Raw genomic sequence first — 57,671 nt, 5'->3', positions numbered from 1 at the left:
ATAAACGCCAATCTGATCTTTTTGCGTGCGCTTGGCAGGCTTGGTCATTAGCTATCCTATAGCATTGGGACAACAACTGCTTACTATTCGTTGAACGCAAGCTGACTTATCCGTGAATGGTTCACTATATGCAGGAGAACTTTTATAAAGCCTAGCTTTTATAATCTTAAATCCTCGATAAAATCCAGATTGTGATCAAAATAAAGCGCCACTCATTATAGGGAGCATGCACCTGTTAAGCAAGTAAAACATGGCGCTTATCAAGTGTTTAACTTGAATATTGCCGCCTATTTATCTGCGTATGAAACACAAATTATCTGCGTATGAAACACAAATTATCTGCGTATGAAACACAAACTATTTTAACACTAATAATCGAATATCGGAGCGGTTTATCCGTACCCATTAAAACTAACACTGTCACATATAATGAGCTTACTTATAATAACATTATTTATGATGCTCTGAGTTTTTAGGATATACAGTGGCGTATATGCTGCGCCATACTGCTCCAGCCACTGACGAATTCTTTACTGGCGCTCATATCTTCAGCTTGTACTGTGCTGGTTACCGGTTGCAACTTAGCAAGTAAGCCTTTAGCGGGATCACTTTGAGTCACCAGGCACATTTTTTTTGCCGGACGCTGCTCATTGAGCCAGCGTAACTGGCTGGCTTTTGGTGCTAGATGATGGTCGGTACTAAGACTACCAATAAGCTTTAAGTGCAAAGCAGGCTCCATGTATTGATAGGCATCGTGATACGCCCAATACGGATACGTCTTTTGTTTGCCTTGTTGCTGCATTTTAGCAACGGTGCTATCCATGCGTTGAGCGAATTTTTGCGCATTAGTATGATAGAGCTTTTTATACTGCGGATTGGCATGGCTATGAATGACGGCAAGTGCACGAGTAATGGCTTTGGCATTTTCAGGATCCAGCCAAATATGTGGGTCCAGCGTGCCAGCAATCGGCTGACCTTTAACATCACGTAGGGGATGCCGATTAAAAGCATTGAACCCAAATAATGAAATCGCATTGGGTGCAGTCTCTAAACTCGATGCTAAATTATTTTCTAATGACGCACCAAACCACACCACAAACTTGCTGTCTTGAATGGCTTTGATGTCGCCAGGACTAATACTTCCATGATGCCCTACTTCACCAGGCTGTAATAGTTGCTTGGCAGATGGCGCACCTTCAGTTACTGCCTGACTTAATAAAAATAGCGGATAGTTACTGACGCTAACTGTCGCCGCTTGCGCGCTCGTCATCATCATAACTGAGCTTAATAACACTGAAATTAATGACACGAACGATACTACTATCCAGCGCTTCGGCTGGCGTAATAGCCTTAGTGTTTTAATAAAAATTTGTGTATGTACTTTTTTAATATTAGCGGTCGCGCAGCGTTGATAATTGGCGTGCATGCGGTGATTATCCTATTAAGGTATATTGATGGTATATTTTGGATAGACTGACGCAATTTTATAATTATAATTTTATGTCGCTATATGCATTATGTTATACTATAACAATTAAAAGCGCTAACTTATTTTTGGGAGTTTACACGGTGTCTATTACTTCATCTATCTGTGAATCATCCGTCTGTTGTCACATGCACAATAATCTTTTACACGATGTACAGCATTTTACTGCTCATGATATTACTGCGCGGCTAGCAGCAGCAAAAGAGCAATGCCAAGCTCGCGGCGTACGCTTTACCCCACTACGTCAACAGATATACAGCCTGATATTGCAAGCTGATAAACCGGTTGGCGCTTATGATCTCATCACCCAATTACAGCAAATACGTTTGGCAGAACCAAAGAATGCAGAAGTAGCTGACGCAAAATTAAATAATACCAAGCCGGCAAAAAAAAACGCGCCGAAGAATGTAGCGCCGCCGACTGTTTATCGTAGCTTAGAGTTTTTATTGAGCGAGAATTTAATTCATCAGCTAACTTCTATCAATTCCTATGTGCCTTGTTGTCATCCACGCGAGCAGCATACTGCGGCCTTTTTAATCTGTGAGCATTGTCAGCGCGTACAAGAATGTAGCAGTGTGCCCGTGCAAGAAATCATGAGCTTCGCTGAGCAAGATGTTGGCTTTGTTGTCGCTCGTAGTGTCATTGAGCTGAGCGGTCGCTGCCAAGATTGCCAATAAAGCATCCCCATAAAAATAATTTATATAGAAACCACTCATACGGTTTTTTTATCATCTACACTATTAGCCGCCATTTCATGACCTATTCTGTATCGTCATATAAGCAACCGCCTATGTCTACTGCTAATCATAGAACACCCTTACTCACTTTGAGCGATGTCGGTTATGATATTGGCCAACAGCGCTTGGTATCACATATTAATATTGATATTGCAGTCAATGAAACTGTGAGTCTTATCGGCCCTAATGGCGCTGGTAAATCAACCTTAGTAAAGTTAATTTTAGGCTTGATTACGCCCAGCAAAGGGCATATTAATGTGCATCAAAAGCTGCAGTTGGGTTATGTGCCGCAGCGCTTTGCGGTGCCGCCAATCTTACCGCTGCGGGTACAAGACTTATTAGCGCAAGCGGATAAGCGTCGTTTAACGCCCGAGCAACGCCAGTTTATCTTTGACAACTTATCACTGACGCATTTATTATCGCGGCAAATGCTGCATTTATCTGGTGGTGAAACCCAGCGGGTATTATTAGCGCGGGCGCTGTTAGATAAGCCAAATTTATTAATATTGGATGAGCCGATGCAAGGATTAGATCCTGATACGGAAGTCTGGTTGTATCAATTTATTGATGAGCTGCCAGAATTCCTACGCTGCGCCATGCTAGTGGTATCGCATGATTTGCATTGGGTGATGAGAGGTAGCCGGCGAGTGATTTGTCTTAATAAGCATATTTGCTGCGAAGGCCAGCCTAGCGAGCTTGCTATCAGTACTGAGTTTCAAAAGCTGTTCGGTCATCATTATGAGCAACCGTATGTCCACAAGACGCATGATTGTGAACATCATGCGCCAAGCGAGCTATTATAAAAGCGAATGATTATAAACTTGCCGGCTCATAAATTACTCTCAACTATTTCACTTACTCTTCTTTGATAAAAATTTTTACGGACATAGGTTATGACTGCTTGGTTAGCCATCATTGCACCTGCTTGGATTGCCGGCAGTATTTTAGCGCTGCTTTCAGCCCCTCTTGGCTGTTTGGTATTGTGGCGACGTATGGCATTTTTTGCCGACGCCTTAGCTCATGGCACGTTACTGGGAGTGGCACTTGCCGTCTGGTGGCAGCTGCCGATGGGTATTGGCATCGCTATCGTCAGCGTCATGGTGGTGGTCGGCTTGGTATTGATTGATGATGAGCGTCTACCAGTCGATGCGGTGCTGGCAGTGGTTGCAGTCTCGCTGCTATGTTTGGGTCTATTGACCTTAACTCAGCTAACCGATCAGCAAGCCAATGTTTTAGGATTCTTATTTGGCAACTTGCTGGAGCTTGATTGGGCAGATCTGCCGATACTTGCTGGCAGTGTGTTGGTAGGTATAGCCTTTCTAACCTATATTTGGCCGGCACAAGTGAAGCTCGCAACCCATGAAGCCCTAGCCCGTATTCAAGGGATTAATCCAACGCGGCAACGGCTCTTTTTTATGGGCGTGCTAGCAGGATTTTGTGCCATTGCTCTACAAGCGGTTGGTAGCTTGCTCATCAGCGGCTTGTTGGTATTACCGGCATTAACCGCGCGCCTTTATTCTTTCGCACCCAAGCAAATGGTCATTATCGCGTTGATAGTGGCACAACTGGGCGTGACTTTAGGTGTTTGGGGCAGTATTTGGCTCGATATTCAAACCGGACTGGCTATTGTCTTGGTGCTAGCAATCTTATTTTTCGCCGCCTTAGTGGTATCAAAATTACTGCCTGCACTGCGCTAATCATATTAGTATCAACTTAATAAAAAATGATGCTCTAACACTTTACTCTTTCTTTTCCTTCACCCCTTATTCAACTTTAATCGTTCAAAATATTAGAGTTTTTCTAAAAGGTATGTTATAAACAGCCTGAACTATAGTTGTGTATGCTATTTCGAAATATTTAAGATACTCAATAGTTGTGTTCGATCTTTAACTGACCACACTATAGAATAGTTATATAAGTGATAAAATAGAGGGTAATTATTGCTTTATAACAGTGACGATTGTTTTGGCCTGATAAGGGATGGACCCTATGATAAGTTACCCTGCCCGTAAGATCAGTACGCCAAATGATCAACTCAACGTATTGCAGATTACTGATCTGCATCTATCGACTCTAAAAGTTAATGCTGATGATGGTTCAGAGTCTAAACCCAGCTGTCAGCACAGCTTTGAAGCCATTCTAAAGCAAGCGCTAAGCGAGAATATTCGCTGTGACTTGATATTGGTCACCGGTGATTTGGTTAATGAAGTAAAGCCTGCTATCTATAATCATATTTTTAAAGTCTTACAAGCAACAAACATTCCTTTTGCCTGTATCGCTGGCAATCATGATGTGACCGATGAAACAAACAGTGAGTTACCATTTTTTCAGCGTGAGCTAATTCCCCAGCTCGCGGATAGCCGTCTGCTCAGCCGCCACGTGATTGATACTGATTATTGGCAGCTGTTATTGATAGACTCCGCCGTCCCCGGTAAGGTTGCCGGCGAGGTTACCGCTGTTGATATTGACTGGCTGTGCACGCAGCTGAGCGCTTGCAACAAGCCCGCCCTAATTGCTCTGCACCATCACGTGCTACCGATGGATTCTGATTGGATAGATGCACATATCGCTGACAACACTGATAGCTTTTGGCAGCGCACGGCAGCATTTTCGCACCTTCGCGTTATTATCAGTGGTCATACTCACCAAGAGCAAGTTCGTCACCACCACGGCGTGACCGTCTACAGCACCCCGTCTACTTGCTATCAATTTAAACCTTATGAGGACGAATTCACTTACGACAACAACGCGCGTCCCGGTTATCGCTGGTTGCAATTAGCCAACAATGGACAGGTTGCAAGCTGGGTCAAAAGATTGGATACTTGACGACCATTTTTATTACCATGCAATAAGAAGTACAATGCAATAAAAACAGTATCGTCTAACATTTCAGTAGCACCCAGCGTTTGAAGCTAGGCAAAATTATAATAGCTAGGATGGCTAAATTGACCACCCGCTAAGTTTTCGCACTCAGTAATTTGTAGCATTATTTGAGCAGTACCATTTAAATAAAAATATGCACAACAATATACATAACAACTTTAGTACCCGTATATTAGTACCGATACACTTATACCCATATAAGTGCAGACATTACTACTAACCTAAGCACCAATATAAAATTAGTGTTATAAACGTACTATTAGAGTAGCTGTGTTACTTGCGTTACCCAGTGGTAAGACATTCCTTAAAAGGACGACTCAGACGTTTGGCAAAATTTTTTGACGTCTTGTCTTTTAGAATGTCTTTTGTTGAATTAATTTGAAAAAGTAGGATACCCATATGAGCACCCTGACCACGAATCCAAGTGATGTTAAGTTTACCCCTTATGAGCCTGCCAAAGACGAAGAATATATGTCTGAGGCGCAGTTAGAGCATTTTAAGTCCATTTTATTAGACTGGAAGCATCAGCTAATTGGCGAAGCGGACCGTACTAAGACTTATATCCAAGATGAGTCCAGCGCCATGCCTGATATCAATGACCGTGCCACCCAAGAAGAAGAGTTTGCATTAACGCTACGTACGCGTGACCGTGAACGCAAGCTCATTCTCAAAATCGATAAATCCATAGCAGAAATTGCAGGTGATGATTATGGATTTTGTGAAACTTGCGGCATTGAGATTGGTCTGCGTCGTCTAGAAGCGCGTCCAACTGCAACCCAATGTATCGATTGCAAAACATTATCTGAGATGAAAGAGCGCCAAAACCAAGGCGCTTAAGTTAGATATAACTAAAGTGCGTATAGCAACGAGCGACCAGTAATATGGTCGCTCGTTGCGTTGTATAAAATGGCTTTTTATGAAAGCGCTTTATACAGGTTAAGTAGCTACTAACGAATTCAGTAACTCATGACAAATTAAAAGATTGCTAACAAAACACAAGCATTTAATAAATATCTTTTTATAACTGCCTTCTTTATCCTATCCATATTCTTCCATTTTAGACAGCTGCCCACTTTGACAATCTCTCATAATCCTACTGCCCCAATGTTGTCGCGAGCACATCCTATTGGCCGCTTTGCACCTTCGCCTACGGGTGAGCTGCATCTAGGCTCATTGACCACCGCGCTAGCAAGCTATTGCCACATTAAAGCGCTGGGCGGCACTTGGCTATTACGTATTGAAGATACCGATAGGCAAAGATGCGATCAACAATTTAGCGAGCAAATACTGATAGATTTAGAAGCGCTTGGTCTGCACTGGGACGGAGATATCATTTATCAATCTGAGCGTACTGATATCTACAACGATTATCTATCTTCTACCTTACTGCCGCTCACTTATGGCTGTCAATGCTCGCGTAAAAGTCTGGCACGATATTGGGAGCAGCAAAACAACAGTAGAAACCATGCTACTGTTAATAATAAATTTATGAACGGTGCATCTGCCAATCAACCCCTCGCTAATAGACAACGCTATCCGCGCTGCTGTATAGACGCAGGCCTTGATAGACAACAGCATAAACTACGTATTCAGCTACCAGATTATAGTATTGGTTTTATGGATGGTATTCAGGGAATGCAATGGCAGAACCCTCAGCAAGCCTTGGGCGATATGGTCGTTCGTCGACAAGATGGAATGATCAACTATATTTTGGCTGCTAGTATTGACGATGGCCTGCAACAAGTCACTCATATCATGCGCGGTCTAGACATTTTACCGATGACTACTGCTCAAATCAGTATCATAGAGGCCGCCCATCTACCCAGTATTGAACGTTGGTATCACTTGCCGCTGATATGCAATACTGATGGTCAAAAACTCTCTAAACAAAACCTTGCACAGCCGATTGATACTCGTAATCCCAGTCAGTTACTGGCGACCGCATTGCAGCTATTACGGCAGCCAGCCGTTGATATGGATACTCCAGCGCGCATGCTTGATCAAGCGATTTTTCAGTGGGATAATAGTCCTTTACAGGGCAAACAGCATTTAAATACACCTAACTTTTAAACGTAAAGCTCAAACACTAGACCCTAAAAAGCGCCGCTGGTAGCGACGCTTTTTAGTATTTATAATTACGAAGCAGTTTAATCAATAGCCCTTAAGTTCTTGATTAATTTGGCTCTAATTAATAGTAACGACATTGGCTTTTTTCGATTTCAGGGCTTTCTTTATAAATTTTTAACAGCAAAGCCACCATTATCAAGCTAATCAACATTGAAGAGCCGCCATAACTAAAGAAGGGCATGGTCAGACCTTTAGTAGGCATCGCGCCCATATTCATCGCTGCATTAATAACCGTCTGCGCAATAAAGATAATACCAATACCAAAGGCGGTATAACTCATACGCATTTGCCGACGTTTTAAGGCGTTGTAGCTGATTCGCATCGCGCTACCGATAATAAGAGTTTCCAGCAGCAGAACCATAGCCACGCCAACGAATCCCAGCTCCTCACCAGTAATGGCTAACAAAAAATCCGTATGCGCCTCAGGCAGATGCGAGAGCTTTTGCACACTTTCACCGTAACCCACACCCGTGAATTCCCCACGGCCAAAAGCAATCAGGCTGCGTGCCAGCTGATAATCAGTATCTTGAATATCATCAAAGGGGTCTATAAATGATAGCACCCGAGTCAATCGGTATTGCACAAACACAATCGCCATGACCGCTAACGCACCCACTACCGCTCCTAGCGCTATAAACTGTTTATAAGGTGCCCCAGCAATATAAAATATCGCAAATACGGTACCTACAATGACCACCAAGGAACCAAAATCTGGCTGTAATAACAACACTATAGTCAACAGGCCAATCACCAAAGAGATACGCAAAAAGCCATCCCAGCCGTTACGCACCTCAAATGAGCGCCGCACTACAAAGTCGGCCACGAATACAATTACGGCAAGCTTTGCCAGCTCAGCCACCTGAAAGTTCAGAAAGCCTAAATCTAACCAGCGTTTTGAGCCGTTAATCGATGTCCCAAATAGCGTTGCTACCAGCAGAAGTCCCGTTATTCCTAATAAGAAAAACTGGGTCGTGGTTTGGTAGAGGGTTCTGAGCGGTACTAAAAAATAGGCTATGGCCGCCACCACTAACCCGATACCCATATACAACAGCTGACGGTAAAAAAAGTCCAGCTCCGTCATCCCGCGACTGAGCGCAAAAGGAATAGAGGCAGAGGCCACCATCAACAAGCTGAGCACTAGCATACAGCCGACACTGGCCAATAAAGTAGCACGTGCTGAGGGTAAAGAGAGCATACCATCTGAGCCAGTCGTTGGCTGAGACGGTTGGGAAATACGAGACAGGAAAGAGAGCGCCATAATTTTTAATTACACTAACAAACAAGAAACAAGGCGTCTATTAAACGCCACCGTTTAAACAATATAAAAGAGATAATAACAGATAAATAGCAGCAGACAACCGCTACCGTTAAGAGTAAAAAGACTTACATTATCTTAATGCTATTAAGATTCAGCACTTGTATTGTTTAGCCCAGCTTAGCTATAACTCTAACCGCTCAGTTGTTGACAATAGCAGTAATTACTAAGCAAAACAATAGTTTATCTTATTGAGAAAAATATTTATTACTTAGCGTTATTAGCTACAATCATAACTGAATAAAATGGATATACACATAGTTTCGTATAACTGGTAAAAATTTTCTAGCTTGCTGTGTGACTGCGTCACTCCAGAGACAGCGAAAATTTCTTCCAGCTATACTATATCTATTTTAAAGTGGTTCAACCCTGTTTTTAAATCAGCTGCTTGTCACCGCTCATTATCTTTAGTCGTTAATTAATACTAATTTTTAGTTAACTGCGGCCGTCTCTAATTCGGTAACCAATTGACGAAAATAATCACCACGCGCCGCATAGCCGCTGAACTGATCGAAACTGGCACAAGCCGGCGATAATAATACCGCTTGTACTTGCGATAAACTGCTAGAAGTCACTTGCTGAATGATCGCAAAGGCTCCCTCTAGGGTCTGACATTGATGTAACGTCACCTCATCACTTAACTTCGCGGCGCGTAAATGCTGCTCAATCTGTAAGCTGTCTTCACCAATACACAGCAATTGGCAGACGTATTGATTTATAAAAGGGGTCAATTCACCGAACTGCTGGCCTTTACCTTGACCGCCTAAGATTAATAACAGCTTGCCATCTTTGTGAGCATATACTGCCCCTAAGCCTTCAACAGCTGCCATAGTTGAGCCAATATTGGTACCTTTAGAATCATTAAAATAGTCAATATCCGCTACCGTTGTCACATATTGGCAACGATGATCAAGGCCGGTGAATTGTTGTAGCGTGGTCAGCATACTCTCAAGTGGTAAGCCTGCCAGCTCGCCAAGGGCAAGAGCTGCTTGCGCATTGAGTAGGTTATGGCGACCTTTAATCGGTAGCTTGTCCGCTGATAATAAGCGCTCTGTACCTCGCGCCAGATAAATCTGCCCGTCAGCATCAGTAATTAGACCGTACTGGTCTTTATCAGGCGCATGAATACCCATGCTCAATCGCGGCAAATTATCCGCTACTAATGGACGAGTCAGTGCATCTTCACGGTTGATGACCACTGATTTTGCCCCTTGAAAAATTCGATGCTTGGCCTGATGATAGCCTAGCATATCTCCATGACGATCCAAATGATCTGGCGACATGTTGAGAACCGTCGCTACTTGCGCACCCAAACCAGTCACAGTTTCTAGCTGGAAGCTTGACAGCTCAAGTATGGCCAACTGCATATCAGTATTGGCAAGTAAATTTAGTGCAGGTACACCAATATTGCCGCCGACACCGACATTGATTCCGGCATCAGCCGCCATTTGTCCAAGCAAGGTGGTGACGGTACTTTTGGCATTAGAGCCAGTGATAGCAACTATTGGCACTAGGCAAGCTTCACAAAATAGCTGAATATCGCTAACCACGGGAATATTGGCTTGCCGAGCGGCCGCTACTGCAGGGGTATCAAGGGAGATACCGGGGCTAATAATAATGCGTGCCGCTTGTTGCAACAGATCACCATCAATTGCGCCGAACTGACGACTCTCAACTGCATCTGGTAATTTATCCGCTAATGCTGGCGCGCTCTGATTGTCCGTCACTGCCACTCGGTAGCCTTGAGCGGTCAGATATTGCGCTACGGATAGCCCCGATTGTCCTAATCCGACCACCACTTGTAGGCCATTGTCTTTATGGATTAATGATTCTGTTGCGGCAAGATTCGTCATACTGTTTCCTTTTACGAGGCTATCTATTTAGCGATCAAACTATTTAATGATCAAATTACCTAGCTGACAAAACTGCATTGAGCAGACGCATGGTATGTACAGGTCTATTGAATATAAGGGCTATTGGGGATGAGGTTTAGTAAAGATCATGCTAAGCATCATAGCGGTATCGTTCATGTTTCGGTACTGCTTTTTTATCTCTTTGTGCTATTATGCGCATGTTTTTATAATAACTTGCTGATATTTTTATAGCCACTCTAATTTGGCGTTTTAGTTTAGCATGTTGTGACCATTATCACCTTATTGTCACGCTATATTCAGCAACTATTCATAGCAGCATTAAACTATGGCAAAGATATGCTCAACAGCGACTCAGTTGTCTTATCTGACAGCCCGTTTGCTGGTGGTCCAAAGATTGCTTGCGATGACAAATAATCGCAGCCATTTTTACATTATTTTAAATTTTTATTCTATATTAGAATGTAAAACCCAAGACCACTTAACAGCATTAATCTGTTAAGCGACGCAGTAGATTTCCCACTGACTCTTATTATCAATAGACGGTATGAGCAATGGGTGATGATTACTTTTTTTGCCTCTAACTTTATGCAGTGTACTTATGACATCTTTTGTTGATAGCTTACGTGATGAGTGGTTCTCTAACGTTCGTGGCGATATTTTATCGGGTATCGTGGTCGCACTGGCGTTGATTCCAGAAGCCATTGCCTTCTCTATTATCGCAGGCGTCGATCCAAAAGTAGGGTTATACGCCTCGTTTTGTATTGCGGTCGTGATTAGCTTTGTGGGCGGGCGTCCGGGAATGATTTCAGCGGCAACCGGTGCAATGGCATTGGTAATGGTCGATTTGGTCTCCGATTATGGGCTGCAATATTTACTGGCGGCTACCTTATTATGCGGTGTCTTTCAGATCGTGATGGGCATCTTAAAACTGGGCAACTTGATGCGTTTTGTGTCGCGCTCTGTGGTGATTGGCTTCGTTAATGCGCTAGCGATTTTGATATTTGCAGCCCAACTACCTGAGCTTAATCCGATGACTGAGCGCGTTGGCATGACTGTCTATATTATGACGGCAGCGGGGCTGGCCATCATTTATCTGTTTCCATTGATTCCCAAAATTGGTCGTATCCTGCCATCCCCTTTGATTTGCATCGTCGGGCTTACAGCAGTTACACTGTATATGAATTTGGATATTCGTAATGTGGGCAGCATGGGTGACTTACCCGATTCGCTACCGATATTTTTGCTGCCCGACATTCCTTTGAACTTGAATACTTTACTCATTATCGCGCCTTATTCTCTGACGCTTGCGATTGTAGGTCTACTTGAGTCGATGATGACGACTACGATTGTTGATGATCTGACCGATACCCCAAGTAATAAAAATCGCGAATGCCGTGGTCAAGGTATTGCTAACGTGGTTTCTGGATTCTTTGGTGGTATGGCAGGTTGTGCGATGATTGGGCAATCTATGATTAACATCAAATCCGGTGGCCGTACGCGTTTATCAGCACTAATTGCGGGTGTGGTACTGTTAGTTATGGTGGTGTTTTTAAGTGAATGGGTCAGCCAGATTCCAATGGCTGCCTTAGTGGCCGTGATGATTATGGTATCAATTGGTACTTTTAACTGGCAGTCAATTCGCGAGTTTAAAACTCATCCGATATCCTTTAATATTGTGATGTTAGCAACGGTATTGACCACCGTATTTACTCATAACTTAGCTTATGGTGTGGGCGTGGGCGTCCTATTATCGGCCTTAGCCTTCGCCAATAAAATCAGGCAATTCCTAACAGTCTTTAGTGAGTATGATGACAGCAGTAATACCCGCTATTATTATGTTCAAGGTCAAGTATTCTTTGCTTCTACCACGCAATTCTTGAGCAGCTTTGATACTAAAGAAGCGCTTGATAGCATTCATATTGATGTCAGCAATGCGCATTTTTGGGATATCAGCGCCGTCGATACGCTTGACAAGCTGGTCATGCGCTTGCAACGTGAAGGTATTGATGTCAAAGTAGATGGGCTAAATAATGCCAGTCGTACGCTGATTGATCGCTTCTCTATCCACGATCGCCGCGATATTGGGCTATTGGATTAAATCGTTACATTTAGCCATTTATTTCGACTGTATTTTTATTATTAAGATGACCTGGCTGCCTTATGAGTAACTTAAAACCGGATAGTGTGATTGCTTGTTTAGACTGCCCAGAGCATGTGCAAGCGGTATTGGATGCCAGCATGTGGGCATCGACACGTCTGCAAGCACCTATCGGTCTGCTACATGCGGTACCAAGCTTACAGCAAAAGGCGGCGGTCAACTATTCAGGCTGCCTCAATATTGATGATGAAGCTACCTTACTAGATCAATTTACCAGTCACGAGCATTTAAGTAATTCTGAGCTAAAAGCGCAAGGTAAAATACTCCTGCATCAAGCAGCAGCTTACTGCGAGCAGCATCGGCATAAGCGTAAAATCTATACCTTACATCGACACGAACCTCTCAGTGCGAGCCTCGATTATGTCGATGAGAAATCGCAATTGGTTGTCATCGGCCATCATGTTACTTGCAAATCAAACTTAAGTCAGCTGATACGTTTAAGCCAATGCCCCATTTTGGTGACTCATACCCCATTTTTACCCCCAACGACGGCTTTATTCGCCTTCGATAACCGTGCCACCTCAAACAAAATGCTCAACTGGTTGTGTAAAACCCCACTGGTTCGGGCGCTGACTATTCATATCGTGATGGTCGGTAAAGACAATTCCAAAAATTGCGATATCCTGCGCGAAGCTTATGCCCGCCTTAAACAATCGGGTATTAATTGTAAAAAGGCCTTATTAGACTGCCCCGATGTCAGTGCCGCATTGAACTATTATCAAAGTGAGCACAATATCGGGATGCTAATGACCGGTGCGTTTGGACAATCACGGCTGCGCGAGCTGCTCCGGGGTAGTGATACCAAAAAGCTACTGGGCAGTACCGAAACGCCTTATCTTCTTTTCCCAAAAGCTTAACTATCCTGTTTCCCTCCAACTTATCTCTTACTTTCCTGCTCTGACCCCATTCCTAATCAAATATACCTTCTTTCATTAACAGAGCACTGCCATAGACTTATACCACCTATCCTAATATCTAGCTTTGATTTTTAACATAAATAACATCCGTAATTCTATGTTTTTATACCGATAGAGTTTTAGCAAATCATCACAGGATAGCTGTCCCAAACAGTGTAAAAGTTGGTTATAATAAAGTCCTTGTTGATTTAGCGTTACAAGCAGATCAGCGCTATTTGCCCTATACTTGTGCTGCGATTATGAGAATCCCCCCCTCGTTATCACAGCATTTTTCTAATAAAACAGACAGCGCAGCTTGTTACTATAACTATCGTTTTATGAGCGGATAAGTGTCAATAACCCTGCTTTCCTAAGTACGCTTGGCACAGTTCTTGAATGATCTACTGTATAAGCATGACAGAGAAATGATGCACCAAAACGCACGCACTAGTCTGCGACATCACTCATATAAGGACATCTCTTATGAAGTTAATCACTGCGATTTTAAAACCCTTTAAGCTCGATGACGTGCGCGAAGCACTGTCTGATATTGGCGTAAAAGGCGTCACTGTCACCGAAGTTAAAGGCTTTGGCCGCCAAAAAGGCCATACAGAACTGTATCGCGGCGCTGAATACGTGGTAGATTTTTTACCGAAAGTAAAAATCGAAGTAGCTGTCGTCGATGAAATGGTCGACCCCGCTATCGAAACCATTACTCGTATCGCCAGTACCGGTAAAATCGGCGATGGCAAAATTTTTGTGACCACTCTTGAACAAGTTATTCGTATTCGTACGGGTGAGACAGGACCTGATGCAATCTAATAATATTGTCAATTAGGCAGTCTTTATCCTATGACACTTATTGAAGCCATTTACCGGAATAATAAAACCCCGCATCATCTATAGGCAATGTGGGGTTTTTATTGAACTTAACTTTTAATCTAATGTTTTAGAAATCTAGCATTTTAGAAAATAAACGTTAACGTTTGCAAGTTTATTTCTTTTTCCACGTTTGGGTACGTGAGAATGGTCCAATATAACCTTTTAGATCAAAGGTGCTGCCATTTAAGTTAGCAGTCATGCGATAAGATTTATTTTTTTCAGGATCGGTAATCGTGCCGCCACTGTATTTGCCATTACCATCCGCTTTTAGATCAGAGATAATAGTCATACCGACGTATTTTTGGCCTTTTTCAGATACTGTACTAACCAGCTTACCGGTAAGCACACCATTGGATTCGGTAATTTTTACCACACCCTTAGGCTTGCCTTCGTCAAAGGTCTGCCAAGTAGTATTGGCTAGGGGGTCAGCGGCAAACGCCATAGTAGCCATGCTGACCCCAGCAACTGCTAAGGCGGTTTTGGTGAATAGTTTCATAGATCGACTCCTTTCGTACGATGATGACTCAAAACGTAATATTATTGGCGCTTATTCGTTATTCTAATCAGTGACTCTAATGATTTACTTAAAATAAACGCCTCTTAACTTATTATAAGCAATTTCTAACCTTTGCCCAGTAGTTTTTTTATAGCTTATTATTGCTATAAAATCAAAACTATATCAAATAGTTACAAGAATGGATTGTCTATACTTTCATCTGATTGGTCATTATTATCTTTTGACTCAGAGATATCTTTACTATAACCAGGATTATCGGCAAAAGCTTGTAAAATCTTCCCAGTAAGTTCGTGGAGTTGCTGTGCTTGCTCACGACCTGAGGCATTCAAATATAAATCAATATCACCGTAAATAATGATTTTTTCGGTTTGATTTTCGATGACCAGCTCGCCAATTTGCATGCTTTGATGATTATTTGCAAAGGGTTCAATCATTTATTTTTCCTATGAAATTGGTAGTTAAGCTTGTAATTGCACCATCACCCAATCAATAATGGCGACAACAAAAAGCATCCAACCGGGCTCTTCGCTTGGTACACCTTGGGCATCGGGCACATCGATTTTTTCGCCAGCCTTTAGCGGTAACGCCAATGCTTGCGATTTTACCTGATAGTCAAGCACGGGTAACACGTCAATACCCGTCCGCACTGTTAGCTCGTCAACACTGATAACCTCTATACGCTCCGACTCATCATTGGGTGCATAATAAACCCCTGCTCGATTGATTGCGGGGATATAGACGGCTTTGAAAAAATGGCTTGGTACTAATACGCGACCTTGCAGTCGCTGAATTTTTTTGTTCGTAAACGCCACACCGGTTATGGTATAAACCTCGCCATATTGCTGAGTCATATAGCGGGTAGCAGACTCAATATTACGCCAGATATAGCGATTATTCCGTGGTGACTGCGGGGCAATATTAGCAAGACTAAAGCTGTCATACTGTTGACTGCGATTTGCCATATCGCCATTCGGTGATAAATGCCCACGGTCAAAGCCAGAGCCTGAATAGTCCGATAGCTTGGCACGAGCTGACTTTGGTAGCCGACTCTCTTCGTGAAAACTATCGTCACGGTTGATCTCTTTTGCTTGCTGCAAACGCTTGCGCGTCAAATACTCTGCTGACCACAACGGCGTACGTGTCACATCAGAATACATCACTGCAAAGCCGTTAAAACATAGCGCTTGGGTATTTTTACTTAATTTATGGTTGGTAAATTCGGGGTAAATACCGCCATAAAAAGACTCACTGCACTTAGATAAATCTTCAGCTTGCGCGGGTAATATTCCTATAATAATAGCTATTGCTACACTTATTAGCGTCGATATTATACTAGTAGTGCGCACCCGCACGCTCCGAGGATGGGTCGCCTTATCCTTTCTATTTTTATGTCTATCTATAGTTATCATCTAACCGTCAACTCTCTATACCTTATAATACGCTATCCTAGCAGGCGTCTACTAATAAAGAAAGATATGCCTACGTCGCAAATTTTTCTTTATTAGCAGGCGTTAGTCGTGACATTCTAAATAGAATCGGCTATACTAACCCGTCTAAAATAACAGATGGCAGCTGATCTCAGTCTGCAAACGTTATAATACGGTGAAGTGGGTGAGTGGCTGAAACCGCACGCCTGGAAAGTGTGTATGCGTTCATAGCGTATCGAGGGTTCGAATCCCTCCTTCACCGCCAATCTCTTATTCTACTTCGCATTGCTTTTACTCTTCTAGTATTTCTTTATATCCTCGTCTAACTGTTTCTTCTTTTGAAAATCCTCTACAGCATATTAAAAACCCTATACCCAATTATTTCATGTATATTTTCATATTTACTCATATCCAATAACAGTTTTTTGAATAAAAACGCAAAACATATACGATTATAACTACTAGATTTATCACATAAGTGATTGACATAGTTTGATCGATTTTCAGTTATGTCCCCAACTTCAACAACAAAACTCATTTTAAAACTACCTGTAAACCCCTTTTTAACCTAGATAATTTAGAGTCTTTAGTTCTTTATCCATAATACCTTTAATATATTGCCAACCCTATACTCGTCTAGAGTGCGTTATAATTAGCAACTAAAAATATCTCAAATAACCACGACGGACCGCTCCCTATGGCAATGAAGATCCTGCTGACCATTCATTTTATATTATTGCTGCTTATCTCCTTACGGGTATTAGCGCGCCACGATTTGACCTCCTCGGCGCGGCTGGTGTGGCTGGTAGTGCTATTTGTGCTCCCTTATATTGGGGTGCTGGTCTATTGGATGTTCGGTGAAGTTCATTTAGGTCCAGACTTTGCGCGCAAGCATGACGAGATTATCAAGAAATTGCATACTCATAATCCTGAAGTGCTCGGTAGTGATGCCTCGTTATCAGCAGCGATTAAGCCGGAGTACCAAGCAGCTTTTGCCTATTCTGCTAGCGTGACGGGCTTTCATACAACCTTAGGTAATCGCGCTGAACTGATGACAGATGCGGATGAGACAAGTGTACGAATGATTGCTGATTTTGATGCCGCGACCGATCATATTCATGTGCTGTACTATATTTGGCTAACCGATGGGATGGGTGTTGATACCGCGCAGGCGCTAATACGTGCTGCTAAGCGCGGTGTCACTTGCCGAGCGATGGTTGATGGGATGGGCTCGCGCAAGATGATAGGGTCAAAAACATGGAAGGAGATGCAAGACGCGGGTGTACAAGTCAGTGTGGCGCTACCGATCAAAAACTTTATAAAAGTATTATTATTTAGTCGAATTGATTTGCGTAATCACCGCAAGATTACGGTTATTGACGGTAAGATTGGCTATTCTGGTAGTCGCAATTGTGCCGATCCTGAGTTTCGGCCAAAGCCAAAATATGCCCCTTGGGTAGATATTATGCTGCGGGTTGAAGGGCCAGTGGTAGCCCAAAATCAAATGCTCTTTGCGAGTGATTGGTTAACTGAAAATCCCGATACACCTCTCGAAAGCTTTTATTACGACACCGAAGTAAAACCCGATGGCTTTGCCGCTCAAGTATTTTCAGATGGTCCCACCCAGCGCCATGGATCAACGCCGCAGTTTTTGGGCGCACTCATTAGCCAAGCTCAACATACACTGACTATCTCTACGCCCTACTTTGTACCGGATTACTCATTGATCAGTATCTTGTGCGCGACCGCTTATCGCGGTGTAGAGGTGACAATGATTTTCCCGAAAAAAAATGACTCCTTTGTGGTTGCCGCTACCAGCCATAGTTATTATCGGCAACTGCTTGAGGCTGGGGTCAAAATTTATGAATATAAGCCAGGCTTGCTACATGCCAAAACTTTAACTGTCGATGGTGAGATCAGTTTGATTGGCTCGACCAATTTAGACTTGCGTAGTTTCGAATTGAACTATGAAAATAATGTGGTGATGAGCGATAAAGCGCTAACAGCTGATATTATCGAACGACAATATCAATATATTGCTGACTCGGATGAAGTAAAATGCGAACAAGTAGAAAGCTGGCCGCTAGCTTATAGAGTTTGGAATAATATCGTCGCCACTATGGGGCCAGTCCTATAGCCCAATACAGTTTTATGCTATTGGAAGCCTTCGGATTCGACTATAAAAACTAAATTGCTTTACGCTATTTATCAGCCGTTTTTTGCAAAACATAAACGACAAATTTTGCCTCAGTCACAAACGGCTCAGTCTCAGCACTTACCAGCAGTGCTTGCCGACTCTCAGCACGGGCGCGATAAGCATAAGGCGTCATGGTTAATAAATCAGCTAACGCCTCGGCTGACAAGCTCAAATTGGAGCTAATATGATGCGTGTCTGCAAGGGTAAAATACGGAGCTAAAGTAGGTAAAAACTTATCAGAATCATGCTCACGCACACTGTCAAATAACGCCTCGCGCACAGTTGCTAAATGACACATATCCGGCTTGGCAATCACTAAATAGCCCCCCTCTTGTAAGACATTAGCAAATGCTTCCGGCAAAATTGGGCTAAAGATACTACTGATGCCTGTCATGCTATGCGCGCTTAATGGTAAATGCGCCGCGCTGGTCACTAGTGGGTAAATGGCAGCCGTCTTAATTGAGTCTTTTACTTCCTCAACGTTTTGCTGATACCATAAACGATTTGCTGCCTTGCTAGCTTTAGCCAGCTCAATCAGCGCCGGCTTGCTGATATCAGCCGCTATTAATTCATCAATACCCCTGCTTACTTCTGTACCAATTTGCGCCATTGCTTGGGTGTAATATCCTTCTCCGCAACCAATATCTAGCCAGCGTATTTCGGGCGTATCGTTTTTATCATATTCATCATCATTAGTTGCCGTTTTATCTTGCGTCAACAAAGAAGCCATTTGCTGACAAACTAGATTTTGCAACGGTTGATAATATCCTGCGGCCAAAAAACGCTGTCGCGCTGAAATAGAGTCCTGACTGTCGCCGGGGTTTTTAGATTTTTTTTGCTGTACAGGCAACAGATTGACATAGCCTTGCCGCGCCACATCAAATGGATGGCAGGTTTGCTTAGGGAGCAAGCTGCCATCACAGCGCCAAGTATCCGCTGCTGGCTGTAGTGGCGATTGACAAATAGGACAAATAAATAAGGACACAAGCATCTCAAGGGTATACAAATATGGCTGCCATCTTAGCAAAATTTACAAATTATAGGCGACAAAAAACCATCTCAGGGCTTACCAAGATGGTTTTTTGTCGCCTATAATTTGTATTAACGCAGCTTTAACGTCATCAGTCCTAGTATCACCAGTAAGATGGCAATAATCCAGAATCTAGCGACTACTTGTGTCTCTTTCCAACCAATCTCTTCAAAGTGATGATGTAATGGCGCCATCCGAAAAACACGTTTTTTGCGCAATTTATACGAACCCACTTGTAATATGACCGACACGGCTTCGGCGACAAACAGACCACCCATAATGGCAAAGGCAATTTCTTGGCGGGTCATGACGGCAATCGTACCGAGCATCGCGCCCAATGATAGCGCACCCACATCACCCATGAAGACTTCGGCTGGATGGGCGTTGAACCATAAAAATCCGAGACCGGCGCCAATCATCGCGCCACAGACAATAATGACCTCAGAGTTATAAGCGATATAGGGTACGTGCAGATATTCAGCGAATCTCACATCCCCTGATACATAAGCCATTGCACCTAAACCTGCCGCTACCAATACTACTGGCAAGATTGCTAAGCCATCCAAACCGTCGGTTAAATTGACCGCATTCGAGGCACCATTAATTACAAAATAGGTAAAGATGATAAAACCAATACCGAATGGCACTGCTGAGAATGGGATCACCCAATCTTTAAAGATAGGTAATAATAGATCCTGCATTTCCCGTGTGGTTGCCATGTCCGGCTGGAGGGTGGCGATATAATATAAGGAAGCGCCTACAAATAGTGCACCCATGGATAGCCAAAAGTATTTTTTGCGGGCGATGAGACCTTTGGGATTTTTATATTTAATTTTTAGCCAATCATCTGTCCAACCGACCAAGCCAAAAACAATCATCACAATGAGCAAAATCCAGACGTAGGGATTTCCTAGCCGCGCCCACAGTAAGGTTGACACCCCAATGGAGCTCAGTATTAATACCCCACCCATCGTTGGGGTGCCAGTCTTAATTAAATGTGATTGCGGCCCATCATTACGGATAGCCTGACCATATTTAAGCGCACGCAAATGCCGAATAACAGGTTTACCCAAAATCATACTAAAGACAAGCGCGGTAACCACTGACAAAAGCGCGCGTAGCGTTAATGACGATACCGCAGAGAACGGGGAATAATACTGACTAAGCCATTCAAACAACCAAACTAACACCGCCTACTCCTTTACTAGCGCATCAATAAGTGTTTCCATTTTCATGGAACGAGAGCCCTTGAACAACACGGTACAAGGCTGTGCTTGCTTCGCCTGCAAATATGGCTGTAAATACTGTAATAAACTGTCTTTATCATTAAAGGCTTGGGCGTTAATACCACTAACTTCTTGCGCGCCCGCCACGCTGTGGTCAGCATACTCGCCAACACACAGCAGCATATCAATACCCATAGCAGCAATGGAGCAACCTAAACTTTGGTGCTCACTTACAGCAGCATCTCCTAATTCAGCAATATCGCCTAACACCATGACCTGCGTGCCCGTTTGTGCCGCCAATACTTTTGCAGCTGCGCGTACGGAATGCGGATTGGCATTATAAGTGTCATCAATAAGGCGATGCATACCCAGCATCTGACTGTTCAAGCGCCCTTTCGCTGGACGGGCATTCTCTAAACCAGTGACAATATCATCGATATTAATATTTAAGGCATGCGCACAAGCGGCAGCGGCTAAGGCATTGCTAATATTATGCTCGCCTACCAGCGGTAAATTGATATCATGCACCTCAGTGCCGATATGTAATTTGAACGTACTACCTTCAGGCTTAATATTGAGGTGACTGGCACTGACATCGGTATGGCCAAAACCAATTACATGCGTGGTGTGCGTTTCAGCAATCCGTCGTAGTTGATTGGTAAAGTCGTCTTTATCAGGGACAATCGCGTATTGTTTATCGCTTAAAGTATGGAAAATCTCAGCTTTGGTCTGGCAAATACCCTCACGACTACCGAACTCGCCTAAATGCGCAGTGCCAATATTTAAAATACAGGCCACATCAGGACGCACAATCTCAGTGGTATAGGCAATCTCGCCGATATGATTGGCGCCCAACTCTAAGATGGCATAACGATGATGGTCGGACAACTCAAGGAGCATCATCGGTACGCCTAAATCATTATTTAAGTTGCCGCGAGTGATAAGCGTTGGTGCCAATCGACCAAAAATACTGCCAAGCATCTCCTTACAAGTGGTTTTACCGCTAGAGCCAGTGATAGCAATAACGGTCAAGTCTTGATGCTGCTGGCGACGATAAGCAGCCAATTGTCCTAATGCTAGACGGGCATCACTCACTACCAATTGGGGAATACTAGTCAAAATCGGCCGCGATACAATAGCCGCCACTGCGCCTTGCGACGCTGCAACATTAATATAGTCGTGACCGTCAAAGTTATCGCCGCTAATGGCTAAGAAAATATCACCCGTTTTAATGGTACGCGTATCGGTAGCAATCCGATTGCTGGTGACTTTAATATCTTGGTTTGCCAATGCCGTGTCTTTCTCTTTTGTGCTTAGCTGCCAGTGACCATCAAGTGCCGCTGTCGCTGTTAGCAAATTATCCGCTTGCCAGACATACAATCCTTGTGACTGAATGGCGTTATTATTGTCAGCTGTCATAGTAATTACCTTATAGGGTGGCGACGTATTTGATGCTTTTATTATTTGTTTGTCTGCAGGATTTTTTTAAATAAATCCAGCTGATATATCGCAAACGCTTATTGTAAAGCTTTTTGAAGAATCACACTGTCATCGAAGTCATGACGCACGCCATTAATCTCTTGATAAGTCTCATGTCCCTTACCAGCGATAATCACAATATCATCGGCGCTGGCATTACTTACCGCATACTCAATCGCCTTTTGGCGGGCCGGTTCGATATGAGTACGCTTATATTGCTCAGCACTCATACCAACTTGCATGTCTTGCAAGATCACATTGGGGTCTTCGGTACGTGGATTGTCTGCGGTCAATACCACTCGATCCGCACCTGACAATCCTGCCTGCGCCATCAATGGCCGCTTGCCGGAATCGCGGTCGCCGCCGCAGCCAAATACCGCCCACAACTGCCCTTGGCAATGCGTTTTTAGACTCGCCAGCACTTGACTCAAAGCATCAGGCGTATGAGCATAGTCAACGATAAAACAGCCCTCATTGGACGGTACACGTTGCATACGTCCGACTGCACCTTGTAACTGCGGTACTAAACTAGCAATACGCTCAAGACTTATCCCAAGCGCCACTACGGCTGCAATGGCAGCCAATAAATTGGCAACATTAAAGCGTCCAAGTAACGGGCTGATGATATTAATCTCATCAAATTCAGCAGCATCAACCTGACTGCGCAAGGTAATTTCCACACCTTGTAAACTTGGTGCGATGGTAGCGGTAACAAAAGTAGCGTCTTTTGAGGCTTGTAAACTATAGCTCCATACTATTAAGCCGCTGGCATGTGCAGTATCAAGCATCACTTGAGCGTACTCATCATCAATATTGATAATGGCATGGGTTAAGGTTGGAAAATGCGCTTTATCAAATAGCTTGGCTTTAGCCGCGACATAATCGCTCATATCAGCATGATAATCTAAATGATCGCGACTCAAATTGGTATAAATAGCAATAGTTACTGGCACGCCTTGCAGCCGCTGCTGATCAAGGCCATGCGAGCTGGCTTCAAGCGCTAGTATGTCTGCGCCTTCTGACCCTATCTGATATAAAAACTGCTGCACCGCTAAGGCATCACCAGTAGTATGGCTGGCTTGTATTAAAGCGCCAAGCCTACCATTGCCCGCCGTACCCATAACGGCGCTACTCATGGCAGCTAATTGGGTCAATTGCGCGACCAGTTGGCTAATAGTGGTTTTACCATTAGTGCCGGTAACTGCAACGACTGTCGGCAATGCTACCGGTTGTTGATATTGCAAATAGGCTTGTACCAAGTCACCCAAAAAATCACGAATGTTGGGTACAAAAAGTACCGGACATGGCAACGCTGCTAATTGCTTGGGCGCTGTTTGAGTATTGCTACTTTGAGAATTGTCGATCTGAGGATCATTGATTTGGAGGTTAGCGTGAGGCGGGATATTGGCAGGAACAAATAACGCTACTGGATCAATTTCCGATAAGATAAAGGCCGCTTTCTGCGCTGCTTGTACTAGATATTCGCGGCTTCTTTGGCAGTTTTGGCTTTGACTTTTTAGCAGTACAAATATGTCTTTTGCAGCGACTTGACGGCTGTCTAAACGCAACTGCTGAAACGGAATACTAGCGACTGTCGCTGTAGTTGCCGTTAGATTGACTGACGTCTGTATCATTGCTGACAATTGCTGCTGTAGTTCGTTGCTATCGTTATTAGTGCTACTTTTTCTTATAGTACTGTCATTATCAATAAGCTGTTGCAAGGTAACGTCACGTTGCGATGAGGTGGGCGTGGTCATGGGCAAATCCTAGACGTATAAAAATAAATTAAAATAATAGTATAAAAGCAGCAATAACCGCGTGGCTTTTAAACAGTCAAAAGCCAAGCGGTTCAAGGTAAACTATTTAGTCTGTAACGGCTTATCTAGCGGCACATTATACAGACGTAGCGCCTCTTTCATGACATTATGAAATACGGGACCTGCTGTCAAACCTGCATAGTGTAGACCACGTGGGTCTTCAACTAAGATAACCCCTACTAGCTTGGGATTAGAGGCCGGAGCCATACCCGCAAAGACGTTGCGATACTGATCCTCGTAATAACCGCCTTCAGGATTAATCCGGCGTGACGTTCCGGTCTTACCCGCCACGCGATAACCATCGATACCTGCCGCTACTGCCGTACCGCCTTCTGCGGTAACCGTCTCTAGCATTTGTACAATCGACATCGCTTGATCGTGTGCCATAATGCGCTGCCCTGGCTGGACTTTATCAGTTTTAATCAAGGTTAATGGATGTATCACCCCGCCTGCGGCTAGTGCTGAATAGGCCTGTGCCACTTGCGCTACTGTCACCTCCAGCCCATAACCATAACTGACGGTAGCGCGCCGAGCGGTTTCTTTTTCTTTGGGCGTTGTGACCAAGCCGCTACCTTCACCAAGGAACTGTAGCGATGTTTTTTTCCCAAAGCCAAATTGTTTTTGCATGTTGGTAATGGTATCAGGCGGCAATGATAAGGCAATCTTAGTGGCGGCGACGTTACTGGATTTCTGTAACAGTGTCGCCATATTAATCGACCCCAGATTTTCATGGTCGCGAATGGTATAGCCTTTGACCCGAATGGAGCCCGGATTGGTATCAATTAAAGAGTTGGTAGTATATTTTCCAGAGTCCAACGCAGCAGCAACAGTAAAGGGCTTCATGACTGAACCGGGCTCAAAGACGTCTATTAGCGCGCGATTGCGCTGATTTTCACCGGTCATCTCATTGAGATTATTGGAGTTAAAAGACGGCCATGTCGATAGTGCTAACACCTCGCCCGTTTGTACATCTACGATCATACCAGTCGACCATAAGGCTTCTTGTACGCGCCCTACTTTTTCCAGCTCTTTATAGAGCAGATACTGCAAACGTGAATCAATAGTCATCGCCACGTTTTGCCCAGCTACTTCCGGCTCCAGCTGTTTGATTTCTTTTAGGCTATTCTGCTTGGCGTCTTTTAGAATAAGAACTTTACCGTCAGCGCCGGCCAGCGCTTTTTCGTATTGGCGCTCAATACCGGCGCGGCCCTCGTAGCCACCGTCAGGATCATTGGCATTTTGTCCCATAAAACCTAGTAGCTGAGAGTTAGGCTGCGGCTGCGGATAATAGCGCTGGAAGAAGTTTTTTTCATAGACGCCCGGGAAGTCGAGCGCGCTAACACTTTGGGCGATTTCAGGGGTGACTTTGTTAAGTAGCGGCAGGTAGTGCGAGCCTGTACCCGATGGCAGTGCGCCTTTGACGGCCTCTTCATCGGTGACATCAATATTATCATCGATAGCAGTGGCGTTTTGAAGTTCAGTTACCGGAATATTGGCCGCAGCCGCTAGACGGGTTAAATCCATATTATCCAAGCGCTTCTGCATGCGCGCTTGTAAATTTGGGCTGTCAGGATTGACAATTTTGATCCGTTTCAGCTCATAGTATTCACGGGCATAATCATGCGGACTGAATGTCACGGTTGCTAGCGGCGCGCTGACTGCCAGCGGCAATTGATTGCGATCGGTAATCATGCCACGGTAAGATTTTTGGGTGCGCACGCTCGTGATCAGCTCATTACCTTTATCTTGATAAAACTGGGCATTAGCCACTTGTAAATAATAAGCACGCCCTATCAACAAAGCGAGTATGACAAGAGCAATTCCCCAAATAGTACGAAAGCGATTTTTATCATATTCAAAGCCGCCACGCGACGAGGCACCAGAAGCCTTGCTGAATATCGCCTTTTTTCTTCTACGGTTTTTGACGCTGGTATATGCGCCTTGTGTCTCATTCTTTTTTAGACGACTCATTAGCTTATTTGAGCGGTTTGTCTTTGACGCCTTATCTCTCGCAGCTGTCTTTCCATTACGTGCTTTTCCAGCAGTAGTCGATTTGGTAGTACTAGCCCGCCGCAGAGGCTTGATGACCTTACCGCTGGCTGATTTTTTATTGGCATTTTTTGCGGTAGATTTTTTGGCAGTATTGGTCGCTGAGTTAGGTTTTCTGGTAGGTTTTTTATTATTATCACTCATTGTCCTACCTCCACAGTGGCTGGGCTGATCGTTTCAGCTACCGCAGCACTCGGTTGGATAATGAGTTTATCTTTAGAAGTTGGGGTATACATTCCCAGTTCGGAAACCGCGCGGCTGGCGATCTGCGGGGTAGCACTAAAGGTTTGCTGCTCGATCAAAAGACGCTGGTGCTCAACTTGAAGCTTACGTTCTTGTTTTTTCATATCTTGCAAAGCTTTATAATCCTGATGATATTTTTGAATGTCTTCGGCCGTTTTGATACCACTCCACACGATAGCCGCTGCCAACAGCAATAATACCACCACGTAGAGACTCACCACGTTAAAGCGCTGCGCGAACAATTCGCCGATATCGGTAGAATGTGGCGGCGCAGGGTTGCGACGGTTTGTAGGTTTGCCAGATATTGCCATCACGATCTCAAAAAAGTAAACTCAAATATAAAAAACGGTTTAGGATAACGCGTTATCAGCGTCATACATTCCCGTCAACACCAACAATAAATAGAACAATAAAAACACGATAAATAAAACTTGCCAGCACCTACTCTCGCCAGCAACTATTAATGACAAACCATTAGTGGCAAACCATATCACGGCAAAGGTTTAATCTATGTCCATAGCAAATAGCAAACTACACCCGCCGCAAAAGTCAGATTAAAAATTAACCTATGAGCCTAGCAGATAATATTTACAGCTTTTTAACAGGAGCGTATTCATTAAGAGGTCTTACATTGAAAAAGTATGATTATTAACAAATACTTTTAATCATCAATTTTTAGTTATCAATGCCGCTATTCACTAATCTCACTATGAGCAAGCCGTTAAAATAAAAAAATACCCAGAAAATAGTATTGAATAAACACTTCTTACTCTACATCAGGTTGATAGGCAACCTCTGTACGAGTCGCCGTCCGTAGCCAAGCACTACGCGAACGTGGATTGTTCGCCACTTCAGCTTTACTGGGCCCAATGCGTTTGGGCTTGCTAAAATAGCGCGGACGATCAGGCCGTATCGGCAAATTTTCATCTTCTGGATATTGCCCTTTGCTATGACGCTGCAAAAACTGCTTGATACGCCTATCTTCTAACGAGTGAAAGCTAATCACTGCCAGCTGACCGCCAGCCTTGAGAATAGGAATACTTTGTTCTAAAAAGCTATCCACATCACCAAGCTCGTTATTAATAAAAATGCGCATTGCCTGAAAGCTTTGAGTGGCCGGATGCTTGCCTCGCTGCCAATTAGGATGCGCCACCTTGATGACTTCTGCTAGCTCTAATGTAGACGTATAACTACTCATCTCTTTAATCGCTCGCGCAATCCGCCGACTATGACGCTCCTCACCAAAATCATATAACACATTGGCTAAGGTCTCATCATCGACCTGCTCAAGCCATTCAGCAACTGACTGACCGCGCGTGGTATCCATGCGCATGTCCACTGCGCCATCCCGCATAAAGCTAAAACCACGACTGCCATCATCAATTTGCGGCGACGATACGCCCAAATCTGCCATCAGGCCATCCACTTGCATGATACCCATTGCCGCTAAGCTGTCCGTTAAGCTGGCAAAGCTGTCATGAATGACATGCACACGGTTGTCTATACTTGCAAGCTCACGTGCAACAGTAATAGCGGTTGGGTCTTTATCGATAACAATAAGCTTCGCATCACCAGCGAGCTGGGATAATAATAATCGGCTATGACCACCGCGCCCAAAGGTCGCATCGACATAGATACCGCTGGCTTGCAGGCTATTTTCCTCATTATCAGCAGCATCGGTATCATCCCGTTGCAGCGGTAACGATTTTACCCCTAGCACTGCTGCAACAGCTTCTTGCAATAACACGGCATCGTGTGCAAAGCTTAATTTGTCAGGCATTATTTTGTCAGAGACAGTTTTATCAGAGACAGTCGCCTCCGGCGCAGTGGTAGCAGACGGATTATCCATAGTAGAAGCTGCAGCCGATATGGCAGAAAGTTCTGCGGCAGAGGAAGGACGGGCTTTAGAATTTGGCTTAGATTTTGATGCGGACACAAACAACTCAATAAATGACGACCAATCTGGCCAATAATTAGATATAAATAAACAAGTTAGAACTTAACTTGCATTATTATCGCAAGGATACATCTGTAGTCAAGCACCAACTGACCTTTTCGGCAAAAATATTAACTATCCCTGCTATAATAGCGCTATATTTTACGCTAACTTACTTCTTTTTTAACTTCTATTCTCTAATTGACGATAATATTTTGAGGCCCTCATGACCCAAACTGCCAATCATACCCCTAGCAATGCTAACCGCCGTCCTGTCCGTACCCGAATTGCGCCCTCACCTACTGGCTTTCCGCATGTCGGCACTGCTTATATTGCGCTGTTCAACTTGGCTTTTGCTAAAGTGCATGGCGGCGAATTTATTCTACGCATTGAAGACACCGACCAAGTGCGCTCAACGGTACAGTCTGAAAAAATGATTTTAGATGCCCTACGCTGGGTAGGATTGGATTGGGCAGAAGGTCCTGACGTTGGCGGACCGCACGCACCATATCGTCAAAGTGAACGTGCTGACATCTATAAAAAGCACGCTCAGCAATTACTGGACAGCGATCATGCATTCCGCTGTTTTTGTACCGCAGAAGAGCTTGATGCCATGCGCGCAGCACAAATGGCCAATGGCGAAACTCCGCGCTATGACGGACGCTACGCCAATTTATCACGCGCAGAATCCGACAAAATGGTCGCTGACGGCATGCCATACGTCATTCGTATGCGCGTACCGACAGAAGGCGTATGCCATGTTGAAGATATGCTGCGTGGAGCCGTTGAAATCCCGTGGGCGCAAGTAGATATGCAAGTATTGCTCAAAACTGATGGCTTGCCCACTTATCATTTGGCCAACGTCGTCGATGACCACTTAATGGAAATCAGTCATGTGTTGCGCGGTGAAGAATGGCTGAACTCTGCGCCTAAACATCAATTGCTGTATGAGTATTTCGGTTGGGAGATGCCCGTATTGTGCCACATGCCGCTACTGCGCAATCCTGACAAGTCTAAGCTGTCTAAACGTAAAAACCCAACTTCTATCACCTATTACCGTGATGCCGGCGTATTGCCCGAAGCCTTGCTCAACTATCTAGGCCGCATGGGTTATTCCATGCCTGACGAGGCCGAAAAGTTCACCTTAAAGGAAATGATTGCCAGCTTTGATATTCATCGTGTCTCGCTTGGTGGCCCTATTTTTGATATCGAAAAGCTCAATTGGCTGAATGCCGAATGGCTACGCGCGCTAACGCCAGAAGAGCTTAAAAATAAAATCCTCGCATGGGCCAATGACAGCGACAAATTGACCGCCATGGCCGCCGCTATCCAGCCCCGTATTGAACTGCTTTCTGATGCGGTAAATTGGGGCGCTTTCTACTTCCAAAACTTACCCGATATCAATGCTGAAAGCTTTACGCATAAATCGCTCGCACCCGAGCAAATTATAGAAATGCTACAACTTGCTATTTGGCAGCTTGAGACCTTACCAACATGGTCTGAGGAAAATATCTATGCCACTCTAAAGGGCTTATCTGCTGCCCTTGATATTAAGATGCGCGACTTTATGGCACCGTTCTTTGTGGCAATTGCGGGCAGCACCTCATCGACGCCAGTCATGAACTCGATGGCGATTATTGGCGCAGATATGACACTCATACGTCTACGTCATGGTGTTGAAATGCTTGGCGGCTTAGGTAAAAAGAAACTGAAGAAGTTAGAGAAGCAAGCGGCTGAATTACCAGACTTTTTAGCGTCTGAATAAGTTTTTGATTTAAGAAAGGACGAGCCGGACTATTACTGACCTGTCCTTTTCATTAAGACTGACATTCACTTAAACTTATCCACTGGAGGCTAACATGGCAGCTAATGCCGTCACTATAAAGAATAGTGACCATTTTTTCCCCACTCAAAAGCAAGCACAAAAATATTATTCTGGGATAGTAAAAGAGCTTTATGACACTGAGCACACTCTTACCAATGGACAAGACTTTGAAGACTTGGAATGGATATATACCTCTTACTGTGGTTATACAGACGACAAGTTGGATCTATTAAAAGATACTGATATTACTGGTTTTAAAGGCGTAAAGACCATCAGCCAAAATAGTGGCCAATACATTGCCACTGAATGTTGTGTGGTAGTCTTTTCTAATGGTACTGAAGAAGAGTTTTCTGTAGATAAAGCGGTTAAAGAAATCGCTAACCATCAAAAAGTTTGATTAATTTGGCGACAGAAAATCCCCCATTATTATCTTCTGTCTGATTAATTAATATATTTACCACTATTTTTGAAAATAGCTATTGACAACCTCCCGCTACTTACCTAAAATACGCACACTCTTAGCGAGGGGCTATAGCTCAGTTGGTAGAGCACTTGCATGGCATGCAAGGGGTCAACGGTTCGACTCCGTTTAGCTCCACCACACTATTTATTATCAAGTGCAGCAATGCTGAACCTGTATAGTGAATAACTTGCTAATAGCTCAACATCAGCTCTAGGCACCGCTTTTTAAGCACTCTGATGTTGTTATCGTTATAGTATTATGAATATATAATATCTATAACACACTATGCGTCCCCATCGTCTAGTGGCCTAGGACACTGCCCTTTCACGGCGGTAACGGGGGTTCGAACCCCCCTGGGGACGCCACTATATGGCGTCATTTATTAGCACTTTTTCTGAAACGGATTAGATTAGACTAATAAATGCACCACTAAAAAGCCCAATCATCGCGATTGGGCTTTTTTTATGTCTATTTTTTACGGTAGCCGTTTTTGTATCGACCTTTTTAAATTAAACTCTATGCCATATTATTTGATTTAAAAATTCTAACCTAATAAGAATACCTCCTATTAACCCCCTGAGGAACTTACATAAGCTTACATTGAGGCGATCTACTGACATAGTGTAACGCCTTTATACACAAAGTTAGCGATTTCCTACTTAAAGGCGTTACCAATTCCTTTCTTTATTACCTAGAATGACATTGTACTTATTAGATTTATAAGTGATTTTCTATAAATTACTTATAAATTCTGAATTAAGAGGTTTGTCACATTATGAAAGTAATTTATTAAAACAATATACTAATACATTAGAAGGAATGACTATGTTACCTACTTATGCACCTCAACGGCGCCCATCATGGCGTGGAGTGTTCGCAGGCCTCATTATGGGGCTGATGGTCGTTATGGCGATGATTGCTATCGCTTTGATATTAAGCTCATTTATACCTTTTGATTTAAAGGGTACAAGCATTGCCGCCGGTATCTATGCGGCGATTACCGCATTAGTTAGTGCGTTTGTAGCGGGCTACTTTGCCATTAAATACTCAGCACCTGAAGCGCTATTTGGTGATGGTACGGATATCGATCCAAAAGACGCTACTTTAACCGGTATACTAACCGCTGCATTAATTGTACTGCTTAGTACATTTTTTACACTAAGTAGCGCGACTGGCATTTTAGCGACAGCAGGTAATGCGGTAGGTTCTACAGTTAGTACCGTAGCTAAAACAGCTGCTACGACAGCTACTGTTGGTGCAACCGCCACTGGTGCAGCATCACAAAGTGGTGCTGTGCAACAAAAAGCACAAGAAGTTTATCAACGTGTATCAGGTGAGATTAGCGAAGAAGATCTGCAAGCAATGGTCGCAAAAAATACACAGAATTTGAATCAACAACAGATTGCGGCAACCAGCAGTGTAATTAAAGATATGTTCGCTGAGACTAAAAGCCAAGTTGCTAACATGGACTTCACTGATCTAGACACGTGGCGCAACATTGATGACTATGCAAAACAACGTATGGCATCTATCGAAACAATGTTAAAAGGTCCTGAGCTTATCAACCGTCTAGAACAAGAAGGCCTAACTGAGCCACAAGCTATCCAAGTACGTCAAGAAGTTCAACAGTCATTCAACGAATATAAAATGAAAACTGAGCAATATATTGCAGAAGCAAAACAGTCTGCTGAGCAAAAACTACAGCAAGCTGAAGACGTTGCACGTAAAGCTGCTTTATATACTGGTCTATTTTGGCTAATCAGTGCTATATTAACCTTTATCGCTAGTACTTTTGGTGCCAAAACTGCGGCAGCAAATTATCGTTTAGCTAAGCCTATCGTAACTTATGGCGATAATATTAAATAAGTTTGAATAGTACTTACTTAAACAGTTAATGATTGAATAAGTCATAAATTATAAAGTTATTAATATTAAAGAAAAAGCCCAATCATTATGATTGGGCTTTTTTTTATGCTCGTTTTGTATTGGCATAAGCCAATCATTTAACTGAGCAAACCAATATAATTTTGGAGCGAGATAACAACTTAACTAAAGGATCAACGATGTCAAATATTTGATGGTCAAGTTATTTTATAAATGAGATTCATGAATGAACCAACTTCTTTAAAGATAAATTTAAAGACAAGTATGTGCCAACCAATATCACCCCTGAGCCAATAATTGCCCCCGTATCCAATGCTTCGCCAAGTAACACATAACCAAAAACTATCGCAAAAATTGGAATGACTAAGGTAATACTCGTCGCACGCATTGCGCCAATGCTTTTGATAAGCTGATTCATAAAGATTAAGGCGATTGCCGTCGAAAATACGCCAATGCAAATGACTGATAGCCAAGCTTTTAGGTTAATACTTTTACCATATGGAAATTCATAAATGGCAATAGGTAGCATGACCAAACTGGCAATGATTAGCGAACCTGCGGTAATAGCAATTGGTGAGAGGTCACCTAAATAGTTTCTAGTAATATTGGCTCCTGTTGCATAACCAACACAAGCCAATAATGCGTAGCCCATCGGTATTAAGTCTGAGCCTTGCCCAGAAAATAGGTGCTCACTCATCAAAATAATGACGCCAACGACACCGATAATCAATCCAAGGATTTGTTTTTTTGAGAGTTTATCGTTAAAAAACGTACTGGCGATAAACCCACTCATCATCGGTACAGAGGCATTAAGCACGGCCAATACACCCGCATTCACTGACTGTGCAGAGAAAGAAAACAGCACGAATGGAATGGCAGCGGAGAATAAACCGACGACTGTAAGTGCTTTGTAATTTTCACGAATACCTTGTCTATTTTTTGAGTTTAGCAACACAAAAATAAGCATGGTTAACCCTGCAAATACCACACGCAGGCTAGCAAATGCCAATGAGCCAAACTCAGGGACTCCCACTCGATAAAATATAAAAGATAACGACCACATAAAGGAGAGCGTAAAAAAGATAATAAGGTCGCGTCTGGTCATTTGCTCACTCAATTTAGCTTAGCACTGTTAGTGCTTGCGTTGGTTTCTATCATTATTCTAATTTTTAAAATTAGTTTTAGATTTAAGATACTAAATTAGTATAAATGGAATTCAATATAAATACTGTGATGATAAAGACTAATTATAGCACCCAACAAAAAACCCAACGTTATGTTGGGTTTTTTGTTGGGTGTACGGTTGATGTTGCGTGGGTACGTCGTAGGCTGCCTTAATATAAAGCAGCCAGCAAGACTTAGGGTTTGCTGATTTTGCTCGGATTAATCGTTGATGACCAAGGCAGTTTGGAGTTTTGCCAACCGTTCATGATACGAAACCCCTTCATCGCACCCTCCTTTACCGCGCTTCCCTGAAAACCATGATCGATATACTTTACGTTTGAATATCCCTGGGACAACAGATATTCAGCACTGGGCTTACCGCGCGCAGAGCCCGAGCGACACATGGTAACTATTAGAGCGTCTTTGCCAAGGCCCTTGGCCTTGAGAGCTTTTTCGACATCGCTAGCGAAATCCGGATTGCTCTGCATGGCGAAACTGGCCTTGTCTTCATTGAACTGAGTGCGATCGACCAGCTTGAACGGAATATTGGTATCCACAGCATCCGTAAACCCGACAAACATGATTTCCACAGGGTCCCTGACGTCAATGAACAGCAGTTGGTCAGCATCTTTCTGTACAAGATTCCAGACAGCCTCTGGGGTCACGGATAGCGCATCTTCCGCACTGGCATGAGAAATAACACCGAACATGATGAGTAATGACAATATAATATTTTTCATTTTTTCCTCTATAGAGCTATAGCGACCTCTTTGATGTCACCCTGTTCAGGACGGCAATCAATGTCAGCTCTACATGATGATATAAGTAAAAGTGGTAATATTAGTACTTGATGACGTTGACTATCTTACGATTATTAAAGCAATGGCGCAATGGATGCGGTGGTCAGTACTGTGGAAGTTGTAAGTCATTGGACTAATTAATGAAGTTTAGTATCTACGAGCTATGAATATTAAGCATAAATTAGACTTAAGGTGTTAATCACACTATACTCATCATCAAAAACCAGCTTAAAAAATAAGAATGAATAGGTAACTCTATGATTTTTTTAAAAATATTTTCAGGCGTCCTCGGTGTCACTGTGTTAATAGCCTGTATTTACCTCATAAACGCCAGCGCCGTTGTTCCAGACTCTGTCGCCTGTGACGCATCTGATAATAATGACATTGTTTTGTACGGTGCCGTCTGGTGTGGCTACTGCGAACAGACCAGACAGTTGCTAGCCTCACACAATGTTGACTACTGTGAATACGATATTGAACGCTCTGCTGAAGGCTATAAACAATACGAAAGTCTAGGTGGTGGCGGTGTGCCTTTGATGTTATTTAACGGTGAAGTGGTTCGAGGATATAACAAACCTGAAATTGAGTGGCAAGTACAGAATCAGTAAACTGCGCCTCACTCATACATATCCTTTGAGCGAATATAGGCTGGGTTAATTTCGTTATTCAACCATCCAATAAAAAACCCCAACTTAACGTTGAGGTTTTTTTGTTTTAAGAAAGTTAAAAATTAGGCAACGTCTTTACTCTCACTAGCTAGGTGACGCAGCACATAGTGCAATACGCCACCATGACGGACGTATTCGCGCTCTTTTGGCGTCTGTAGCACCACATTCACCTCAAAGGTCTCAGTTGAGCCATCAGCGCGTGTGGCGGTAACGTTTGCCATTTCACTTTCACCATTGTTTAGCCCAGTGATACTAAGCACTTCTGAGCCATCAAGATTGTGTGATTGAGCACTCTCACCGTCTTTAAAGGTTAAAGGCAGTACACCCATTCCGACTAGATTGGAGCGGTGGATACGCTCAAACGAGCCAGTCAATACCGCTTTGACACCCAACAGAATCGTTCCTTTAGCTGCCCAGTCACGGCTGGAACCCGAACCATACTCTTCGCCACCAAGTACCACTAGCGAACGGCCCTCTTCTTTATACTTCATAGCGGCATCATAAATAGGCATCTGCTTACCATCTTTTAAAGTTGCTTTATCACCTTTGAGGTAATAAGTATAACCGCCTTCTTTACCGTCCATCATTAAGTTTTTGATACGAATATTGGCAAAAGTACCACGGGTCATCACCGCGTCATTACCACGGCGTGAGCCATAGCTGTTGAAGTCGGCTTCCATTACCCCGCGACCTTTCAAGTACAGGCCAGCTGGAGAATCTGCATCAATATTACCGGCAGGTGAGATATGGTCAGTAGTGATAGAGTCACCGAACAGGCCTAATATGCGCGCATCCTCAATGTCAGGAATACCTTGTGGCTCCATAGTCATACCGTCAAAGAATGGTGGGTTCTTAATGTACGTTGATTCTTCGCTCCATGGATACAGCTGACTGTCTGAGGAGGTGATGGCATTCCACTCATCACTACCGTCAAATACTTCGCCATAGTTTTTATGGAACATCTCTGCATCGATATTATTGGCAATCAGCTCATTAATCTCAGCTGAGGTCGGCCAGATGTCTTTTAAGAAAACATCATTACCGTCTTGGTCTTGTCCCAGCGGATGAGTGGTCATGTCCATATCTACCGTACCTGCTAGCGCATAGGCAACGACTAATGGCGGTGAAGCTAAATAGTTGGCTTTTACATGCGAGTGGATACGACCTTCGAAGTTACGGTTGCCTGATAGTACAGCAGCGGCGACCAAATCATTATCTTCAATACCTTTTTCTATACTCTCAAGTAAAGGTCCTGAATTACCGATACAGGTCGTACAGCCGTAACCGACTAAGTAAAAGCCAATTTTCTCCAGCTCATCTATCAGTTTGGTTTTTTCAAGGTAATCGGTGACTACTTTTGATCCTGGCGCCAGGGAGGTTTTTACCCAAGGCTTGGCGGTAAGGCCTTTTGCCGCTGCATTTCTAGCGACCAATCCTGCCCCAATCATTACCGCCGGGTTTGACGTATTGGTACAAGAGGTAATCGCTGCAATGACCACAGCACCATCACGCAGCTTATGCTCATTGTCCTTTATATGGACGTTAGAGAAGACACTGTTAGCAGCATGTCTAACATTACCGACATCAAACTGCATATCCTGTGTCATATTAGGCTTAGCTGCTAGTTTGTCAGCTTGCTCTTGTTCACCGCCCTCTTCATCAAAGCGATCTTTACCTTTGATTTCCGCTTTGCGATCTTTAGTCATCGTCTGCAAGGTCTTGCCGAAGCTATCATACATACCGGATAGAGAAATACGCTGATGCGGCAATTTAGGACCGGCAAGTGATGGCTCAACCGTAGTTAAATCAAGATGTAACTTGCTTGAATAAGTGGCATCGGGTGTATCGGCATCATGCCATAGACCTTGTGCCTTAGCATACTTTTCAACCAGTTCAATTTGCGCTTCATCACGTCCTGATAGACGCAGGTAATCAATTGATATTTGGTCAATAGGGAAAATACCACAAGTCGCACCATACTCTGGAGACATATTGGCAATGGTCGCTCGATCAGCAAGCGGCATATTGTGCAAGCCTTCGCCGTAGAACTCAACGAACTTGCCAACGACCCCGTGAGCACGTAGCATTTCAACCACGCGTAGTACCAAGTCAGTCGCGGTAACACCTTCGGTGAGTGCGCCGGACATCTCGAAGCCAACCACTTGCGGAATCAGCATAGATGAGGGCTGTCCCAGCATCGCAGCTTCGGCCTCAATACCACCAACGCCCCAACCAAGTACGCCAATACCATTAATCATCGTGGTATGACTGTCGGTACCAAAGACTGTATCAGGATAAGCGGTCAGCTCAGTGCCATTTTCGCCCTCAACCTCAGCGGCCATCACCACACGTGCTAGGTACTCGAGGTTCACTTGATGCACAATACCGGTAGCTGGAGGTACGACGGCGAAATTTTTAAAAGCATGCTTGCCCCAATGCAAAAATTCATAGCGCTCATTATTGCGCTCAAACTCAATCTTTTTATTCAAATCTAGCGCATCTTCGCGGCCATAAACGTCCACTTGTACCGAGTGGTCAACGACCAATTCACTAGGGATAAATGGATTAATTTGCTCCGCTTTACCACCAAGCTTGACCACGGCATCACGCATTGCGGCCAAATCAACAACCGATGGCACGCCAGTGAAATCCTGTAGAACGACACGCGCTGGCATAAAAGCGATTTCTTGTGCAGATGCTGCACCAGCGTCCCAGTTAGCGACCGCTTCAATATGGTTTTTACCGACTGATTGCCCGCCGTCTTCATTACGCAGCAAGTTCTCTAGTACGATTTTCATACAAAATGGTAGAGTTTGAATATTGTCATAGGCTTTGGTCAGCTCAGGCAAGCTGTAATAGACATGCTCCTTGCCATCGACCGAGAGGGTGTTTTTTACATTGAAAATATCACTCATGGTAGCTTCCTTATCTACGTTATAGATTGGTATGAATTTATTGTTATAACAGATGGTTTTCAGTACGTGTAGCTAGGTTAGTATATTTAAAATAGCTTATTTATAGCTTTATTAACAATAAACTATCAATAGAAGCTTAATAATTAACAATAACCTCCTTTTACCATAACAAATATCGGCAAACTTGTTAAGCCTAGGTGGTTAATGAATGGTGGCAAAATGGTAAACGGAACAGTGATTTAATAGCCTGTTAATAAGAGGGCTAATAAGAGATTTGATCACACTTTTTGGCGACGACCATTACGAAAGACATGACTGTCATCATAAAAACGGGCATCAGCATTGTCGGCCCAAAAGTGCGGTACACCTAAAATAGGCAGAGGTGCAAGTTTGCGTGGGGTAATATCCTCTTGTGATAGTAGCGTATGCATCTGCTCAGCCAGCCTACTGTCTAAATAGCTCATTCGTTCAGGGAGCGCTAATCCAAAGAAATCCGGCGATACATTAATGACCACACTATGCGCACATAATGATTTACGTGGTTGTATTAATTGCTCAAGTAGCGCATGTCCAAAGATATAAACCGCTGCTTTAGCGTCGGCACTTGGCGCAAGCGGCTTATCCCATTTATCACGCGGAGCTACAAGACTTGCTTGCCAATTAAAGTTGATCAGTGCCTCACCAATACTAGTATCAGCAGTCACCAATATCGCGCCGTTCTCATCAAAGACAGTAATCGTATCGCGAATCCGCCCACGACTGTCGCCAATACCCTGCTCAGTAATCTCACACATATGATGATAGTTCAACAGCGCTTTAGTTTTAGGAAAAGTCAGCCAAATGCTACCGTTAAATAAATCATGCAAATTATCACGGGTGGGAATATTACCGGTGGTTGCGATAAAGCTTTCATAAGCTTCGCCTTCTGGTAGCACATCTTGTGACACAAACTGTAGCGCATGCGCTTTGTTGCCTTGGGTAGGTTTAGTCTGCGGCTGATTTTCATGCTCAGTATTTTTCTGAGCCATTGCTGTATTTAATACCTCAGCGATAACGGTGGTGCTATAACTGATACTGTTTTTAATATCACTGTCTTGAGTATTGCTGGCTTTAAAACCACTAGCCATCACTTCTGAATTATCTACCTGCTTACTTAACATCTCTACCTTTTTGCTCAAATAATTGAGTTGATATAAATGCCTTAGCCACGGCGCTTGCCAGTCGATAGTCGCAAAGCTTGCGTCTAATAAGGCGTGAGTAGGCGCTGGAGATTGCAGTGATAAAGTGTGGTCGACCATAATGAATTCTCTATTATACGTAAGGCTGGTGTTATGCAAATATCTAGCAGTTTGAGGCAGTAGCACATGGTATCATAGAGCGCTTTTTTAGCGCTGGGCGCGTGCTGGTTTATGGCACAATTTATGGTAAAGCTTTATGGCAAATTTTAATACCCACTTAAATGGCGCGTTTGCAGTCAGTGGTACGCTGAGCTTAGTGGTTTATAAGGCTGGGCTCGTCAATGATTCAGGGTTTTTGATGTGTGTGGCACTTGGCACGGTAGGCGGTTTACTGCCCGATTTGGATTCGGATCACTCCACCCCGATCAAGCTGGGTTTTAATATTGCCGCGCTGGTATTTGCTTTTGGCTTAGTAATGCATTGGCGTGATGAGCTGAGTTTAATAGCGCTGATGGCGCTCTGGCTAGTGGGTTACGGCTTTATGCGTTATGTGGTGTTTAAACTATTTACACGCATGACCGTGCATCGCGGTGTTATCCACTCGGTGCCATATATGGCAATATTGGGGCTGGGGCTGACGTGTTTGAGCTATTACGGCTGGCATAATACCCTAAGCGCTAGCTGGTTTTATGGGTTATTCTTATTTGGTGGCGCAATGGTTCATCTGTTATTAGATGAGATGTATAGTGTTAACTTATCAGGAATGACGCTCAAGCGTTCTGCTGGTACCGCGATGAAGTTTTATCAACACAGAGAGAAATGGTGGTATCTATTGTTGTATTCGCTGCTGGCACTACTTATATATGTTGCGCCACCTTTTGCACCGTTCTGGGAGCAGCTGCGCGACCCTACTCCTTGGGCACAGCTTAAAGTTGGGGTACTACCTGCCTTTATAGAAAACTTACTTGATTGAAGAGTAAATTACCAAGCTTTATAAACAAATAATCAGAGCACACTATTTATGCAACTATGCCCTTGCCAAGTTTCGCCATCATTGGCTTTTTTAAGCACCCCAGTAGCTTATAGCAATTGCTGTCAGCCTTATCATGATGACCTTTATGAGGACGGTACTGATAAAAATGGTGGCGTTAAAGCTGAAAGTGTGGAACGACTAATGCGCACCCGCTATAGTGCGTTTGTATTAGCCAAGGCTGACTATATCGTCAAGACCACCGTGCTCGCACAGCAAGCATTACTTGATATCAATGATATTAAATCATGGGCAAAGGAGACGGATTGGGCAGGGTTGGAAATCGTCAGACACACGCCAAAGTTAGGCAAAAGGCATGCGCAAGTTGAATTTAAAGCTTATTACCAGACACTAGAAGGCACGCAGGCGCACCATGAGTTATCTACCTTTGTAAAAGTGATAAATAAAACTACTGATGATAAAGGTGAACGCTGGTACTTCCTTGACCCGACCGTAGCAATACCAGTAAGTCAGAAACAGCCGTGTATTTGTGGGTCTGGAGAGAGGTTTAAACGGTGTTGTGGGGTTTACTTGTAAGATCGTTAGTCGCTGATCAATTCTAATGCTTTAACATTGTCAATAAAAAACACAATTTCGTTAACTGTATTATCTACCCACTTATCTCTAGCATTTTTTTCAGTAACCTTATAAATACTATTAACTTTTTTAAAGTTTAAAGGTGAACTTGGTAATATATGCCCACCAAGAAACCATTTTTTCCCGCTGTCAATGAGATCAGGATAAGTTATAGCGATTTGCTGACTTAAAGAAATAGATTCATCTGGATACTGAATTCGCTTTCCATCGAAAGAGATGGACACGCCGTAGTAGATATTATGATTTAACTGAATAAAACAATGAACTTTATAGTTATCTAAGGTACCGATTTCACACTGTATGCCATAGAATCTATTTTTTCTCGATTCATTCTTGTAATAGTTCTTAACTTTTCTGTTTTCATCACAGCTTTGCAGATCTTTATCACAAAACTTAAAAATATATCCTTTTTTTTGAAAAGCAACTAACAGTAATTTCCAAATTTTATTTTGCAGATCAACTTGAAAGCTAGTAAGTGATTGGCTTAAATCATACGCTAACTCAAAGTTATTATCTTTATATAAGAAATCTACATGGGATTTTTTCATTTTGGCTGACCTATTATCTCCAGTGAGTGAGCCAATTAAACGCCCATATTGCTTCAAGGTTTGTTCAATATGTGGATAATTCTTTGCTTCCTTGATGCATAGGTCTAACCAGTGACTAATGTCATCTTTATAATTAATTTGACCAAATTGGTCATCTCGCAAGTTACCTTTGCCATGAGCAGTCACTTGTACGCCATCTTTATTTAAATATAAGATGTAAATGTTTTTTGGAGAATAACCAAGTTTATTACAAGCTTCAAAATAACGTTGGAGTTGATTTTTTTGATCAGATGCGTGGATTTTGTTTTCGATAACTATAACATTGTCAGAAGACTTCAGAATAATATCAACTCTTCCAAAACCTCTAATAAGTATCTCGGTTTCACAGTCGTACAGAACATTTGAGTCAAGCGGTTTCTGCTGCCACTCTTGTGCATCAATAGCAGGATTGATTACTTCGTCAATAAAAATTTGTTGAAAAACAGGCATAGCGTGACTGCCTTGAGGGTTCAGTATTTCTGCTAAAAACTTAGAGTGCAACCCTACCTCTTCATCATACTTCCTTAGAATAGTAAATATATTAAAGGCATGTTTCGTACTTGATTCTTGTTCTATGGATGCTTGCTCAATTTTTTTAAGCTCATTAAAAAATACTTTATATGGCATAGGTTATCCCTGTTTATATAATTATAATTGAGCAAGATCTTAGAATTTAAACCCCTAAACACTCGCCCCAACTGCTCTTGCAATCGCAATCCCTTCATCAACAGTCAAAAACTGACGCTGGCTTGGGCTATCTTGATATAAAATTTCGCCATCTTGGAATATCAGACATTCATTAACGGCCAATTGCTGCCATTTTTCATTTTCAGTCAGCGGTACGGTAACTATTACTGTCACTTTATCTTTGTCAGTAGTCACATCACCAAAGTTAATGGCCAAGTCATCATCAGCCAATTTTGCCTCACCAAATGGTGCTTGGCGCGTAAGATAAAACAATAAACTGCCCGCATAAGCCAATTGCCAATTACCATTCGATATCAAGCAATTAAATAAGCCATTGGCTGATAAATAGCGACATTGAGTGGTCAAAAAGTTAAATAGCGTTTGGTCATCAGGACGCGTTTTAAAGCTGCTTTTGAGACGATTAATCAGGTAGCAAAATGCCATTTCAGAATCGGTTGAGCCGACTGGTTGGCAGTGGCTGGCGTTACCGTTATCTTGCAAGCGCTGACAGCGTTTAATAAATTCTTTATTCATCTGGCCGTTATGGGCAAACACCCATTGCTCACCCCACACTTCTCGTACAAAAGGATGCGTATTGGCCAAGCAGTTCTGCCCTTGCGTCGCTTTACGAATGTGTGCGATAACATTCATCGCTTTAATCGGATAGTTATTAACTAAATCGGCAACGGGCGATTGATAGCTTGGACGGTTATCGTGAAACAGACGTAGTCCGGTTGCGGCATTGTCCGCGCCCTTATTACTATTACAATCACTGCGCTCAAAAAACGCAATACCAAAACCATCTTCATGGCTATCGGTCATACCGCCGCGCCGACGAAATCCTGCAAAGCTAAAACCGATATCAGTTGGGGTATTACAGTTCATTCCTAAGAGTTGACACATCTACGCGTTACCACCTTTATTAATAGTACCGCCGTTATTGTCGTTCGTTGTGTGGTCTGTTGGGTCATCGAGCATGGTGGTCGTGCTGTCAGTTTCAATATTGCCTAATATGCGCTTCGCTTGCGCCAAATCAGCATCTTGTACCCATAACACTGCCCCTGAATTCATACCGGGCAGGCCACTTAAAGCCTGTAGTGACACCTTGATATCATTATTTCGCAATAGGTTGGCATGTAGCTCTCCTTGAATATTGGTTTCATAGCGTGCCAGTTTGTGCCAGTCATCGATTTGGTCAGTCATAGTTTTGCCTTTAGAATTGCTGAATAAGAAGTAAGTTTAGCTATGTAAGAATAATGTTTTGTCTGATTATAAGTTGCTTAGTATTAAGTAGCATGAAGTCCGTATTCTATGCTTTTTTACTACTCGTCCAATGATAAGCGGCAAGGCGTTTCATAAGATCAGGGTTTTTGACCATGATATTATCGCCAGTACGCCCTTCAGTACGGTTATAGTGGATGACGTTTAGACGCAGTAGCCAAAATATCACCGCCGCTTTCGCTAGCATTATTGGCAAGGCACGCTTCTCATCTTCATTAAGCGTTCTTTTTGATTCATAACCTTGTAGGAAGGCTGCCATTTTATGACGGTCAAAATTGACCGATTCACCTTGTTCAGCATCGCCCCACGTGGTACAAAAGTCATTAATAGTAATAGCAATATCCATCACATAATGATCAACACTGACTTCGGTAAAGTCCAATAATCCTGTGAGTTGCTCATTATCCTTTTTCAGATTCCACAGCGTGTTATCGGCGAACATATCTAAATGACATAGCCCTTTTGGTAATGTCGTTAGCGGTAGATCGTTATAGGATTGCCAAATATCACTCATCAGCTTGGCTTCATCACTTGGCATAAATTGCATTTCACGATCACGAACCTCTGCCCATGGATATAGCGCTACACCATATTTTTCAGCAGGTTGCAGCTCTTGTAGTGTTTCATGCAATACGGCTAATGACGCGCCCATCTTATGACACATCGCTTGGGTGGTTTGCTCAGGATGCGCCCCTGCCAGACACGGCACTACAGTAATTGCTTTGTTATCATAATGAATGACGTAGCGCTTATCATCTTTAACATCAGCACCCGATTCGTTACCTGAGTCTATAAGTGCCAACGGTGCAGCAACCGGTAATTTACCAATTAGCTTATTTAAAATGACGGCCATTTTTTCGATGTCGCTTGGTGGACGCTCTTCAAATAAGGTAAACACATAAGAGTAATCACCATCGCTATCATCAGTCGTCTGAATAAACCAGTTTGAGTTTTTGATACCTTGGGTAATCGGAATGGCGCGAGCAAATGACACCCCAAAGCTCTGACAAAATGCGGCAAATTGTTCATCGGTTAACTGGGTATAAACAGACATGACATCTCACTTATGACAATTAAAAAGAAGGTTAGATTTAAATAATAAGGACGAGTTTAAACGGTACTAAGAACAAATTGAGACGCTAATAGCGACAATCACAGCGCGAATAGTAGTACTTGAGATAAAAGCGCATTAATATTGCGAAAATATGCCTGATATGGCGGTGATTTTGCTAGACTAGCGCTTACGGATGAATTGATTATAAGGTTAAAACCCCTATGTTAGCAAAGCGTATCATTCCTTGCTTGGATGTCGATAATGGCCGCGTGGTGAAAGGCGTGCAATTTGTCGATATTAAAGATGCTGGCGATCCGGTCGAAGTAGCGAAACGCTACAACGAACAAGGCGCTGATGAGATTACCTTTTTGGATATTACCGCTACTCATCATGAGCGCGATACTACTTATCACACTGTCGAGCGTATGGCGGAGACGGTATTTGTACCCTTAACTGTTGGCGGCGGCGTGCGTAAAATTACAGATATCCGTAACCTTTTGAATGCGGGCGCGGATAAAGTAGCGATTAATTCAGCAGCGGTATTTACCCCTGAGTTTGTTGGTGAGGCGGCGCAAAAATTCGGTAACCAATGTATTGTGGTTGCCATTGATGCGAAGCGTGTTGCTGATTTAAATGTTGACGGCATCATAATCCCGCGTTGGGAGATTTTTACTCATGGCGGACGTAAGCCAACCGGTATCGATGCGGTCGCTTGGGCAATCAAAATGGCCGAGCTGGGTGCTGGCGAGCTATTGGTTACCTCAATGGATGGCGATGGCACTAAAAAAGGCTATGATTTAGAGCTGATGAAGCAAATTACGGGCCAAGTGAATATACCCGTGATTGCCTCAGGTGGCGTGGGCAATCTGCAACATTTAGCCGATGGCGTGTTAAAGGGCGGCGTAGATGCCGTACTTGCTGCCAGTATTTTTCACTTCGGTGAGCATACTATTCTTGAGGCCAAGCAGTATATGGCAGCGCAAGGGATACAGATGCGCCTGTAAAAAAATGTTATCATAGCGCTAACTGTCTATTTTCATGTTGTTTTTACTTATTTAAACAGCAAATAACTGAATAAGAAACGTTTGAACCCAATTGATAACCCTCATTTAGAATCAAGGATAAATATATGTCAAATCTACAACAACAGCGTAATGCCGTCACCCATATTGATGGTAATTTACACCAAAATGCCGACGCCCGTATTGGTATCGTCGTCGCCCGTTTTAATGGTTTTGTTGTAGAGTCATTGGTTGATGGCGCAATTGATGCGCTACTTCGTCACGGTGTTTTGGGCAGTAACATTACGGTTATCCGTGTTCCTGGTGCTTTTGAGTTGCCATTGGTAGCCCAGCGTGCCGCTGAATCGGATCGTTTTGATGCTATCATTGCGCTAGGTGCCATTATTCGTGGCAGCACCCCGCATTTTGACTTTGTTGCGAGCGAATCAGCGAAAGGCTTAAGTAGCGTTGCCACTGATTATAACATTCCAGTTAGTAATGGTGTATTGACTACCGATAGCATTGAGCAAGCGATTGAACGCGCAGGCACTAAAGCCGGTAATAAAGGCTCAGAAGCGGCGATGGTCGTCCTTGAGATGATTGCGGTATTATCACAATTAGATATCGATGACAGCAGTGATGACGCCTAACATTAGTTTTGACTACTTTCTAAGCGTATTGCCTTAATCAGATTTAATGAGCGCTGCAACTATTGCTTGTAGCGCTTAGGATTTATTAAAAGGCTATTAATATTCATTTAGTATTTATTAGCTTCTTAACTTCTAACATCAGATTTTTCGTCGCATTTTTATTTTAAAACTTTTTATTTCAAAACTTAGGTATTGACCCCCTATGACTGACCAACTCAAGCGCGCCATTAGCGCTGCGAAAACAGCACAAACTAATTCTGATCGTGCTGAAGCTATCAGTACAGCGAGCAGCAGTGCAGGTGAACAAAACTTCGATATGAGTGAGTCTTCTTATAAGACCAGCCACACCGCTGTGCGTAAAGCTCGACGTTTTGCCATGCAAGGCCTGTATGAATGGCTGGTCACTGACCACCGCTTTGATACTAACGGCAAGCTTGGCTGGAAAGCCAATGCGCCCCATGATATTGCTGCACGTACGCGCGCTACCAACGCCATGCATACTGTGCATATTGGCTATTATCATGAAATGATGCGTGATATTCCAGAGCAGATTGAGGCGCTGGATGCGCTTATCAGTCAGCATTTAGATCGCGGAATCGATAAGTTAGATACCGTTGAGCACGCCATTTTACTTATTGGTGCCTATGAGCTACAAAACCGGTTAGAGATTCCTTATAAAGTGGTGCTCGATGAAGCCATGAAGCTCAATAATCACTTTGGGGCGACTGATGCTCATAAATTGATCAATGCGGTACTAGATAAAATGGCCGTTGAGCTACGTGAAGTCGAAGTGCAAGCAGATACTAAAGCCAATCTACGCACCTCACAAAAAACAGCTAATAAACAAACAACTACTGCGCCTAAAACGACGGTTACTACTGAAAGTGCAGATGCAACTGATGATAAACCGGCAACCACTGCAAAACCGCGTATTAGCGCTAATAATACCAGTGTCAAACGTAATCGTCCTAACAAAGTAAATGCTGGAACCAGTACTGCTAAAGCTGCAGCCGAAAAGAATGTTAAGGCTCAAGAAGAAAGCGCTAAACCCGTAGCTACTGATAAAGCAGACGACGTTATTAATGCTTCTGTTGCCGCTATAAATACTGATGTTGTTGCTGTTAACAATGAAACTGTTGTTAACGAAACTGTTACTAACCAAACTACCGATAGCGTTGTCGACGACAATGTGACTGATACTGATACTGATACTGATACTGATACTGATAAAACGTTAACAGACTTAGAAAACGAAGTTTTAGAAAGTGATGTTTCAGACAGCACAGTGATAGAAGGTAAGCTAACCGATGATAGTTCGGCAAAGAGTGTAGGATCAAGTACACCTGATTCAGATTCAATCGCTGATGAAACAAATGAAATTGAAGTAGCCGATACTAAAACTGATCGCTCTGAATTAAGTAGCCCTGAGATAAACAACTCTGATGCAAAAAGTAAAGACTAGCCATGAACGAGTTTGAGCTAATTGAGCAAATATTTTTCCAACTGCAAGCGGATAACACATTAGCCGCTTGCAGCAAGAAAGGTATTGAAAAAGGTATCGGTGACGATGCGGCAGTGACTGCTCTACCAGCCGGATCACGTTTGGTCAGTTGCATAGACACCTTGGTTCAAGGTCGACACTTTAGTGCTGATTGGGCGCAAGTTCAGAAGCTAGCATTTGCGATTGGTTACAAGGCCGTGGCAGTTAATGTCTCAGACCTAGCTGCAATGGGCGCAACGCCGCACAGTATTTTGCTGGCGGTAGCGCTACCTGAACGCCTCGCTAATAAAGAATGGCTGACCGAATTTGCTAAAGGCTTATTTCACGCCTGCCAATTATTTGGGGTGACCTTGATTGGTGGTGATACCACTCGCAATGATACTTTAGTGCTCAGCATCAGTGCTCAAGGGTTGCTAGCTGCTGGCACGCCAGCCGTGTACCGCTCGGGGGCACAAGTCGGTGATAAAGTTTATGTTTCAGGCACACTTGGTGATGCCGGTTATGCACTGCGACGTCCAGATAATGCTCAAGGTATTGAGCTTGCGCATCGTCTGCATATGCCGACACCACGTGTTAGCTTAGGCATAGCATTAGCGAAGATTGGCTCGACGGCGATGATAGATATCTCTGACGGCCTTTATCAAGATTTAGGACATATCTGTCAGCAAAGTAACGTCAGTATGCGTCTTAATCTTGAGCAGCTGCCTACTAGCAGTCCATTATTAGCGGTAGATTTGCCTGAACGGTTATTATGCCAACTGACCGGCGGCGATGATTATGAGTTGGCATTTACGTTGCCGGCTGGTGTCGAACCGCCTATCGGCAATACATCGGTTAGTTGTATCGGTGAGGTTATTGCAGCAGGTGAGGTTGATTCTAACGATACTGGCTCTCCAAATACCACTTCTATAAATACTGTAGTATCGCAGCATCCGTTCATGTTTTATCGAGGGCAAGCAGTGACTCCAAGCCAACCCTCGCCTTTCACTACGTGGCCGATTCTGACTGGTTACCAACATTTTACAGGTTAGCCCATGACTGATAATTCACCTAAGCCCGATATTAGCAAAGCCAATGTCTGTCCACCGCTACCAGCAAATGCCAGTGCGCTTGATCGTATTGTCTATTGGTTAGGTATTGGTTTGGGTAGTGGACTGCCACGAAGAGCGCCAGGTACATGGGGCACTGTTGGTGGACTAATCATCGCCATCCCTTTGATGAGCTTAGGCTTTGTGCCGTTTTTGGTTATTACCCTTCTATCCTGTGTCATTGGGGTTTGGATATGTGGTCGTACCTCTGAGATGATGCAAGTCCATGATGATCCGCATATTGTTTGGGATGAGTGGGCAGGCATCTGGATTACCCTCCTACCTTTTTCTTATATGGGCGTGGCACCAGCTCACTTTTGGCAAAATATCACCCAACCATTTTCTATTTTTGCGCTGGTTCTTGCTTTTATACTGTTTCGCTTTTTTGATATTCTTAAGCCGCCACCAATTAGTTGGGCAGACAAAAAAGTCGCCGGCGGTTTAGGGGTTATGCTTGATGATATCATCGCAGCTATTATGGCTGCTGCCGTCTGGATATTTATAATGTTTATTCTTATTAATTATTTAACGTCGAATTAAAAGCGAATTTCCTCTTCTTTTTTTAAGACGAGTCATCTCTATTTTTAGGACTTATAAATAGATTACAAAGGCTGCACGACTTAATATTTCTATTTAACGAACATTTGCGTTATAATTTTGTATTATATCTTGTTACACTTATAGCATTATTTTTTAGGATTCCTATGACATCTTCTCTTTCTGTAATTATTCTTGCAGCTGGTAAAGGCACGCGAATGCAATCGGCTAAGCCAAAAGTGCTCCAGACGCTTGCGGGTAAATCTTTACTGGGTCACGTATTAGACACCTGCCATCACCTTACCGTAGATGAAACTATTGTGGTATACGGATTTGGTGGCGAGCAAGTACAGACGGCGATTGATAGTCAATATGCTCATCTACCGATTACTTGGGTCGCACAGACGGAACAATTAGGTACCGGTCATGCGGTAAAAGTTGCGCTTGACCAATTGCCAAAAGACGGCCAAAGTTTAATTCTGTACGGTGATGTACCACTCGTTAGCGCTCATACCTTAACAAATTTACAAACTGCAAATAATGATGGCATGTCGATGCTGACCTTGACAGTAGCCAATCCATTTGGCCTAGGCCGTATTAAACGTGATCAGGACGGAAAGATTAAAGCTATCATCGAGCAAAAAGACGCTAGTGATGACGAGCAACAAATTCAAGAAATTAATAGTGGAATTTACTGTGTCGACAATGCCCTATTACACAAATACTTGCCAAAACTGTCAAATGACAATGCTCAGCAAGAATACTATCTGACCGACATTGTCAAAATGGCGGTTGCTGATGGCATTACTATTACCGCTATCGAGCCGGAACATGCGTTTGAGATTGAAGGCGTCAATAACCGCCAACAACTTGCTAGTCTAGAACGCTCTTGGCAAGGTAAGTTGGTGCACGATTTACAAGTAGCCGGTGTACAGTTTGCTGATCCTGCACGCGTTGATATTCGCGGTACGTTAACTGCTGGCCAAGATGTGTTTGTTGATGTCGGTGTGGTGTTTGAAGGCGACTGCACCTTAGGTGATAACGTTTATATCGAGGCCGGTTGTATTATTAAAAATGCTCAAATCGGCAATGCTTGTCATCTGAAACCTTATTGCGTGGTCGATCATGCCAACATCGGTGCGGGTGTTGATATCGGTCCTTTTGCGCATTTGCGCCCTGACACGGTACTCGCTGATAATAGCCGCGTTGGTAACTTTGTAGAAATTAAAAAATCATCGATCGGTAACGGCAGCAAGATCAATCATCTAAGCTATATTGGTGATGCAACCATCGGCGCCGGCGTCAATGTGGGGGCTGGGACGATTACTTGTAATTACGATGGCATTAATAAATCGCAAACTGTCATTGAAGACAATGTTTTTGTGGGATCCAATTCGAGCTTAGTGGCACCAGTAACCATTAATGAAAGCGCTATTATTGGCGCTGGTTCTGTGATTACCGATGATGTCGACGCTGGTTCCTTAGCACTAGGTCGGGCGCGGCAAGTACAAAAGTCTGGCTATATACGCGCAACAACAAAAAAATAGCTTGTTAATAAAATCTAAGCGACATCAAGCAGCGCGGCAATAGATCATTGTCGCGCTGTTTAATATTATTAATAGGGTGTTCATACTCACTCTCTCAATATTTATTCGATAGATAAATATTAATTTACTTATCCATTTCACAACAGAAACACTTTAATTTAAGGAATAGCTATGTGCGGAATCGTAGGCGCAGTTGCTGAACGTAATATTGCCAGTATCTTACTTGAGGGTCTAAAACGCCTTGAATACCGAGGTTATGACTCTGCAGGTCTGACGGTGATTCGTGATGGCGAGCTACATCGTGAGCGTCAAGTAGGTAAAGTAAAAGCGTTGGTTGATGCTGTAGCCGTAAACCCAGAGTTTTTTGATGGTCATATTGGTATTGCTCATACTCGCTGGGCTACTCATGGCGAGCCTGCACAGCGCAATGCTCACCCGCATGTTTCAGGCAAGATTGCCGTGGTACATAATGGTATTGTCGAAAACTATGCCGAGCTTAAAGAAGATCTAATTGCCAAAGGTTATGAATTTACCTCGCAGACCGATACCGAAGTAGTCGCGCATCTAATTAATGATCTTTATAAAGACACCCCTAATTTACTAGAAGCCGTTCGTGCGGTTATTCCGCTACTTCATGGTGCTTTTGCTTTAGGTATTGTCCATGTTGATAGCCCAGAAGAGCTCATCACTGTCCGTCTTGGCTCACCGTTGGTTATTGGCGTAGGTATTGGGGAAAACTTTATTGCCTCAGATCAGTTGGCGCTGCTACCGGTAACCAATCGCTTTATGTATCTAGAAGAAGGTGATATTGCAAAACTGACTCGTGACAGCATTACGGTCTATGCTGACGGGGTTGAAGTTAGCCGCAAGATTCATGAGATAGATGCCAAGCAGCATAACGCTGACAAAGGCGAATTTAAACATTATATGCTCAAAGAAATCTATGAGCAGCCGGATGCAGTCGCTCGTACCGTTGGGATGGCAATCGATAGTGGTGAAACGTCTAAATTACGCGATGACTTTCTGCAACGTCATGAAAGCCAGCTGGCTGGTATTCGCCACATACAAATACTTGCTTGTGGTACCAGCTATCACGCGGGTATGGTCGCTAAATATTGGTTTGAGAATCTTACTCGTTTGCCATGTTCTGTTGAAGTAGCCAGTGAGTTCCGCTATCGCAATCCAGTCGTGGTCGATAACTCGCTAGTGATCTGTATCTCTCAGTCAGGTGAAACAGCCGATACCTTATCAGCGTTACGTGATACCCAAAAGCAAAATCCAGCAGGACTGGTCAGCTTAGCTTTATGTAACGTGGCGACCTCATCATTAGTACGCGAGACCGATATCTTCTTACCAACACTTGCCGGTCCTGAGATTGGTGTAGCCTCAACCAAAGCCTTTACCACTCAGCTTGCTGCCTTGATGCTATTAATACTCAAGGTTGGTGTTATCCAATCACGTATTGATAACGAACGTTTAACGACTCTACTAGACGCTCTACATAAGCTCCCCGGTCAGCTATTTGCCAGCTTAAAACTAGATGCACCTATCAAGACCATGAGTGAGAGCTTTGAGGATAAAAAAAGCTGCTTGTTCCTAGGGCGTGGTTTGCAATTTCCGATCGCCCTCGAAGGCGCGCTTAAGCTTAAAGAAATCTCTTATATCCATGCGGAAGGTTATGCAGCAGGTGAGCTGAAACATGGCCCGTTGGCTCTAGTTGATAAAGACATGCCGATTGTCGTTCTTGCACCTAAAGACAGTATGTTTGATAAGCTTAAAGCCAATATACAGGAAGTACATGCGCGCCACGGTGAGCTGTTTGTATTCGCCAGTAAATCCAGCCAAATGATCGCAGAAGATCGCTTGCATGTGGTCTATGTCCCTGATGTCTGCGAGGCCTTAGCGCCGATTGTTTATAGTGTGCCAGTACAGCTGTTGTCGTACCATGTCGCCGTTATGCGCGGTACCGATGTCGATCAGCCACGTAACTTGGCAAAATCAGTGACGGTTGAATAATTTATTTATTAATCCTTGTTATTAATATAGTAAAAAAGGCCGAGACTTATAATAAGTCTCGGCCTTTTTTACTATATTAATAACGACTTGTTAGCGAGCAATACCTACTGTTTAGCCGCTTCAATTTGAATGTTTAGAGTAGTTTTTTCAGTTATCCCTAATAACGTATATTTACTCATATATCACTTTGTCCGGCCAATCGTGGTAGTAAAATCACCAGCGGAATCTATTAAACATCAAAAAAATCAGGCCCAGTGAGCATTACGTCAAATGCTTTTGTCATTGCCTTATCTAGAGTCGAGTCTATCTTAAAATACCTTAAGACTTATCAGTAGCTGATTCCTTTTTACCATGCGGAATCAGCCATTTAGAAAACCAGTTAGAGACATCATCCATTAAAGTATAGACCACTGGAATAACTACCAAACTTAGTAAGGTAGAGGTTACCAAACCGCCCAATACCGCTGCTGCCATTGGCCGGCGGAAAGTAGGGTCCGCTTCACCCCAACCGAACACTAGCGGTAACATGCCAGCACCCATTGCAATGGTGGTCATAATGATAGGTCGCGCGCGCTTGCGGCATGAATCAATAATAGCGTCAAAACGTGCCAGTCCGCGACGTTGAGCGATTAGGGCATAATCTACCAGCAAGATAGAGTTCTTAGTAGCAATACCCATCAGCATAATAAAGCCGATCATCGAGGGCATTGATAAGCTGCTATTAGTAATGACCAAACCCACAAATGCGCCGCCTATCGATAATGGTAAGGCCATTAGAATGGTAAATGGCTGCAACAATCGCCCAAACAATAAAATAAGAACGCCTAAAATACAGACAACACCCACTGACATGGCGATGATGAAGCTACTAAATAGCTCCGCCATATTTTCGGCTTGGCCTTGTTCAATCACCGTAATCGATGCGGGCAGATTCTGCATAGTCGGTGTGTTTTTGACCGCTTGTACCAATTCTCCAAGCTCGCCATTCGCCGGTTGCACGGTAATACTAATCGCCCGCTCACGATCTAAACGGCTGATTTGCGCAGGACCGGTTCCAAAGTCCAAATCAGCCACATCGCCTACCCGCACGCCTTGGCCTGCTGGACGTGCGCTTGGGACATATAAGCCCTCTAACTGATTGACGCTTTGTTTGGCCACATCAGGCAGCCGTACGACAATCGGTATCTGCCGAGTATCAAGATTGAGCTTAGATAAGCGCTGCTCATAATCACCAACGGTTGCGATTCGTAGCGTACTGGCGATATCTTGCGTGGTAACCTCTTTATCTGCCATCGCTAATCTATCAGGGATGACGGTCAATTCTGGGCGCGGCAAACTGCGGTCGCTGACGACGTCGCCGGCAATGGGTAACGCGCGGATATCGGCCATAATCTGTTGAACGGTCTGCTCAAGAACTTCTGGACTGGTACTGGTCAAGGAGAAGTTATATCCGGTCTCCCCGCCACTCGATAGCCCAACAGTAAAGCGCGCACTCGGTACACCTGCTAATATTGCGCTGATTTGGCGTTCTATCGCTTGCTTAGAGCCGCGATCTGCTCGTGGTGTCAGCACTATATCTAAGCTTGCAATATTTTTTGCCTGACCACCACCAGAACCCATAGTTGCTTGGGCTTCTCCCACGGCGGTAAAGATATGCGTCACTTCAGGCAAGGCCGAAATACGTGCGCTTGCTAACGCTGCTATGCGTTCTGTATCTTCCAATTCCACATCAGGCGTCAGCTCAATTTCTACTCGCGTTTGGTCAATATCATTATCGGGAATAAAGGCGGTCGGTAATAGTTTAACCAGTCCCAGTGAAGCCACAAACAGCACCAAAGTGGCGCCCATAGTCAGCCAGCGATGATGTAGCGTCCACGAGACTATTTTAAGATACCCTGTCATCAGCGCACTTTGCTTTTCAACATGTTGCTTTTCAGGTCGTAAAATATAAGCGGCCATCATAGGCGTGATAAGTCGCGCCACCATTAACGAGGCAAAGATTGCTAGCGCTGCTGTCCAACCAAATTGTCGAAAAAACTGCCCAACGATACCGCCCATAAAGGCAGTCGGTAAAAATACTGCAATTAAGGTAAAAGTAGTCGCAACAACGGCAAGCCCAATCTCATCAGCTGCTTCCATCGCTGCTTGGTAGGGCGTTTTGCCCATGCGCAGGTGTCGCATGATGTTTTCGACTTCGACAATCGCATCATCAACCAAGACTCCAATGACCAATGACAATGCCAATAACGAGATAATATTAAGACTAAAATTAAATAGATACATCCCTAAAAAGGTTGGGATAATCGATAATGGTAAGGCCACAGCGGTGACGATGGTCGCACGAATATTGCGTAAAAATAAAAACACCACTACCACGGCTAACAGTCCACCTTCAATCAACATGCGTAGTGACGCTTGATAATCTTCGGCAACTGGGGTTGCGCGGTCATAGACTTTTTCGACGGTTATATTACTCATATCAGCACTTAGCTGAGCAAGGGCAATATCAACGCGCTCAGCCACCTCAACTTCACTAGCGCCACGCGAGCGCGTTATATTAAAGGCTACAACCGTTTGCTCATCAAGCTTGGCCATAGAGTTAGGATCCGCAGGTCCATCAGTCACTTGCGCCATGCGACCAAGCGCTTGGGTGCCGCCCGTCGGAACCGCTATCTGTAACTCATTAAGCTCACGAGCACGCTCGACCGCTCCCAATACGCGAATGGTTTGGGTCGTTTTACCAACTTCAGCCTCACCGCCAGAGCTGTCTTGCTGAATACCCGCAATCTGCTGTGATAATTGTACGATAGAAAACTGTAAACCACTCAGCGCAATCGGATCTGCCGCCACCGTAATCTCACGCTCAAGTCCGCCAACCCGGCTAATAGCGCCCACGCCCTGAATATCTGATAAGCGTTTAGTGATAGTGTCATCAACGAACCAAGATAAATCCTCAATACTCATATTGTCCGCAGATACCGAATAAGTAACGACCGGAAACCCTGAGGTTGAGACCTTAGTAATAATAGGATCGTTGGCCGCAGCAGGTAAATCACCACGCACCTCACCAACCGCCGAGCGCACATCGTCAACTGCTTCTTGAATGTCTTTATCTAATACAAACTCAGTGACAATCGTAGCAGCACCAGTCTGTAGCGTGGTGCGAATATGCTTGATACCGGTGATACTGGTTAGTCTATTTTCAATCTTTTTGGCGATATCATTCTCTAACTGCGAAGGCGCCGCACCCGGTAACGTTACCGTTACTACCACGGCCGGCAAGTCGATATCAGGGAACTGCTGGACTTTCATTTGCTGAAAGCCAAACAGTCCACCCATCGTTAGCAGTACAAATAATAAAATCGCTACTAATGGGTTTTTAATAGAATAGGCAGATACATTTAAATTCATGAGCGCGCCTTCGAGGCAGTAGCCGCTGCTGATTGTCTATTAGAACTATTTTTATTTGCAGTCTCAACGATACGCACTAAATCGCCATCATTTAAAAAGCTGCCCCCTTGCTTGACCAATCTACTATCTGCAGGCAAAGGCTCGGCAACGGCAACGTTACCACCAGAACGTTCACCAAGCGTGACGCGCTGACGCTGAATACGGCCCAATTTTTTATCATCTTGAGTCTTAATATCAGTCACCAGCATCACATAATCATAACCATCATTACTGACAATCGCACTATTCGGCAGTGTTTGCATACTTTCACTACCTAATAGAAATTCGCCAGTTTGATACATGCCAGCACGCGCAGTAGTATTGTTATCTAAGCTGGCATAAATAGTAATTTGGCGATTATCATCTGCTGTTGGCGCGATTCGGCGTACTTGCCCCATAACAAACTGATCTCTGGGTAGGCTGACCTTAACAGGAGTACCCACTTGAACCTCGCCGATAAGCTTAGGATCAATATCGGCTTGCCACTCTAAGATACCATCTTTAATAATGGTAAATAACGGCTCACCGCCAGCAACCATACCGACTTCAACCAACTTTTCACTGATTACCCCGCTAACTGGCGCAATTACTTTGGCATTATCAACGCTCAAGCGTTGAGTACTCAGGCGTGCTCTTGATGACTGTAAAGTAGCCTCAGCACGTAATTCAGAGGTACGATAGCGGTCGGCTTCTTGCTTACTAATTGCGTCAATATCGATCAACGGTAGCACCCGTGCCGCATCTGCTTTAGCATTGGCAAGAGTGGCCTCCGCTTCAGCCACATCCGCTTGCGCTTGTAATACTTGCTGCTGCATCGCATCGGTATCGAATATCGCCAATACTTGACCAATTTTGACCCGCTCGCCTTCCTCGACCAATATGCGCTCAATAGCCACCCCATTGACCTTGGCACTGACATTCGCAATATCTTTGGCATTAATAGTACCGTCAGCGGTTAAAGTATTACCGATACTGTCTTGGCTTGGCAGGATGGTTTCGACCGCTAACACTGCCTGTTCAGCAATATTGCCGCTATTATCATCAGTTGCCGGTGATGCCGTTTGAGTTCCTGAGACCACCGCCTGCTCCTCAGATACAACCTCATCATCGCCCCAATATCGACCTAACAATACCCCGATAATCAATACCGCTACCAATACTGGCAATAGCCATACAGGTAGTTTGGTTGCAGGCCGATTAGTCAGTGCGTCAGACTGGCGATAGGGCGGCAACTCAGACTCAGGTATCAGTTTAGACTTATCAGAATGGGGCTCTTGCTTGGCATTAAGGTCTTGCTCAGCATTAGGGTCTTGAAAATCACTCATGATCATTCTCTATAAATAAACACAATAAAGAAAATTGAACTATTAAAGGGGCAAACAATTAAAAAGGTTAGGGTCTGTATAGAATTAGGGAATAGTTGAAAAAAATAAGCAACGCCTTAAACTCTTGTTTACCACAACAAAGAG

49 protein-coding genes and 3 tRNA genes (1 of these 52 running past the window's edge) are annotated in these 57,671 nt (G+C 43.7%); 28 read left to right on the top strand and 24 right to left on the bottom strand.

The genetic code is table 11. From position 1 onward, the window contains the following. Together JMY06_RS07605 and JMY06_RS07600 are read right to left on the bottom strand one after the other, a co-directional pair. A protein-coding gene (locus JMY06_RS07605) for an ATP synthase subunit I (RefSeq protein ID WP_201617778.1) crosses the window boundary here: on the bottom strand, positions 1–48 show its 5' portion. Its footprint begins 351 nt before the window's first position; only the first 48 of its 399 coding nucleotides appear in the window; its start codon is at positions 46–48; the stop codon falls past the left edge of the window. Between the two features lie 424 nt (positions 49–472). Next, positions 473–1,426, bottom strand: coding sequence for a metal ABC transporter substrate-binding protein (locus JMY06_RS07600; protein ID WP_227672238.1), 954 nt, complete (start codon positions 1,424–1,426; stop codon positions 473–475). 188 nt (positions 1,427–1,614) lie between these two features. Between JMY06_RS07600 and JMY06_RS07595 the strand changes: the two genes are divergently transcribed. The 6 genes from JMY06_RS07595 to gluQRS all read left to right on the top strand — a co-directional run bounded on the left by JMY06_RS07595 (position 1,615) and on the right by gluQRS (position 7,176). Continuing rightward, positions 1,615–2,163 carry a transcriptional repressor gene (locus JMY06_RS07595; protein WP_201528996.1) on the top strand — a complete coding sequence of 183 codons (549 nt, stop codon included), beginning with the start codon at positions 1,615–1,617 and terminating at the stop codon, positions 2,161–2,163. A 113-nt stretch (positions 2,164–2,276) separates the two neighbouring features. After that, positions 2,277–3,026, top strand: coding sequence for a metal ABC transporter ATP-binding protein (locus tag JMY06_RS07590; RefSeq protein ID WP_201528962.1), 750 nt, complete (start codon positions 2,277–2,279; stop codon positions 3,024–3,026). A 90-nt stretch (positions 3,027–3,116) separates the two neighbouring features. Continuing rightward, positions 3,117–3,920: a metal ABC transporter permease gene (locus tag JMY06_RS07585; protein WP_201528960.1), complete on the top strand. Its 804-nt coding sequence runs from the start codon at positions 3,117–3,119 to the stop codon at positions 3,918–3,920. A 292-nt stretch (positions 3,921–4,212) separates the two neighbouring features. Continuing rightward, positions 4,213–5,049, top strand: coding sequence for a metallophosphoesterase (locus JMY06_RS07580; protein ID WP_201617777.1), 837 nt, complete (start codon positions 4,213–4,215; stop codon positions 5,047–5,049). A gap of 456 nt (positions 5,050–5,505) precedes the next feature. Next, positions 5,506–5,943 (top strand): RNA polymerase-binding protein DksA, encoded by a 438-nt coding sequence (gene dksA, locus JMY06_RS07575; RefSeq protein WP_201528956.1) that lies wholly within the window; start codon positions 5,506–5,508, stop codon positions 5,941–5,943. 267 nt (positions 5,944–6,210) lie between these two features. After that, a complete protein-coding gene (gene gluQRS, locus JMY06_RS07570) occupies positions 6,211–7,176 on the top strand; it encodes a tRNA glutamyl-Q(34) synthetase GluQRS (protein WP_201617792.1) in 966 nt (321 codons plus the stop codon). A gap of 118 nt (positions 7,177–7,294) precedes the next feature. On the opposite strand, the gene ftsW is transcribed toward gluQRS, so the two are convergent. Beyond that, positions 7,295–8,491 (bottom strand): putative lipid II flippase FtsW, encoded by a 1,197-nt coding sequence (gene ftsW, locus JMY06_RS07565; RefSeq protein ID WP_201617776.1) that lies wholly within the window; start codon positions 8,489–8,491, stop codon positions 7,295–7,297. A 488-nt stretch (positions 8,492–8,979) separates the two neighbouring features. Beyond that, the gene (gene murD / locus JMY06_RS07560) at positions 8,980–10,401 is read right to left on the bottom strand and encodes a UDP-N-acetylmuramoyl-L-alanine--D-glutamate ligase (RefSeq protein ID WP_201617775.1); all 1,422 of its coding nucleotides are present in this window, start codon (positions 10,399–10,401) and stop codon (positions 8,980–8,982) included. Between the two features lie 285 nt (positions 10,402–10,686). Here murD and JMY06_RS07555 point away from each other — a divergent pair, with 285 nt between their 5' ends. The 4 genes from JMY06_RS07555 to JMY06_RS07540 all read left to right on the top strand — a co-directional run bounded on the left by JMY06_RS07555 (position 10,687) and on the right by JMY06_RS07540 (position 14,298). After that, a complete protein-coding gene (locus JMY06_RS07555) occupies positions 10,687–10,836 on the top strand; it encodes a hypothetical protein (protein WP_201528950.1) in 150 nt (49 codons plus the stop codon). Between the two features lie 184 nt (positions 10,837–11,020). Next, positions 11,021–12,520 (top strand): SulP family inorganic anion transporter, encoded by a 1,500-nt coding sequence (locus JMY06_RS07550; protein WP_201617774.1) that lies wholly within the window; start codon positions 11,021–11,023, stop codon positions 12,518–12,520. Between the two features lie 62 nt (positions 12,521–12,582). Continuing rightward, positions 12,583–13,437, top strand: coding sequence for a universal stress protein (locus JMY06_RS07545; RefSeq protein WP_201617773.1), 855 nt, complete (start codon positions 12,583–12,585; stop codon positions 13,435–13,437). 522 nt (positions 13,438–13,959) lie between these two features. Continuing rightward, positions 13,960–14,298, top strand: a complete 339-nt coding sequence (locus JMY06_RS07540) for a P-II family nitrogen regulator (RefSeq protein WP_201528943.1) — start codon at positions 13,960–13,962, stop codon at positions 14,296–14,298. Between the two features lie 172 nt (positions 14,299–14,470). On the opposite strand, the gene JMY06_RS07535 is transcribed toward JMY06_RS07540, so the two are convergent. The 3 genes from JMY06_RS07535 to JMY06_RS07525 all read right to left on the bottom strand — a co-directional run bounded on the left by JMY06_RS07535 (position 14,471) and on the right by JMY06_RS07525 (position 16,221). After that, on the bottom strand, positions 14,471–14,854 hold the full coding sequence (locus JMY06_RS07535; protein ID WP_201617772.1) for a DUF2147 domain-containing protein: 384 nt from the start codon (positions 14,852–14,854) through the stop codon (positions 14,471–14,473). 191 nt (positions 14,855–15,045) lie between these two features. Beyond that, a complete protein-coding gene (locus JMY06_RS07530) occupies positions 15,046–15,309 on the bottom strand; it encodes a hypothetical protein (protein ID WP_201617771.1) in 264 nt (87 codons plus the stop codon). Positions 15,310–15,333: 24 nt separating this feature from the next. After that, the gene (locus tag JMY06_RS07525; RefSeq protein WP_227672237.1) at positions 15,334–16,221 is read right to left on the bottom strand and encodes a DNA/RNA non-specific endonuclease; all 888 of its coding nucleotides are present in this window, start codon (positions 16,219–16,221) and stop codon (positions 15,334–15,336) included. Positions 16,222–16,476: 255 nt separating this feature from the next. On the opposite strand from JMY06_RS07525, the gene JMY06_RS07520 reads away from it, so the two are divergent. Together JMY06_RS07520 and cls are read left to right on the top strand one after the other, a co-directional pair. Further along, positions 16,477–16,567 (top strand) — tRNA-Ser (locus JMY06_RS07520). Positions 16,568–16,999: 432 nt separating this feature from the next. After that, positions 17,000–18,439 (top strand): cardiolipin synthase, encoded by a 1,440-nt coding sequence (cls, locus tag JMY06_RS07515; protein WP_201617769.1) that lies wholly within the window; start codon positions 17,000–17,002, stop codon positions 18,437–18,439. A gap of 64 nt (positions 18,440–18,503) precedes the next feature. On the opposite strand, the gene JMY06_RS07510 is transcribed toward cls, so the two are convergent. The 7 genes from JMY06_RS07510 to rsmH all read right to left on the bottom strand — a co-directional run bounded on the left by JMY06_RS07510 (position 18,504) and on the right by rsmH (position 28,123). Further along, positions 18,504–19,490: a putative RNA methyltransferase gene (locus JMY06_RS07510; protein ID WP_201617791.1), complete on the bottom strand. Its 987-nt coding sequence runs from the start codon at positions 19,488–19,490 to the stop codon at positions 18,504–18,506. 110 nt (positions 19,491–19,600) lie between these two features. Further along, positions 19,601–20,719 (bottom strand): phospho-N-acetylmuramoyl-pentapeptide-transferase, encoded by a 1,119-nt coding sequence (gene mraY / locus JMY06_RS07505; protein ID WP_201617768.1) that lies wholly within the window; start codon positions 20,717–20,719, stop codon positions 19,601–19,603. 3 nt (positions 20,720–20,722) lie between these two features. Next, complete coding sequence (locus JMY06_RS07500) at positions 20,723–22,174, bottom strand: UDP-N-acetylmuramoyl-tripeptide--D-alanyl-D-alanine ligase (RefSeq protein ID WP_201617767.1); 1,452 nt, start codon at positions 22,172–22,174, stop codon at positions 20,723–20,725. A 98-nt stretch (positions 22,175–22,272) separates the two neighbouring features. Beyond that, positions 22,273–23,991, bottom strand: a complete 1,719-nt coding sequence (locus JMY06_RS07495) for a UDP-N-acetylmuramoyl-L-alanyl-D-glutamate--2,6-diaminopimelate ligase (RefSeq protein ID WP_201617766.1) — start codon at positions 23,989–23,991, stop codon at positions 22,273–22,275. 102 nt (positions 23,992–24,093) lie between these two features. Next, positions 24,094–26,244, bottom strand: coding sequence for a peptidoglycan D,D-transpeptidase FtsI family protein (locus tag JMY06_RS07490; protein WP_413786901.1), 2,151 nt, complete (start codon positions 26,242–26,244; stop codon positions 24,094–24,096). Then, on the bottom strand, positions 26,241–26,654 hold the full coding sequence (locus JMY06_RS07485; protein ID WP_201617765.1) for a cell division protein FtsL: 414 nt from the start codon (positions 26,652–26,654) through the stop codon (positions 26,241–26,243). Before JMY06_RS07485 ends, JMY06_RS07490 begins: the two co-directional genes overlap by 4 nt. A 455-nt stretch (positions 26,655–27,109) precedes the next feature. Further along, positions 27,110–28,123 (bottom strand): 16S rRNA (cytosine(1402)-N(4))-methyltransferase RsmH, encoded by a 1,014-nt coding sequence (gene rsmH, locus JMY06_RS07480; RefSeq protein ID WP_201617764.1) that lies wholly within the window; start codon positions 28,121–28,123, stop codon positions 27,110–27,112. Between the two features lie 4 nt (positions 28,124–28,127). Here rsmH and JMY06_RS07475 point away from each other — a divergent pair, with 4 nt between their 5' ends. The 6 genes from JMY06_RS07475 (at position 28,128) to JMY06_RS07450 (ending at position 32,433) form a co-directional block, all read left to right on the top strand. Continuing rightward, complete coding sequence (locus JMY06_RS07475; protein ID WP_201617763.1) at positions 28,128–28,316, top strand: hypothetical protein; 189 nt, start codon at positions 28,128–28,130, stop codon at positions 28,314–28,316. 189 nt (positions 28,317–28,505) lie between these two features. Beyond that, positions 28,506–30,044, top strand: a complete 1,539-nt coding sequence (gene gltX, locus JMY06_RS07470) for a glutamate--tRNA ligase (protein ID WP_201617762.1) — start codon at positions 28,506–28,508, stop codon at positions 30,042–30,044. A 94-nt stretch (positions 30,045–30,138) separates the two neighbouring features. Further along, on the top strand, positions 30,139–30,501 hold the full coding sequence (locus tag JMY06_RS07465) for a hypothetical protein (RefSeq protein ID WP_201617761.1): 363 nt from the start codon (positions 30,139–30,141) through the stop codon (positions 30,499–30,501). A 128-nt stretch (positions 30,502–30,629) separates the two neighbouring features. Next, positions 30,630–30,705 (top strand) — tRNA-Ala (locus JMY06_RS07460). Positions 30,706–30,856: 151 nt separating this feature from the next. Then, positions 30,857–30,932: transfer RNA gene (locus tag JMY06_RS07455), tRNA-Glu, on the top strand. A 460-nt stretch (positions 30,933–31,392) separates the two neighbouring features. Beyond that, positions 31,393–32,433 (top strand): hypothetical protein, encoded by a 1,041-nt coding sequence (locus tag JMY06_RS07450; RefSeq protein ID WP_227672236.1) that lies wholly within the window; start codon positions 31,393–31,395, stop codon positions 32,431–32,433. 238 nt (positions 32,434–32,671) lie between these two features. Here the strand turns inward: JMY06_RS07450 and JMY06_RS07445 are convergent, their stop codons facing one another. Next, positions 32,672–33,556 carry a DMT family transporter gene (locus JMY06_RS07445; protein ID WP_201617757.1) on the bottom strand — a complete coding sequence of 295 codons (885 nt, stop codon included), beginning with the start codon at positions 33,554–33,556 and terminating at the stop codon, positions 32,672–32,674. 253 nt (positions 33,557–33,809) lie between these two features. Next, complete coding sequence (locus JMY06_RS07440; RefSeq protein WP_201617755.1) at positions 33,810–34,355, bottom strand: rhodanese-like domain-containing protein; 546 nt, start codon at positions 34,353–34,355, stop codon at positions 33,810–33,812. A gap of 359 nt (positions 34,356–34,714) precedes the next feature. Between JMY06_RS07440 and JMY06_RS07435 the strand changes: the two genes are divergently transcribed. Then, positions 34,715–35,023, top strand: coding sequence for a glutaredoxin family protein (locus JMY06_RS07435; protein ID WP_201617753.1), 309 nt, complete (start codon positions 34,715–34,717; stop codon positions 35,021–35,023). A gap of 122 nt (positions 35,024–35,145) precedes the next feature. On the opposite strand, the gene acnA is transcribed toward JMY06_RS07435, so the two are convergent. Further along, positions 35,146–37,998: an aconitate hydratase AcnA gene (gene acnA, locus JMY06_RS07430; protein WP_201617751.1), complete on the bottom strand. Its 2,853-nt coding sequence runs from the start codon at positions 37,996–37,998 to the stop codon at positions 35,146–35,148. A gap of 278 nt (positions 37,999–38,276) precedes the next feature. Next, positions 38,277–39,296 (bottom strand): DUF3025 domain-containing protein, encoded by a 1,020-nt coding sequence (locus tag JMY06_RS07425; protein ID WP_201617749.1) that lies wholly within the window; start codon positions 39,294–39,296, stop codon positions 38,277–38,279. 136 nt (positions 39,297–39,432) lie between these two features. Between JMY06_RS07425 and JMY06_RS07420 the strand changes: the two genes are divergently transcribed. Both JMY06_RS07420 and JMY06_RS07415 read left to right on the top strand, forming a co-directional pair. Next, on the top strand, positions 39,433–40,149 hold the full coding sequence (locus JMY06_RS07420; protein ID WP_201617747.1) for a metal-dependent hydrolase: 717 nt from the start codon (positions 39,433–39,435) through the stop codon (positions 40,147–40,149). Between the two features lie 48 nt (positions 40,150–40,197). Beyond that, the gene (locus tag JMY06_RS07415; RefSeq protein ID WP_201617745.1) at positions 40,198–40,743 is read left to right on the top strand and encodes a YchJ family protein; all 546 of its coding nucleotides are present in this window, start codon (positions 40,198–40,200) and stop codon (positions 40,741–40,743) included. Between the two features lie 5 nt (positions 40,744–40,748). Here the strand turns inward: JMY06_RS07415 and JMY06_RS07410 are convergent, their stop codons facing one another. From JMY06_RS07410 to JMY06_RS07395, 4 genes are all read right to left on the bottom strand, one after another. Next, the gene (locus JMY06_RS07410; RefSeq protein ID WP_201617743.1) at positions 40,749–42,017 is read right to left on the bottom strand and encodes a PD-(D/E)XK nuclease family protein; all 1,269 of its coding nucleotides are present in this window, start codon (positions 42,015–42,017) and stop codon (positions 40,749–40,751) included. A gap of 54 nt (positions 42,018–42,071) precedes the next feature. Further along, positions 42,072–42,980, bottom strand: a complete 909-nt coding sequence (locus JMY06_RS07405; protein WP_201617741.1) for a class II glutamine amidotransferase — start codon at positions 42,978–42,980, stop codon at positions 42,072–42,074. After that, positions 42,981–43,280 (bottom strand): DUF2007 domain-containing protein, encoded by a 300-nt coding sequence (locus JMY06_RS07400; protein WP_227672235.1) that lies wholly within the window; start codon positions 43,278–43,280, stop codon positions 42,981–42,983. Positions 43,281–43,386: 106 nt separating this feature from the next. After that, positions 43,387–44,412 carry a homoserine kinase gene (locus JMY06_RS07395; protein WP_201617739.1) on the bottom strand — a complete coding sequence of 342 codons (1,026 nt, stop codon included), beginning with the start codon at positions 44,410–44,412 and terminating at the stop codon, positions 43,387–43,389. Between the two features lie 221 nt (positions 44,413–44,633). Between JMY06_RS07395 and hisF the strand changes: the two genes are divergently transcribed. From hisF to glmS, 7 genes are all read left to right on the top strand, one after another. Beyond that, entirely contained in the window at positions 44,634–45,416 is a 783-nt protein-coding gene (hisF, locus tag JMY06_RS07390) for an imidazole glycerol phosphate synthase subunit HisF (RefSeq protein WP_201617737.1), read from the top strand. Between the two features lie 125 nt (positions 45,417–45,541). Then, on the top strand, positions 45,542–46,063 hold the full coding sequence (ribE, locus tag JMY06_RS07385; protein WP_201617735.1) for a 6,7-dimethyl-8-ribityllumazine synthase: 522 nt from the start codon (positions 45,542–45,544) through the stop codon (positions 46,061–46,063). Between the two features lie 202 nt (positions 46,064–46,265). Then, positions 46,266–47,525, top strand: a complete 1,260-nt coding sequence (nusB, locus tag JMY06_RS07380; RefSeq protein ID WP_201617733.1) for a transcription antitermination factor NusB — start codon at positions 46,266–46,268, stop codon at positions 47,523–47,525. Positions 47,526–47,527: 2 nt separating this feature from the next. Beyond that, entirely contained in the window at positions 47,528–48,595 is a 1,068-nt protein-coding gene (gene thiL / locus JMY06_RS07375) for a thiamine-phosphate kinase (RefSeq protein WP_201617731.1), read from the top strand. 3 nt (positions 48,596–48,598) lie between these two features. Further along, complete coding sequence (locus tag JMY06_RS07370; protein ID WP_201617729.1) at positions 48,599–49,192, top strand: phosphatidylglycerophosphatase A; 594 nt, start codon at positions 48,599–48,601, stop codon at positions 49,190–49,192. Between the two features lie 164 nt (positions 49,193–49,356). Beyond that, positions 49,357–50,736 (top strand): bifunctional UDP-N-acetylglucosamine diphosphorylase/glucosamine-1-phosphate N-acetyltransferase GlmU, encoded by a 1,380-nt coding sequence (gene glmU, locus JMY06_RS07365; RefSeq protein ID WP_201617727.1) that lies wholly within the window; start codon positions 49,357–49,359, stop codon positions 50,734–50,736. A 171-nt stretch (positions 50,737–50,907) separates the two neighbouring features. Beyond that, on the top strand, positions 50,908–52,752 hold the full coding sequence (glmS, locus tag JMY06_RS07360) for a glutamine--fructose-6-phosphate transaminase (isomerizing) (RefSeq protein ID WP_201617725.1): 1,845 nt from the start codon (positions 50,908–50,910) through the stop codon (positions 52,750–52,752). A 318-nt stretch (positions 52,753–53,070) separates the two neighbouring features. Here the strand turns inward: glmS and JMY06_RS07355 are convergent, their stop codons facing one another. Both JMY06_RS07355 and JMY06_RS07350 read right to left on the bottom strand, forming a co-directional pair. Continuing rightward, positions 53,071–56,163 (bottom strand): efflux RND transporter permease subunit, encoded by a 3,093-nt coding sequence (locus tag JMY06_RS07355; RefSeq protein WP_201617723.1) that lies wholly within the window; start codon positions 56,161–56,163, stop codon positions 53,071–53,073. Then, the gene (locus JMY06_RS07350) at positions 56,160–57,527 is read right to left on the bottom strand and encodes an efflux RND transporter periplasmic adaptor subunit (protein WP_201617721.1); all 1,368 of its coding nucleotides are present in this window, start codon (positions 57,525–57,527) and stop codon (positions 56,160–56,162) included. Before JMY06_RS07350 ends, JMY06_RS07355 begins: the two co-directional genes overlap by 4 nt. Positions 57,528–57,671: the final 144 nt, after the last annotated feature.

This window comes from Psychrobacter urativorans (assembly GCF_904846675.1).
Taxonomy (GTDB): domain Bacteria; phylum Pseudomonadota; class Gammaproteobacteria; order Pseudomonadales; family Moraxellaceae; genus Psychrobacter; species Psychrobacter urativorans_B.
This window is presented reverse-complemented; position numbering and strand designations above follow the sequence as displayed.

What these genes read in the sequence shown, in the direction of transcription:
- JMY06_RS07600 (WP_227672238.1), bottom strand. Translation starts at nt 1,426, where the DNA reads ATGCACGCCAATTATCAACGCTGCGCGACCGCTAATATTAAAAAAGTA.
- JMY06_RS07595 (WP_201528996.1), top strand. Translation starts at nt 1,615, where the DNA reads ATGCACAATAATCTTTTACACGATGTACAGCATTTTACTGCTCATGAT.
- JMY06_RS07590 (WP_201528962.1), top strand. Translation starts at nt 2,277, where the DNA reads ATGTCTACTGCTAATCATAGAACACCCTTACTCACTTTGAGCGATGTC.
- JMY06_RS07585 (WP_201528960.1), top strand. Translation starts at nt 3,117, where the DNA reads ATGACTGCTTGGTTAGCCATCATTGCACCTGCTTGGATTGCCGGCAGT.
- JMY06_RS07580 (WP_201617777.1), top strand. Translation starts at nt 4,213, where the DNA reads ATGATAAGTTACCCTGCCCGTAAGATCAGTACGCCAAATGATCAACTC.
- dksA (WP_201528956.1), top strand. Translation starts at nt 5,506, where the DNA reads ATGAGCACCCTGACCACGAATCCAAGTGATGTTAAGTTTACCCCTTAT.
- gluQRS (WP_201617792.1), top strand. Translation starts at nt 6,211, where the DNA reads ATGTTGTCGCGAGCACATCCTATTGGCCGCTTTGCACCTTCGCCTACG.
- ftsW (WP_201617776.1), bottom strand. Translation starts at nt 8,491, where the DNA reads ATGGCGCTCTCTTTCCTGTCTCGTATTTCCCAACCGTCTCAGCCAACG.
- murD (WP_201617775.1), bottom strand. Translation starts at nt 10,401, where the DNA reads ATGACGAATCTTGCCGCAACAGAATCATTAATCCATAAAGACAATGGC.
- JMY06_RS07550 (WP_201617774.1), top strand. Translation starts at nt 11,021, where the DNA reads ATGACATCTTTTGTTGATAGCTTACGTGATGAGTGGTTCTCTAACGTT.
- JMY06_RS07545 (WP_201617773.1), top strand. Translation starts at nt 12,583, where the DNA reads ATGAGTAACTTAAAACCGGATAGTGTGATTGCTTGTTTAGACTGCCCA.
- JMY06_RS07540 (WP_201528943.1), top strand. Translation starts at nt 13,960, where the DNA reads ATGAAGTTAATCACTGCGATTTTAAAACCCTTTAAGCTCGATGACGTG.
- JMY06_RS07535 (WP_201617772.1), bottom strand. Translation starts at nt 14,854, where the DNA reads ATGAAACTATTCACCAAAACCGCCTTAGCAGTTGCTGGGGTCAGCATG.
- JMY06_RS07530 (WP_201617771.1), bottom strand. Translation starts at nt 15,309, where the DNA reads ATGATTGAACCCTTTGCAAATAATCATCAAAGCATGCAAATTGGCGAG.
- cls (WP_201617769.1), top strand. Translation starts at nt 17,000, where the DNA reads ATGGCAATGAAGATCCTGCTGACCATTCATTTTATATTATTGCTGCTT.
- JMY06_RS07510 (WP_201617791.1), bottom strand. Translation starts at nt 19,490, where the DNA reads ATGCTTGTGTCCTTATTTATTTGTCCTATTTGTCAATCGCCACTACAG.
- JMY06_RS07500 (WP_201617767.1), bottom strand. Translation starts at nt 22,174, where the DNA reads ATGACAGCTGACAATAATAACGCCATTCAGTCACAAGGATTGTATGTC.
- JMY06_RS07495 (WP_201617766.1), bottom strand. Translation starts at nt 23,991, where the DNA reads ATGACCACGCCCACCTCATCGCAACGTGACGTTACCTTGCAACAGCTT.
- JMY06_RS07490 (WP_413786901.1), bottom strand. Translation starts at nt 26,244, where the DNA reads ATGAGTGATAATAATAAAAAACCTACCAGAAAACCTAACTCAGCGACC.
- JMY06_RS07485 (WP_201617765.1), bottom strand. Translation starts at nt 26,654, where the DNA reads ATGGCAATATCTGGCAAACCTACAAACCGTCGCAACCCTGCGCCGCCA.
- rsmH (WP_201617764.1), bottom strand. Translation starts at nt 28,123, where the DNA reads ATGCCTGACAAATTAAGCTTTGCACACGATGCCGTGTTATTGCAAGAA.
- gltX (WP_201617762.1), top strand. Translation starts at nt 28,506, where the DNA reads ATGACCCAAACTGCCAATCATACCCCTAGCAATGCTAACCGCCGTCCT.
- JMY06_RS07465 (WP_201617761.1), top strand. Translation starts at nt 30,139, where the DNA reads ATGGCAGCTAATGCCGTCACTATAAAGAATAGTGACCATTTTTTCCCC.
- JMY06_RS07450 (WP_227672236.1), top strand. Translation starts at nt 31,393, where the DNA reads ATGTTACCTACTTATGCACCTCAACGGCGCCCATCATGGCGTGGAGTG.
- JMY06_RS07445 (WP_201617757.1), bottom strand. Translation starts at nt 33,556, where the DNA reads ATGACCAGACGCGACCTTATTATCTTTTTTACGCTCTCCTTTATGTGG.
- JMY06_RS07440 (WP_201617755.1), bottom strand. Translation starts at nt 34,355, where the DNA reads ATGAAAAATATTATATTGTCATTACTCATCATGTTCGGTGTTATTTCT.
- acnA (WP_201617751.1), bottom strand. Translation starts at nt 37,998, where the DNA reads ATGAGTGATATTTTCAATGTAAAAAACACCCTCTCGGTCGATGGCAAG.
- JMY06_RS07425 (WP_201617749.1), bottom strand. Translation starts at nt 39,296, where the DNA reads ATGGTCGACCACACTTTATCACTGCAATCTCCAGCGCCTACTCACGCC.
- JMY06_RS07420 (WP_201617747.1), top strand. Translation starts at nt 39,433, where the DNA reads ATGGCAAATTTTAATACCCACTTAAATGGCGCGTTTGCAGTCAGTGGT.
- JMY06_RS07415 (WP_201617745.1), top strand. Translation starts at nt 40,198, where the DNA reads ATGCAACTATGCCCTTGCCAAGTTTCGCCATCATTGGCTTTTTTAAGC.
- JMY06_RS07410 (WP_201617743.1), bottom strand. Translation starts at nt 42,017, where the DNA reads ATGCCATATAAAGTATTTTTTAATGAGCTTAAAAAAATTGAGCAAGCA.
- JMY06_RS07405 (WP_201617741.1), bottom strand. Translation starts at nt 42,980, where the DNA reads ATGTGTCAACTCTTAGGAATGAACTGTAATACCCCAACTGATATCGGT.
- JMY06_RS07400 (WP_227672235.1), bottom strand. Translation starts at nt 43,280, where the DNA reads ATGACTGACCAAATCGATGACTGGCACAAACTGGCACGCTATGAAACC.
- JMY06_RS07395 (WP_201617739.1), bottom strand. Translation starts at nt 44,412, where the DNA reads ATGTCTGTTTATACCCAGTTAACCGATGAACAATTTGCCGCATTTTGT.
- hisF (WP_201617737.1), top strand. Translation starts at nt 44,634, where the DNA reads ATGTTAGCAAAGCGTATCATTCCTTGCTTGGATGTCGATAATGGCCGC.
- ribE (WP_201617735.1), top strand. Translation starts at nt 45,542, where the DNA reads ATGTCAAATCTACAACAACAGCGTAATGCCGTCACCCATATTGATGGT.
- nusB (WP_201617733.1), top strand. Translation starts at nt 46,266, where the DNA reads ATGACTGACCAACTCAAGCGCGCCATTAGCGCTGCGAAAACAGCACAA.
- thiL (WP_201617731.1), top strand. Translation starts at nt 47,528, where the DNA reads ATGAACGAGTTTGAGCTAATTGAGCAAATATTTTTCCAACTGCAAGCG.
- JMY06_RS07370 (WP_201617729.1), top strand. Translation starts at nt 48,599, where the DNA reads ATGACTGATAATTCACCTAAGCCCGATATTAGCAAAGCCAATGTCTGT.
- glmU (WP_201617727.1), top strand. Translation starts at nt 49,357, where the DNA reads ATGACATCTTCTCTTTCTGTAATTATTCTTGCAGCTGGTAAAGGCACG.
- glmS (WP_201617725.1), top strand. Translation starts at nt 50,908, where the DNA reads ATGTGCGGAATCGTAGGCGCAGTTGCTGAACGTAATATTGCCAGTATC.
- JMY06_RS07355 (WP_201617723.1), bottom strand. Translation starts at nt 56,163, where the DNA reads ATGAATTTAAATGTATCTGCCTATTCTATTAAAAACCCATTAGTAGCG.
- JMY06_RS07350 (WP_201617721.1), bottom strand. Translation starts at nt 57,527, where the DNA reads ATGAGTGATTTTCAAGACCCTAATGCTGAGCAAGACCTTAATGCCAAG.